Below are 55,959 nucleotides of genomic sequence, written 5' to 3'. Positions count from 1 at the left end.
ATTTCGCACTTGGACCGATGCCGAGGCCATCGTCGACTATATGGTGTTCGCCAAGAATTACATTGCTGAATGCGAGCAGCGGCACGGTATCGATGCGGTGGAGCTCCTGCTCGATTCCTGCCATGCGCTGCAGAACTACGGCGTCGACCGCTACAAGCGTCCCGCCAAGCTGTCGCTGGTCCAGGAAACCGCGCGCCAGAAGGAGCGCGAAGAGTATGCCCAATCCCAGGTGAACGCATTGTGGCGCACGGTGCCACGCCGCGATGAAGAGGAGGCACTGGTCGCGGCCAAGCGGTTCCCGCCGGAGCCCGAAGAAAACCTGCTGTACTTCATTGAAAAATATGCACCGCTGCTGGAGCCGTGGCAGCGCGAACTGGTGCGCATCACGCGCAAAATTTCCCAGTACTTTTATCCGCAGCGCCAGACCCAGGTCATGAATGAAGGATGGGCCACGTTCTGGCACTACACCATCTTGCAGGAGCTCTACAAGGAAGGCATTGTCGGCGACGGCTTCATGCTGGAGTTCCTCCAGAGCCACACCAACGTCGTGTACCAGCCGCCCGCCACCAGCCCCAACTACAACGGTATCAACCCGTATGCGCTGGGCTTCGCCATGATGAGCGACATCCGGCGCATCTGCGAAGAACCGACCGACGAAGACCGCGAATGGTTCCCGGACATGGCAGGCACCGACTGGCGCCGCGCACTTGACTTTGCAATGCGTAATTTCAAAGATGAAAGTTTTATTGCTCAGTACTTATCACCCAAACTGATCCGCGATTTCCATTTTTTCGCCGTACTCGACGACGACCGCAGCGACAAGCTCACCGTCTCCGCCATCCACGATGAGCGCGGCTACCGCTATGTGCGCCAGCAACTCGCCGACCAATACAACCTGGGCAACCGCGAGCCCAACATTCAAGTCTGGCAAGTTAACACCCGCGACGACCGTGCCTTGGCCCTGCGCCACACCCAGTTCCAGCGTCGTCCCTTGAACCAGCAAGCCCAGGAAGTGCTGAAGCACGTGGCGCGCTTGTGGGGTTTCGACGTCCGCCTGGAAACGGTCGATGGAACAGGGAAACTTATAAGTAGTCTGGAGTGCCGTCGCGAAAAACGCAGCCATTGAGGAACTTGGCGCCGTTCGGTTTCCCGTATGGAAAATTCATGCCTGATTGCCACGTTTAGCGTGAAAATCAGGCTTTTTTTCGTTCACTTCCAAAAATTTACGGTGGCCGCGCAGACGGTTCTGCACCAAAAAAGCGCAGAACTTGCGCAATCGGACGCCACGTGCGGCCCGGATGTGGTTATAGTTAGCGCAAGCCGGCGGGGTTTGTACAAAGTTAATCTTAGAAAAACCTTAACTAAGCAAAATTTGGTAAAAGCCATGCTGGCCAGTATCTTCCACAGTCTGAACAAAGTGCCTGCTTGAACACGAGTACTGGCAGTTTTTGAACGGCGATTGAGGCTTGTACAGACGGCTTGTTGAACGCCCTTTTTTCGGGCTTTTTACAAGCGAAAACGCCCCTTTTACGGGCGTAAAAATGTATGTGCAAAAAAGAATTCGTAGGTATAATTCGCCGATGTCCCGGATGCGGCCTGGTATTCGTCGTGTTTAGTGGGTTTAGTAGCAACAAAAGAGTTGGTATTGGAGAAAGCAGGCATGGATTTTTCGCATGAGAAGCAACCCGGGAAAAATTGGACTGGTATTGCCATTGTCATCATCTTGCACGTCATCGTCGCCTACGGGATCGTTACCGGTCTTGGCAAGCGCATGGTGACCAAGATGGCGGAAGCAGTGGAGACCAAGATTATTGAAGAGGTAAAACCTCCCCCACCACCGGATGTGCCGCCCCCACCTCCTCCACCAGAGATGAAGGCGCCACCGCCACCGTTCATTCCGCCGGTCGAGGTGCAAGTTCAGCAACCGCCGCCGCCACAAAACGTGATCGCTGCGACAACGAGTGTGAAACCTGACACCCGCGTCCTGGCACCGCCAGCACCACCGGCTCCGCCGGCACCGGCAGCGGCACCGGCAGGTCCATCGCGGGTGAACGCAGTGGTCGACTTCAGCACCTGCAGCACGCCGGAATATCCGAAGGCAGCACAGCGCAACGAAGAAACCGGTACGACCACCCTGTCGTTCCTGATCGGTACGGACGGCACGGTAAAAGATTCGAAGATGCAAAAATCGAGTGGCTCACGCGATCTCGATCGGGCAGCACAATCTGCACTGGCAAAGTGCAAATTCAAGCCTGCAATCGTCGATGGCAAACCAACGGAAACCTGGTCACCAGTTGCTTACGTCTGGACGCTGCAATAAACCGAGGCAACACACCTCGTCTCTTGTGTGAAATTCGTTGTCTAACTTTGTTCAGCGAACTGAATATTTTCTAATTTTGGAGGAAGCATGTTTAAGAATACCCGTTTGTCCGCTGTCCTGGCGGCAGTCCTGTTCTCGGTAACCGCAGCTGGCGCGCTGGTTTCGACTCCAGCTTTCGCTGACGCTCCGGCTTCCGCCGCAGCGACCGCACCAGCAGCTGACGCGGCCGCCGCGCCAGCACCAGCAGCTGCCGACGCAGCAGCGCCGGCAGCACCAGCAGCCGTTGCGCCTGGCGCCAAAGAAGAAGTTGAAAACCCATTCGGCTTCTCGGCTGTCTGGGACGGCGGTTTCGTGCCACGTGCAACGCTGATCATCCTGGCCCTGATGTCGATGGGTTCGTGGTACATCATCATCACCAAGTTCATCGACCAGATGAAAATCTTCAAACAGTCGAAAGAAGCCACTGCCAAGTTCTGGAAGTCGCCATCGATCGCTGCCGGCTCGGCAGCGCTGAAAGAAGGCAGCCCGTTCCGCTTCATCGCTGAAACCGGCACCAAGGCTACCCAGCACCACGACGGCGCCCTGCTCGAGCAGATCGACCTGTCGACCTGGGTAACGATGTCGATCCAGCGCGCTGTTGACAAAGTTCAATCGCGTCTGCAAGACGGCCTGTCGTTCCTGGCAACCGTTGGTTCGACCGCACCGTTTATCGGTCTGTTCGGTACCGTTTGGGGTATCTACGGCGCGCTGACCAACATCGGTATGACCGGTAACGCATCGATCGACAAAGTTGCTGGTCCAGTTGGTGAAGCACTGATCATGACCGCCTTCGGTCTGTTCGTCGCTGTTCCTGCTGTTCTGGGTTACAACTGGTTGGTACGTCGTAACAAGTCGGCCATGGAAGATGTCCGTTCGTTCAGCGCTGACGTGCACTCGGTTTTGATCTCGGGCGCCATGTCGACGAGCGAAGCTGGCCGCGCTGCCGGCGCCAAAAAGATTGGATAAATCATGTCGATGAGTGTCGGCTCCGATAACGGAGAAGAAGATGCAGTCATGTCAGAAATCAACACGACGCCGCTCGTCGACATCATGTTGGTTCTGCTGATCATCTTCCTGATCACCAGCCCGGTTGTGCTCAAACTGCAGAAGATTCAACTGCCGAGCGAGACCAACCAGGCGGTGAAAACCAAGCCTGAAGACGTCAATATCGTGGTCAACAAAGACGGCGATATGTACTGGAATCAGAAACGCCTGGCGAACACGGACGAATTGTTCGAGTTCCTGAAGAAAGAGTCAGTCAAGTTGCCGCAGCCGGAAGTACACATTCGTGGCGACCAAGAAACGCGCTACGAGTTCATCGGCAAGGTGATTTACACGGCACAACGTGCTGGGGTGCAGAAGGTCGGTTTCATCACCGAACCGCCTGACAAGGGTTAATTCTCTTCTGCCGGGTTGGGGACAAGTCCCTGCCCCGGCAGCCACCTCAACATTTGAAAGGAAACACCATGAGTATGAACGTCGGTTCGGGTTCCGCCAGCAGCAATGCTGATCCGGAACCAATGATGGAAATGAACATGACACCCTTGATCGACGTGATGTTGGTCTTGATTATCATGTTGATTATCACCATCCCGAAACAGAACCACTCGGTCAATCTGAACATGCCAGTTGGCACGCCGCCACCGAAAACGACCGAACCAGTGGTTGTTACGATCGACGTTGACTTCGATGGCACGATCACCTGGGACGGCGCGATCGTTCCAGACCGCGCAACGCTGGAGCAGAAGCTCTCCGCAGTGGCTGCCCAGGCAGACCAGCCGGAAGTTCATCTGCGTCCTAACAAGCTGGTGGCCTATAAATCGGTTGCTGGTGTGATGGCGTCGGCGCAGCGTCTCGGCGTCACCAAAATTGGTATGGTTGGTAACGAGCAGTTTCAATAAAATCACATTAGTGTGACGACACGGCAGGGTTTCCCCTGCCGTGTCCATTTTGAAGAAAGATTTCTGACAATGTCCAAATTCCGTATCGCACACCTCGGCTTCGTGATGGCCGCTCTTGGTTTCACCGCTGCTACCCCCCTGGTCGGCTTGTCCTCCGCTTACGCCGCAGAAGCCCTGCGCCCGGAAGTCGGCAAGCCGCTGCAAGAAGCGCAAGCACTGATGAAACAAGGCAAGTCGAAAGACGCACTGGCAAAACTGCGCGATGCTGACAAAGTGTCGAACAAGACCCCGAACGAGGCTTACCTGATCGAGCGCGTCCGCGCCGCAGCCGCCTCTTCCGCCGGCGACTACGATACTGCCGCCAAGTCCTTTGAAGCGCTGATCGCTTCCGGCAAACTGTCGGCGGCTGAACGTGCAAACTTCTCCGAAGGCTTGATCGGCATTTACATGCGTGCCAAAGAATTCGGCAAAGCCAACGAAGCGATCAATCGCCAGCTGAAAAACGGCGATGATCCGAAGCTGCGCGCTTACCTGATCCAGAATTACTATCAGAGCGGCAACCTGACCGGCGCTGAGAACGAACTGAACAACATGCAAAAGGGCGGCCGTACGCTGTCCGAAGACAATCTCGGCATGCTGGCGAACATCTACCTGAAAAAGAATGACAAGGTCGGATACGTCAACACCATCGAGAAGCTGGCTGCCAGCTATCCGAAAGCCAGCTATTGGACCGACCTGCTCAACCGCGTGGTTGGCAAACCAGGTTTCTCGTCGCGCCTGAACGTCGACGTGCTGCGCTTGAAACTGGCCAACAACCTGATCAAGAAGCCGAGCGACTACCTGGAACTGGCCCAACTGGTCATCCAGGCCAAAGCACCTGCTGAAGCCCTGAAAATCATCGACAAGGGTTACAAAGCTGGTTCCCTGGGTGTCGGTGCAGAAGCTGCGCGTCACCAGCGCTTGAAAGATCTGGCCGAGAAGACCCTGGCAGAAGACAACAAGAACCTGGCAGTCAACGAAGCTGCGCTGCTCAAGGCCGCCGACAACGACGGCCTGGTCGCAATGGGCTACGGCCTGGTGCAAGCTGGTCAGTCCGACAAAGGTCTGAAGATGATGGAAGCGGCGATCAAAGCCGGCAACCTGCGCAATCCTGAAGATGCCAAACTGCACCTCGGCCAGGCTTACGCGGTCGCCGGCAAAAAGGCGCAAGCCATCTCGACGCTCAAAGGCGTGGGCGGCAAGGACGGTACGGCTGAACTGGCACGCTACTGGATCATGGCCATCAACCACCCAATGGGCTGATTTTCATCAGTTATATTGATTGGCAAAAACGCCGCCCCTTGAAGGGCGGCGTTTTTTATTGGCCACGAGACTCCCTGTATAATCTGGTATTTCGGCCAAGCCACAGATTGTCTCCATGAAGGTTTTTCGCGGTCTTCCCAACGACCGGGCGCGCGCCCCGTGCGCCCTTACGATCGGCAACTTCGACGGTGTCCACCGCGGCCACCAGGCATTGCTCGCGCGCGTCGTCAAGGCGGCCAGCGAACTGCAACTGGAAGCGGCGGTGATGACGTTCGAACCGCATCCGCGCGAATTTTTTGCCGCCCGCAGCGGCGACCTGTCGCGCGCGCCCACACGCATCGCCAACCTGCGCGACAAGCTGGAATCGCTGTCGAGCGCCGGCATCGACCGCGTTATTGTCGAACACTTCAACGAGCAATTCGCATCGATGTCGCCGCAAGACTTCACAAAACGTGTGCTGGTCGACGGCCTGCACGTGAAGTGGTTAATGGTCGGCGAAGACTTCTGCTACGGCGCCCGGCGCGCCGGCAACGTGCAGATGCTGGCCGAAGCGGGCCGCGAATACGGCTTCCACGTCGAAACACTGCCCGCCGTGATGCACGACGCCACCCGCATCTCGTCGTCGGCCGTGCGCAGCGCGCTGGGCGCCGGCGATTTCGCGCGCACCGGCGACCTGCTCGGCCATCCCTACGCCATCTCGGGCCACGTGATCCATGGCCAGAAGCTGGGCCGCACGCTGGGTTTCCCGACGCTCAATTTACGTGTCACGCATCGCCCTGCCCTGGCCGGGATCTTCGTGGTCCTGGTCCACGGCCTCGACGCTGTACCGATGCCGGCCGTCGCCAGCCTGGGCAAGCGCCCCACCGTCGACGACAGCGGCCGCATGCTGCTCGAGGTGCACCTGCTCGACGTGGCCCGGTCCTGCTACGGCCAGCTGGTGCGTGTCGAATTCCTCGAAAAGCTGCGCGACGAAGAAAAATACGATGGCCTCGCGGCCCTCACCGCCGCCATCAACCACGATGCCGACCAGGCGCGTGCCTATTTCAAGCTGCCGCGGCGCGTCGAAGTTGTTGAAGGCGAACGCGCGGCGGCCTTGTCCGCCACCGACCGAATTTGACGCTGTTCCGCATCCATCGCGGCCTCAACGGCCACTCCGCATACCAGCAAGACCCCTTATAAAAGAGCCCATGTCCGATACCAAACCAGCCCCGAAAGCGGGCAAGAAGCCTGAATCCAAATACCCGGTCAACATGACCGATACCCCGTTCCCGATGCGCGGCGACCTCGCCAAGCGCGAACCGGGCTGGGTCAAGCAATGGCAAGACAAGAAGCTGTATGAGCGCGTCCGTAAAGCGCGTGCCGGCGCGCCGAAATTCATCCTGCACGACGGCCCGCCGTACGCGAACGGCGACATCCACCTGGGTCACGCCGTCAACAAGATTTTGAAGGACATGGTCGTCAAGGCGCGCACCCTGGCGGGCTTCGATGCGCCCTACGTGCCGGGCTGGGATTGCCACGGCATGCCGATCGAAATCCAGATCGAAAAACTGTATGGCAAGAACCTGCCGACCGCCGAAGTATTGACCAAGGCGCGCGCCTATGCGCTCGAACAGATCGACAAGCAGCGCGCCGGCTTCATCCGCCTGGGCGTGCTGGGCGAATGGGACAACCCCTACATGACGATGGCCTTCGGGAACGAAGCCGATGAACTGCGCGCGCTGGGCACCCTGCTGGAAAAGGGCTATGTGTACCGCGGCCTGAAACCAGTGAACTGGTGCTTCGATTGCGGCTCGGCCCTGGCTGAAGCAGAAGTCGAATACCAGGACAAGCGCGACCCCGCCATCGACGTCGGATTCCCGTTTGCCGAACCTGAAAAACTGGCGACCGCTTTCGGCCTGCCGGCCCTGCCTGCGGGCGATGGCTTCATCGTCATCTGGACCACAACCCCATGGACCATCCCGTCCAACCAGGCACTGAACGTCAACCCGGAAGTGACCTATGCGCTGGTGCAGACCACGCGCGAGGACAAGCCGCTGCTGCTGATCCTGGCTGCCGACCTGGTGGAATCGTGCCTGACGCGCTACAAGCTCGAAGGTGTAGTCATCGCGACGACCACCGGCGAACAGCTGGCCGGCATCGCCTTCCACCATCCGCTGCACGCCACCGACGCGTTCTACGACCGCTTGTCCCCACTCTACCTGGCCGACTACGTCACCACCGAGAGCGGTACCGGCGTGGTCCACTCCGCGCCAGCCTACGGCCAGGACGACTTCATCTCGTGCAAGGCGCACGGCATGAAGGACGACGATATCCTGAAACCCGTGATGGGCGATGGCCGCTTCGTGCCGACGCTGCCGCTGTTTGGCGGCATGACGATCTGGGAAGCGTCGAAGCCGATCTGCACGGCGCTGACCGCTGCCGGCGCGCTGTTTGAAGTCAAGATGTTCGACCACAGCTACATGCATTGCTGGCGCCATAAAACGCCGATCATCTACCGCGCCACCAGCCAGTGGTTCGCCGGCATGGATGTCACGCCAAAAGACGGCGGCCCGACCTTGCGCGAAACGGCGCTGGCAGGCATCGAGCAAACCAGTTTCTTCCCTGATTGGGGCCAGGCGCGCCTGCACGGCATGATCGAGAACCGTCCCGACTGGACGCTGTCGCGCCAGCGCCAATGGGGCGTGCCGATGGCCTTCGTGCTCAACAAGGAAACGGGCGAGCTGCATCCGCGCACGCCAGAATTGCTGGAGCAGGTCGCCAAGCTGATCGAACAAGGCGGCATCGATGCCTGGCACGCGCTCGACCTGAACGACCTCCTCGGCGACGAAGCAGCCCAGTACGAAAAGAACCGCGACACGCTCGACGTCTGGTTCGACTCCGGCTGCACGCACCAGACGGTGCTGCGCGGCTCCCACAAGAACCAGCTGGCCTTCCCGGCCGACCTGTACCTGGAAGGCTCGGACCAGCACCGCGGCTGGTTCCACTCGTCCCTGTTGACGTCGTCGATGTTGAATGGCGTGCCGCCCTACAAAGCCCTGCTGACGCACGGCTTCACGGTCGACGCCGAAGGCAAGAAGATGTCCAAGTCGCTGGGTAACACCATGGCGCCGCAAAAAATCTCCGACACGCTCGGCGCCGACATCCTGCGCCTGTGGGTCGCCTCGACCGACTACACGGGCGAGCTGTCGATCTCGGACGAAATCCTCAAGCGCGTCACCGAGTCGTACCGCCGCATCCGCAACACCCTGCGCTTCCTGCTGGCGAACACCTCGGACTTCGACCACGCCGCGCACGCGGTGCCGGTGGCCGAGATGCTCGAAATCGACCAGTACGCCGTCGCTGCGATGGCGCAGCTGCAATCGGACATCCTGGCGCACTACGAGCGCTACGAGTTCCACCCGGTGATCGCACGCCTGACCAACTACTGCTCGGAAGACCTGGGTGGCTTTTACCTGGACATCCTCAAGGATCGCCTGTACACCACCGCCCCGGGCTCGCACGCCCGTCGCTCGGCCCAGACCGCGCTGTGGCACATCGCGCACAGCCTGCTGCGCGTCATGGCGCCGACGCTATCGTTCACATCGGAAGAAGCGTGGGCCGTGTTTGCTGGCGCCGATGCGTTTGCAGCCAGCGATGAAACCATCTTTACGCAAACCTGGTGGACGTTGCCGGTGGTTCCTGAAGCCGACGCACTGGTGGAAAAATACACGCAGCTGCGCGCCGTGCGTGCGGACGTCACCAAGCAGCTCGAAGAACTGCGTACCTCGGGCGCGATCGGCTCGTCCTTGCAGGCGGAAGTGACGATCCAGGCCGCGCCAGGGAAGTTCAAGCTGCTGGCCAGCCTGGACGACGACCTGAAATTCGTCTTCATCACGTCGCAGGCAAACACCGTCGAAGTGGCGAACGAAGCCGATGAGACGGTGGCCGTGCATGCGTCAACGGAAGCGAAATGCGAGCGCTGCTGGCACTACCGCGCGGACACCGGCAGCCATGCCGACCATCCGGGCCTGTGCGCACGCTGCTACAGCAATCTGTTCGGCGCCGGCGAAGTGCGGCGCTTCGCGTAAGACTCGTTGCACGCTGCCGCCACCGCGCCTTGACAGCGCCGTGGCGGCCCCTCCACCTCACCTGACCACATGATGGCCACCAAAAAAAAACAAATATTCTCGACCACCTCGAAAAATAGCGGCAGCATGCTGCCATGGCTGGGCATCGCCGCCATCGTGATCCTGCTCGACCAGGTGACGAAAATTGCGATCACGAAGACGTTTCAGCTGGGCGATTCACGCCCGATCACCAGTTTCTTCAACCTGGTCCTGGCCTACAACCCGGGCGCCGCGTTCAGCTTCCTGAGCGACCAGGGCGGCTGGCAGCGTTATTTCTTCACCGGCATCGGCGTTGTTGCGGTCGGCTTCATGGCGTATCTGTTGCGCCGCCACGCCGGCCAGCGCATGTTTTGCTGGGCGCTCGCATTGATCATGGGCGGCGCGATCGGCAACGTCATCGACCGCGTCCTGTATGGCCACGTGATCGACTTCCTCGATTTCCACCTTGCCGGCTGGGGCCACTTCCCGGCTTTTAACATCGCCGACAGCGCGATCACCGTGGGCGCCGTCCTGTTCATCTTCGATGAGCTGCGGCGCGTGAACAAGAACTGATACGAGGAGCTGCGCATGGACCTGCCAGGTAAAAAAATCGTGCTCGGCCTGACCGGTGGCGTGGCCTGCTACAAGGCGGCGGAGCTGTGCCGCGCACTGGTGAAACAGGGCGCCGAGGTGCAGGTCGTGATGACCGAGGCGGCCACGCATTTCATCGGCGCGGTCACCATGCAGGCGCTGTCCGGGCATCCGGTGCACATCGACCAGTGGGATGCGCGCATTGCCAACAACATGGCGCACATCGACCTGACACGTGGCGCCGATGCGATCCTGATCGCGCCGTGTTCGGCGGATTTCATCCGCAAACTGGCGCACGGTGCCTGCGACGATTTGCTCTCGACGCTGTGCGTGGCGCGCCCACGCGGCGTGCCACTGCACGTGGCCCCGGCCATGAACGTGGAGATGTGGGACAACGCGGCCACGCGGCGCAACGTGGCGCAGCTGCGCGCCGACGGCATCCGCATCTTCGGGCCCGGTGCCGGCGCGCAGGCGTGCGGTGAGGTGGGTCTGGGCCGCATGCTCGAGCCAGACGAGATTCTCGATGAACTGGTGGCGTCGTTCCAGGCCAAGGTGCTGGCCGGCCGGCGCGTGATGATCACGGCCGGCCCCACTTTTGAGGCGATCGATCCGGTGCGCGGCATCACCAACCTTTCCTCCGGCAAGATGGGCTATGCACTTGCGCGCGCCGCGCGCGAGGCCGGCGCCGACGTGGTGCTGGTATCCGGCCCGACCACGCTGCCCACGCCGCACGGGGTGCGCCGCATCGATGTACAAAGCGCCCAGCAGATGCACGACGCCGTCATGGCCGGTATCGAAGACCAGCACATCTTCATCGGGGTGGCGGCCGTGGCAGACTGGCGCGTGGTCAATGCCAGCGCGCAGAAGGTCAAGAAGGAAGCAGGCGGGGCGCCGCCGCAGCTGGTGTTCGAACAGAACATCGACATTCTGGCCGCTGTCGCCGCCACCGGCTCGGTGTCCGGCTGGCCGTATTGCGTCGGATTTGCGGCCGAATCGGAGAACCTGATCGAATATGGCGCCGTGAAACGCGCACGCAAAAACGTGCCGCTGCTGGTCGGGAATATCGGACCGCAGGCGTTTGGGCAGGATGAAAACACGGTTATCCTGTTCGACGAGGATGGCCACACGGTGCTGCCGACTGCGCCCAAGCTGGTGCTGGCGCGGCAGATCGTTTCCGAGATTGCGAAACGACTGGAGCGGCGCTCGCTGCTGACTTAACCGCGACACGCCCCCCACCGTCACCCCGGCGCACGCCGGGGCCCATGCTGAACGTGAAAATTCAGCCCAAGCATATTCAGTATGGGTACCGGCTTTCGCCGGTATGACGTTTACACGCGCGCTGGCAAATTACACGCGCGCTGGCAATAACCAAATAAACGGTATATAAAATAGTGAAAACAATCGACATCAAAATCATGGACGAGCGCATGCGCGCCCTGCTCCCGTCCTACGCAACCCCAGGCAGCGCGGGCCTCGACCTGCGCGCCTGCATCGACGAACCGATCACCATTGAAGCCGGCGCCACCGTGCTCATTCCCACCGGCCTGGCCATCCACGTGGCCGATCCGGGCTACTGCGCCATGATCCTGCCGCGCAGCGGCATGGGCCACAAGAACGGCATCGTCCTGGGGAATCTGGTAGGCTTGATCGACTCCGACTATCAGGGACAGTTGATGATCTCTACCTGGAACCGCAGCCAGAGCGCGTTTACCTTGCAACCGCTCGAGCGCCTCGCGCAGCTGGTCATCGTGCCGGTGATGCAGGTCGCATTCAATATCGTCGACGCATTCGACGCCAGTGACCGGGGGGCCGGCGGTTTCGGCAGCACCGGCCAACAATAATAATGAGGACAACCATCATGCATTTGCCTTCCCTGCGCCTCGCGCTCGGCGTCTGCGCCGCCGCCGTGCTGGCGGCGTGCCAGACCCCGGCCATCCAGCCCGCCGACAACGTCACCGTGCCCATCGTGCAAGGCAAACCGCGTGATGCCGCAGCAAGCCTCACGCCCGAAATGGCCGCCAATGCGCAACTGCTCACGAAGATGGCGGCGCTGCAGGACCGCCTGTACCGGGTCGCCGCGCCGCTCCTGATCAACAATGCCGAATTGTGCAAGAGCCAGGCCCGCAACCTGCTCGGCTTCACCGCCAAGAACCGCTACTCGTATCCCGGCGAATTCAACGACGCAGCCCACGAAGCCTTCGGCATGGGTGAACGCCTGCAGGTGACGGGCGTGCTGGCCGGCAGCGGTGCGGCGAAGGCCGGTCTGCGCGTGGGCGACGGCCTGGTGGCGGCCGCCGGCAAGACCCTGCCGACCGGCCAGAATGCACTCGCCTCGGCCGGCGCCGTGTTCGGCCCGATCATCGCGTCCAAGTCGTCCCTGCCCCTGTCAATCGACCGTAATGGCGACCTGCGCGACCTGAACGTGCCCGTCACGCGCGCCTGCGCGTTTGCCATCGAATTGGGCAATGCCGACAGCATCAACGCCTATGCGGACGGCAGCCGCATCATGGTCACGCGCGGGCTGATCGCGTTCACGCGCAACGACCAGGAACTGGCCTACATCGTGGCCAAAACGATGGCCCACAATATGCTCGGCCACGCGGCCATGCAGCGCAATGCGGGCACCATTGGCAGCATCATCGACAGCCTGGTCAGCGTGCGGCCGGATACGTCGATGTTGATCGGCAGTGGCGGTATCAAGGCCATGCCGGCAGAACTCGACGTCGCCGCCGACCGCCTCGCGCTGTACCTGCTGGTGCGCGCCGGCTACGAAGTCGCCGACGCCGCCACTTTCTGGAAGCGCCTGCACGGCACCTATCCGCCGACGGTCCTGAATGGCTACGTGGCGAACCACCCGGCCACTGCCGCGCGCGTGGCCGCCATCGACAAGGCCGAAGACGAGATCAAGGGCAAGCGCACGGCGAAGAAACCGCTGCTGCCGTAAGCCTCACAAGGTTGGCCGCAACGGCCAACCTGCCTCCTGTCGTTATTCATTCGTCATCACCCCGTCATATCTCCCCGCTAGTCTGCGCTGCATCCTCACTCACGCAGATAGTCATGACCAACTCGACCCGCTTTGCCCCCTCGCTGACCTTGATCGCCCTCGCCGTTGCCGCCTTGTGCAGCGGACCATCCGCAATCGCCGCCGAACCGGAGGTCGATGTTGCGAACGCCGACGTGCCCGAACTGGTCACCGTACAAGTCACATCGACCAAGACCCGTTCATCGATGTCGCTGGGCGGCGCCGAGATCCAGAAAGTGATCCCGGGCGTGAACCCTTTGAAAGCCATCGCGGCCCTGCCGGGTGTGAGTTTTCAGACGGCCGACCCTTGGGGCAATAACGAACAAAACCTGTCGCTGTTCGTGCACGGCTTCAACGGCCAGCAACTGGGCTACACGATGGATGGCGTGCCGCTCGGCGACCAGCAATACGGCAACTACAACGGCCTGGCGCCGCAGCGTGCGCTCACCAGCGAAAACGTGAGCCGCGTGGTGCTGGCGACCGGCGCCGGCGACCTCGGTACCGCCTCCACCTCCAACCTGGGCGGCGCCATCGAAACCTATTCGCGCGACCCGGCCAAAGAGCGCAACGTCAACCTGCAGCAAACGATGGGCAGCCACAGCGCCACCCGCACCTTCCTGCGCTTCGATACCGGCACCTTTGGCGATAACAACGGCCTGTTTTTCTCGATGCTGCACCACGAAGCGAAGGCCTGGGATTTCAACGGCCGCCAGAGCAATGACCAGGCCAACCTCAAATTCGTCCACGCGAGCGACGCCGGCAAGTTGACGATGTACGCCAACTGGTCCGACAAGACCGAACCGAACGAGGACAGCACCGGCTACGGCCCCGGCATCCCGGTGTCGCCGTACACGCGTCCCTTCCTGTATCCCGATTTCAAGGCCGCCCTGGCCTACCTCGACAGCAAAGGTGCGCCACCAATCGGCGTCGGCACGAACTTCCAGAACTACTACAGCGACGCGCAGCGTACCGACAAGCTGGCCTACGTGAAGTACGAAGCGTTCCTGTCCGACGCCCTCACCTGGAGCAACCAGGCCTACTACCACCACAACGATGGCGCCGGCGTCGTGGCTGGTCCGATCAACCAGGCTGGCCTGCCTGCATTGTTCAGCGCGTACTTTCCGGGGGTAGCTGACAAGAAGCCAGTGTTCGGCAATTCGGGCTACGCAACCCGCACGACCGAATACAAGATCAATCGCAACGGCTGGATTTCCAAGCTGCGCTGGGATGCGGGCGACCACCAGGTCGAAGGCGGCATCTGGTTCGAGCACAATCGCTCCAGCGCCTATCGCCGCTGGTACGCGCTGGACGTGAACAATCCGGGTACGCCGTACGAGCGCCCGACCAATCCCCTGATCACGCAGTACGGCAGCTTCATCGACAACAAGGTGGTGCAACTGCACCTGCAGGACGAGTGGAAGCTGCGCCCTGACCTGGCGCTGCAGGCCGGCTTCAAATCGAGCCTGCAATATGCCGACGGCCAGTTCCCGGTGCAGCAACTGGCAGCGACGCTGACGGGCGGCTCGCTGGCCTTGCCGGTAGGTGAAATCGACACCAAAAAATGGTTCCTGCCACAGCTCGGCCTGCGCTGGGACATGAGCACGACCGACCAGGTGTTTGCCAACGTCCAGCAAAACATGCGCCAGTTCGTCACCTACGGCGGTGGCGGCAATTCGCCATGGAGCCTGGGCAGCCAGGCTGCATTCGACCTGTTCAAGAATACCGCCAAGCCGGAAACGTCGATCACCTACGAGGCAGGCCTGCGCGACAAGCGCACGCTGAACCTGGGCCCGTTGACCGCTTTCGAAGGCCAGGCAGGGCTGTACCACGTCGACTTCAGCAACCGCCAGCTGGCCATCAGCACGAACACGATCATCACCTCGTTCGCCGGCGGCACCACCATCCTGGCCAACGTCGGCAGTGTGAAAACCAACGGCGTCGATCTGGCGGGCACGTTCCGCTTCGGCCCCAACTTCTCGTTCTACAATGCGCTGTCGTACAATCGGTCCGAGTACCAGGACAACTACGATACCGTGACGGGGACGACGAAGACGCCGGTGCTGACCGCCGGCAAGGTGGTGCCGAACACACCGGAGTGGATGAACAAATTTGCCGCTACCCTGAATATGGGCGACGTCGAAATGCAGGTGACGGGCGATTACGTTGGCAAGCGCTTTGCCACTTACACCAACGACCAGTCGGTGGCCGGCTACGTCCTGTTCGGGCTGAACGTTTCGGGCAAAGTGCCGTTCGCGTCGAGCTACGTGAAGAACCTGACCTGGAACGTGAACGTGACCAACCTGGCCAACCGCCAGGGCGTCCTGCAGCCGGTGGTGGGCGCCGCCGCCCTCAACTACGCCGTCTACCCGATCCCGCCACGCATGGGCTTTATCACCTTGAAGGCCGATATCTGATGCAGAGAACCATCGAAACCATGCGGCGCAACGTGCTGCGTGCGACCGGCGCGGCAGCGCTGGCCGGCGCCATGCCGTCACTGGCGTTCGGCCAGCGCCTCGCCCCCGCCGCGCGCCCGCTGCTGCTGGCGCACCGCGGCGCCAGCGCGCTGCGGCCCGAGCACACGCTGGCGGCGTATGCGAAAGCGATTGCCGACGGCGCCGACTTCATCGAGCCGGATCTGGTCGTGACGAAAGATGGCGTGCTGGTGGCGCGCCACGAAAACTTCATGAGCGAGACGACCGACATCGCCACGCGCCCTGAATTCGCCAGCCGCAAGACGAAAAAGACCATCGACGGCGCCCCGCACGAAGGCTGGTTCGTGTCCGACTTCACCTTCGCCGAACTGAAGACGCTGCGCGCGGTGGAGCGCCTGTCCGCAGTGCGCAGCATCAGCCGCGGCTACGATGGGCAGTTCCAGTTGCTCAGCTTTGAAGAGATCATCGATTTCGTCGCGGCCGAAGCGGCGGCACGCGACCGGATCATCGGCCTGGTGCCGGAGCTGAAGCATTCGACCTATTTTGCGAGCACCGGCCTGGCGCTGGAAGAGCGCTTTGTTGCGACCTTGCGCGCGCACGCGTACACGCGCCGCGCGCCGGTGCACGTGCAGTCGTTCGAAGTGGCCAACCTGAAGGCATTGCGCAAAACACTGGGGCGCCCGGATAACGTGCGCCTGATGCAGCTGGTGATTAACGGCGGCAAGCTTGACGCCATGCAGCCAGCCGACGTGGTGGCCAGCGGCGGCGCGCTGACCTTCGGTGCGATGACCACGGCGCGCGGCCTGCGCGACATGGCGGCCTATGCCGACATCGTGGCACCGCCCACGCGCGGCATCATTCCGCTCGGCCCCGACGAACGTCTCACGCGTCCCTTCACGCTGGTCGACGACGCCCACAAGGCCGGCTTGCAGGTACACACCTGGACCTTCCGGCCCGAGAACATGTTTTTGGCGGCCGACTTCCGCAACGATGCCGGCCCGGGTGTGCGCAACGAGGCCGGTTCCATTGCCGAGATGCGGCGCTACCTGGAAACCGGCATCGACGGCCTGTTCAGCGACGACACGGCGCTTGCCAGGGTCGCGATCGGTTGAGATAACTTGACGTCATACGGCCGGGACGCGTTCGTGAGACCGACGACGCATCCCGGCTTTTTTTTGTATGATTGACACCCTTATCTCTCCCGCACCCGCGTTTTACCCATGGATAGCATCGACCTCGAAGTACTCAAAACCTGCGCCGCCTGGCTGGCCGCGGGCCACCGCTGCGAGCTGGTCACAGTCATCAAGACCTGGGGTTCGAGCCCACGCCCTATCGGCGCGACGCTGGCCATCTGCGACGACGGCGTCGTGGTCGGCTCGGTGTCGGGCGGCTGCATCGAGGACGACCTGGTGGAACACGTGCGCCGGCACGGCATCACGCGCACGCTGCCCGAAGTGGTCAGCTACGGCATCAGCGCCGACGAAGCGCACCGCTTCGGCCTGCCCTGCGGCGGCACCATCGAGCTGGCCATCGAGCCCCTCACCAGCGCCAGCGGCATCCACACCTTGCTGGCGGCCCTGGACGGCCACGAACTGCTGGAACGGCGCCTGGTGCTGGCCACTGGCGCTGTCACGCTGGGCGTGGCCGCACCGGGCGCCGTGCAGCGCTTCGAGAACGGCGTGCTGGCCACCATTCACGGCCCGCGCTGGCGCCTGTTCATCATCGGCGCGGGCCAGCTGTCGCGCTTTCTGGCGCAGGTGGCCACCGCCATGGATTACCGCGTCACCGTGTGCGACCCGCGCGAAGAATACCGCGCCGGCTGGTCGCTGCCCGGCGTCGAACTGGTGCACGTGATGCCGGACGACCTGGTCACCGAGGCCCGGCTGGACGCGCGCAGCGCCGTGGTCGCCCTGACCCACGACCCGAAACTGGACGACCTGGCGCTGATGGAGGCGCTCAAGTCCGACGCGTTTTACATCGGCGCCATCGGCTCGCGTAGCAACAACGCCAAGCGGCGCGAGCGGCTCAAATTGTTCGACCTGACGGAGGCGCAGATCGATCGCCTGCACGGCCCGATTGGCCTCTATATCGGCAGCAAGACGCCGGCCGAGATTGCCATCTCCATCCTGGCCGAGCTCACTGCCGTGAAAAACGCGGTGCCGCCAACCCTGCAGATCCCGCATGCGGAAGCGATGATGGCCCAGGCCGCCTAAAACGCGCGCAAGAAACGGCTTGCGCGCAAGCATGTAAAAATGCCACGATTGGTTTTTCGTCCCGAGTGCCGCCTGATGAACACCACCAACCTGATCCGATTGCTCGTGCTGGCCGCCATCTGGGGCGGCTCCTTCCTGTTCATGCGCATCGCGGTGCCGGCGCTGGGGCCGGCGCTATTGATCGAGTACCGGGTCGGTTCAGCAGCCCTGTTCCTGCTGCTGGTCGGCCTGCTGCTGCGCAAGAAACTCGACCTGCGCGCCAACTGGGGCCACTACCTGGTCCTGGGGTTCTTCAATTCTGCGCTGCCATTCTTCCTGTTCGCGTTCGCCGCGCGCACCCTGTCGGCGTCGGTGCTGACGGTGCTCAACGCCACCGCGCCGATGTGGGGCGCGCTGCTCGGCGCCATCTGGACCCGCACTGGCATTAGCCTGCGCACTGGCGCCGGGCTGGCGCTGGGCACGCTCGGCGTCGCGCTGCTGGTGGGCTTCGACCATGTGTCAGCCCGCCCCGGCGCCGGCATCGCAATTGCCGCTGCGCTGGTGGCGGCCGTTTGCTACGGCATCGCCAGCCTGTATGCCAGGACCGCAAAAAAGGTCGAAGCCTTCTCGAATGCGCACGGCAGCATGTGGGCCGCCGCCCTGCTGACCTTGCCGCTGCTGCCGTTCTTCCCGGCGCCCGGCACGCCGACCGTCGGCATCATGGGCGCGACGCTGGCGCTCGGCATCGTCTGCAGCGGTATCGCGTATATCATTTACTTCAAATTGATCGAAGAAATCGGCACCACTTCGGCGCTCACCGTAACCTTCCTGACGCCGGCGTTCGGCATTCTGTGGGGCGCGCTGTTCCTCGGCGAGGTGGTGGGCTGGTACACCATCGTCGGCGCCGGCATTGTGCTGCTGGGGACCGCGCTGGTGACTGGCTTTATCAAAGGGCCGAACAAGCTGGCGCCGGTCACGGCACGATGACGCACCATGCCGTGCCCCTGCCGCCCGGCTACCGCGTGGCCGATGTGCTGGCGTTTCATGCGCGCGACGCGGAGGGCGTGGCCGAACAAGTGACTCCCGCCGGCTTTCGCAAGGGCGTGCTGGTCGATGGCGTGCCGGTGCTGTTCGAGGTCGCCTTCAGCGCAGATGCGGCGCACTGCACGCTGGCCGCCGACGGCGCGTTGCCCGCCGCGGCCGCCGCCGCCCTGCCGGGCATGCTGGCCCTGCACATCGACCCGGCACCCTTTGCTGCCGCCGTGCGCGCCGATCCCTGGTTCGGCCCCCTGGTCGCGCGCACGCCGGGACTGCGCATCGTGCAGTCGGCCAGCGTGTTCGAGGCCTTGACCTGGGCCATCATCGGGCAGCAGATCAATGTGGCATTTGCGATTGCCTTGCGGCGCACCCTGATCCTGCAGGCCGGACGGCAGCACAGCAGCGGGATCTGGTGTTATCCGGAAGCGGCGGACGTCGCAGCGCTCGCTATCGACGCGCTCACGGCGCGCAAGTTTTCGCGTGCGAAAGCCGAGACCATCCTGCGCCTGGCACGGCTGGTGGCGACCGGCGAGTTGTCGCTCGAGGACGATGCACCCGTCGCGGACATCGCCACGCGGCTGCTGGCGGTGAAAGGCATCGGGCCATGGACGGTCAACTACGCGCTGCTGCGCGGCTATGGCTACGCGGACTGTTCCCTGCATGGCGATGTGGCGGTGCGCTCGGCGCTGCAGCGCTTGCTGGATGAAGACGTCAAGCCGGATATCGCGCGTACCGAGCTGCTGCTGGCGCGCTATGCGCCGTACCGGACCATGGCGGCGGCGTATTTGTGGCGCAGCCTGGGGCCGTACTAACTTGTCACGCCCCAAACCGGCAAGCCATTGAACTGCTGCGCTCCCTCTCCGGCAAACCGGATCAGCTGCGGCAACGGCGCCGTCGCCAGATTCTCGCGCAGATAATCGCCGCCGAGCGACCGGGGAATTTTGAGGCAATATTTGCGGTCATCGACGAGCGGCCCCAGCGTGGATTCCGCCAGACTCACCATCTCCGGCATATACCACGCGTCGAGAAACGCCTGGTTGTACGACAGCGCGTCGAGCGCGGCCTGGTTGCTGGCCACCGGCTCGCACAGCAGATCCTGCGGCCGCAAGCGCCAGTAGCGACCCTCTTCGTCGCGCAGCAGCAAATTGCCGAAAGGATTCGTTCCCAGTATGGCAACGGCGTGCAGGCCGCACCAGCCCCAGGCATCGTTTATGTCGTCTACGGTGATCATCGCGCTCTCCGGGCAGTCAACAAAGATCAGACTGTTCACGGTGCGATGCGTTCCGGCCTTGCAGGCATTCGTTGCGCCCACTCATACAACCTGACGCACAAAAGCAAAAGCCGCTGATTCTCTCTCGAAAATCAGCGGCTTGCATATTGGTTGCGGGGACAGGATTTGAACCTGTGACCTTCGGGTTATGAGCCCGACGAGCTGCCAGACTGCTCCACCCCGCGGGACGAATTATAGCGGAGTGATCCTGATTAGGCAACGCCAATCTAAAATTCTTTCCCGATTGACCGGATTGATGATGAACGCCTGCCAGGATGGCGTTGCGACAGGGCTGCGCCGGGCCGGCAATCGGTGTAAAGTAGACGCATTCACATCACGACTCTGCCCATGAAATTCTGCTCCGACTGTGCCCATCCCGTTGTCCTGACTGTCCCCGAAGGCGACAACCGGCCGCGCTTTGTGTGCAACAACTGCCACGCCATCCATTACCAGAACCCGAAGATGGTGATCGGCTCGCTGCCGGTCTGGGAGCGCGATGGTGAATTCAAGATCCTGCTGTGCAAGCGCGCCATCGAACCGCGCTACGGCTACTGGACCTTGCCGGCCGGCTTCATGGAAAACGCCGAGACCACAGCCGAAGCGGCCATCCGCGAAACCGAAGAAGAAGCCGGCGCCAATATTGCAATCGGCCCCTTGTTCTCGCTGCTGAACGTGGCGCATGTGCACCAGGTCCACCTGTTTTACCTGGCGCGCCTGCTCGACCTCGATTTCGCAGCGGGCATCGAGAGCCTTGAAGTGGAACTATTCTCCGAAGAAGATATTCCGTGGGACGACCTCGCCTTCCCCACCATCCGCACCACCCTCGAACTGTTTTTTGCCGACCGCGTCGCCCAGCGTGAAACCGGCGCGCCGTTCGGCTTCCACGCGCAGGACATCGTGCGACCGATGCTGGCGCCGCGCGAACCAGATTAAACCGCATGATTCCGTGGCTTGAAACGACCACCCCGTTTCCGGATGTCTCGGAAGCGCTGACCACCGACGCACCGGGCCTGCTCGCCGCCGGGGCCGACCTGTCGCCTGCGCGCTTGCTGCTGGCGTATCGGAATGGCATCTTCCCCTGGTTTTCCGAAGGTCAGCCGATCCTCTGGTGGAGCACCGACCCGCGCATGGTGCTCATGACGGACGACCTGCGCATCAGCGCCAGCCTGAAAAAAACCTTGCGCCGCGTGGAACGCAGTCGCGTCGACGGCGGCCCGTGGGAAGTGCGCTTCGACAGCGCCTTCGAAGACGTCATGCGCGCCTGCGCCGCACCGCGCCGCGACGGCCCGGGCACCTGGATCTCGGACGACATCATCGCCGGCTACACCGGCCTGCATGCACAGGGTTTTGCGCACTCGGCCGAAGTGTGGTTCGACGGTGCACTGGTCGGCGGCGCGTATGGCGTGGGCATCGGCACCATGTTCTGCGGCGAATCGATGTTCGCGCGCGTTACCGACGCCTCGAAAATCGCGCTGGCCTATATGGTTGCCTTCCTGCGCAGCCGCGGCGTGCGCATGATTGACTGCCAGCAGGAGACCGGCCACCTGGCCTCGCTAGGGGCGGCGCCTATTTCGCGCGCACAATTTCTAGCCCATTTGCGCCGCGCGGTGGACCAGCCGCCGATCGGCGCGTGGCAACCGTTGGCGCCTTTTAGCGATCAGATTTGAACGCTGCGTTTTTTCGCCCGACTTTGGCTACAATAGCTTTAAACATGTCGTCGAGAGCTACCGCATGACGCACTTAAATGACCTGCCCTTTGCCACGCTGCAGTTTTACACCACTGCGCCCTACCCGTGCAGTTACCTCGATGCGCGCCAGGCCCGTTCGCAAGTGGCCACCCCATCGCACCTGATCAACTCGGACGTGTATTCCGAACTGGTCAAAAGCGGCTTCCGGCGCAGCGGCATTTTTACCTACCGCCCCTATTGCGACGGTTGCAGCGCCTGCATTCCGGTGCGCGTGCAAAGCGCCGCCTTCCTCCCCAACCGCGGCCAGAAGCGGGCCTGGCGGCGTCACGCCAGCCTGGCCGCGACGGTGGCCAACCTCAGCTTTTCGGACGAGCATTACGCGCTCTACCTGCGCTACCAGACCACCCGCCATGTCGGCGGCGGCATGGACCAGGACAGCCGCGACCAGTATGCCCAGTTCCTGCTGCAAAGCCGCGTCAACACCCGCCTGGTTGAATTCCGCGAGCCCGACGGCGTGCTGCGCATGGTCTCGATCATCGACGTGTTGGCGGACGGCCTGTCCTCGGTGTATACCTTTTTCGATCCCGACGTGGCCGGCGCCTCGTTCGGCACCTACAACGTCATGTGGCAAATCGCGCAGGCGCGCGAACTGAACCTCGATTACGTCTACCTCGGTTACTGGATCGCGCAGAGTCCGAAAATGGCCTATAAAACCAATTTTCGCCCACTCGAAGCCCGTATCGACGGCGCGTGGGGCCTGTTGGTAGAGGAATCGCTGTGAGCAATGGTTGCAATCCTCACCAATACTTACACCTCTTGTTTTTGCGCAAGGGATTCGCAGGGTAGAATACGGCCATCATCCTGCCGAAGCGATCCATGTCTGATAAATTCCTGTACCGCCTTGCCCGCCCCGTGCTGTTCTCCCTGGACCCGGAGACAGCCCACAACCTGACCTTGCCTGCCTTACGGCGCGCGCAAGCACGCGGCATGAAGCTTGGCGTCAAGCAGCCCGACGCCGATCCGCGCGTGGTCATGGGCATCACGTTTCCGAACCCGGTGGGTCTGGCTGCAGGTCTCGACAAGGATGGCGCCTACATCGACGCCCTGGCGGCACTCGGCTTCGGCTCGATCGAAGTAGGCACAGTGACCCCGCGGGCGCAGGCCGGCAACCCGCGTCCGCGCATGTTCCGCATCCCGAAAGCGCGCGGCATCATCAACCGCATGGGGTTTAACAATGGCGGCGTGGATGCCTTCGTCGCCAACGTGCAGGCCTCGAAGTTTTACCAGGAACGCCAGGGCGTGCTGGGCCTGAACATTGGCAAGAACGCCGACACCCCCATCGAAAAGGCTGCCGACGATTATTTGGCATGCCTGCGCAAGGTCTACCAGTACGCCAGTTACGTGACGGTGAATATCTCCTCGCCAAATACCAAGAACTTGCGCCAGCTGCAAAGCGCGTCGGAACTCGATGCCCTGCTGTCGCAGCTGAAGGCAGAACAGCTACGCCTGGCCGACGAGCACGGCAAGTATGTGCCGCTGGCCCTGAAAATCGCCCCCGACGTCGACGGCGACCAGATCCGCAATATTGCCGGCGCGCTGCTGCGCCACAAGATAGACGGCGTAATCGCCACCAACACCACGCTGAACCGGCGCGAAGTCGAAGGCATGCGCCACAGCCTCGAGACGGGTGGCTTGTCCGGCCAGCCGGTGTTCGAGCTGTCGAATATCGTCATCCGCGCCCTGAAAACGGAACTGGGCGACGAAATTCCGATCATCGGCGTGGGCGGCATCATGTCCGGCGCGGACGCGGCCGTCAAAATCCGCCAGGGCGCAAAACTTGTGCAACTGTATAGCGGCTTGATCTATCGTGGCCCGGCGCTGGTGCGCGAATGCGCCAATGCACTGAAAATCCCGGTCCAGGAGTAAACATGAAGCGCACGCTGCTCGGCGCAAGCGACTTGTCGGTAACCAAGGTGTGCCTTGGCACCATGACCTTCGGCGAACAAAACACCGAAGCGGATGCGCACAGCCAGCTCGATTATGCGCTGGAACGCGGCATTAACTTCGTCGACACGGCGGAGCTGTATCCGGTGCCCGGCAAGGCCGAGACACAGGGCGCGACCGAACGCTTCATCGGCACCTGGCTGAAGAAAAGCGGCCGGCGCGCAGACATCGTCCTTGCCTCGAAAATTGCCGGCCCTAACCCAGGCATGCCCTGGATCCGCGGCGCCGGCCACAATCTCGACGCCGCCAATATCCGCGCCGCCGTCGATGCCAGCCTGCAGCGCCTGCAAACCGATTACATCGACCTGTACCAGCTCCACTGGCCCAGCCGCAACTTGCCCATCTTCGGCGCCAACAGTTTCAATCCGGCCGCCGAACGGCCCCATGTCGCCATTGCCGAGACGCTGGCGGCGCTCGATGAGATGGTCAAGGCCGGCAAGATTCGCCACATCGGCGTGTCGAATGAAAGCGCGTGGGGCGTGGCGGAATACGTCAAACAGGCGGAACGAAACGGCTTGCCGCGTATCGCCAGCATCCAGAATTTGTACAACCTGACCGCGCGGGCGTTTGAAACGAGCCTGATCGACGAAGCGTGTTTCCGCGAAAACGTCGGCTTGCTGGCGTATAGCCCGCTGGCCTTCGGGCAGCTGACTGCCAAGTACGTGGACAACCCGCAAGCGGTGGGTCGCCTGAGCATTTACCCGCCAACCTGGAGCCCGCGCTACCTGCGCCCTGCCGTGCTGGACGCAACCAGGGAGTACGCCGTCCTGGCGCGGGCGCACGGCATGACGCCGGCAACCCTGGCGCTGGCGTGGTGTTACTCACGCTGGTTTGTGGCGTCGACGATCATCGGCGCTACCAGCTTGCAACAGTTGCAGGAAAACATAGACGCGGCCGAGGTAACGCTGTCCGATGAGCTGGTGGAAGGCGTGAACGCCATTCACGCGCGCTACACCAATCCCGGACAATAAATCAATCTTCCACGTTCACCCGCAGCGCCTGCTCCACATCGCTGCGCGTCACCCCCGGCGCAAAGCGTTCGATGAAGTGATAAGCGTAGGCCCGTAAAAACGCGCCGCGGCGCACGCCCAGGCGCGTGACGTTCGGTGCGAACAGGTGCGACGCCTCGATGGCGCGCATGCCGCGGTCGCGCCCATGGTCAAAGGCCATCGAGGCGACGATACCAACCCCCATGCCCAGCGCCACATACTGCTTGATCACGTCCGAATCCATGGCGGTGAGCATGATGTCCGGCTCCAGCCCCACCTTGGCGAACGCGTCGTCGATATGCCCGCGCCCCGTAAAACCGATGTCGTAGGTAATTAAAGGATACTGGGCCAGGTGTTCCAGCGTGATCGGCCCCACCGTCAGCAAGGGATGGCCTTCCGGCACCACCACCACGTGGCTCCAGCGGTAGCACGGGAACGAGACCAGGTCCGGGAAGGCGGACAAACCCTCGGTGGCGATGCCGATGTCGGCCTTGCCCGACAACACCCACTCGGCGATATGTTCCGGTGCGCTTTGCTGCAGCGCGATGCGCACGCCCGGAAACGCGGCGCGGAACGATTGCACCACTTGCGGCAAGGCATAGCGCGCCTGCGTGTGGGTGACGGCAATGGTGAGCGTGCCACTGTCCTGGTCGGCGTATTCCTGGCTGGCTTGCTGCAGGTTTTCCGCTTCCACCAGCAGGCGGTCGATGATCTTCAGGATGCCTTTGCCGGGGCCGGTCATGCCGGTGAGACGCTTGCCGTTGCGCTCGAAAATGATGACGCCGAGCTCGTCTTCAAGCTCGCGGATCTGGCGGCTCACGCCAGGTTGGGACGTGAACAGTGCATGCGCCACTTCGGTCAGGTTGTAGCCGCGGCGCGCGGTTTCGCGCACCGAACGTAATTGTTGGAAGTTCATATGTTCGCTCCGGCATCGACAAAATCGTTGACGAACACCTGCATCTTGCGGGGGCGCACGACCAGCGTATCGCCTTCCAGCAATCCCAGGCCCTGGAAGCGTTCATTGGCCATCACCGCTTCGATGAGTTCCGCGTTGTCGCTGCGCTCGAGGTCGAGCTGCGCAAGCGGTCCGATGGCGTGAGCACGGCGCAATTTCACGATGACACCTTCCATGCCCGGCACATAGCGCTCGACATCGAGGTCGTGCGGACGCACATAGCCAATCCCGGCGCCGTTCTGCACGGCGGCATGTTGGGGTGCGTCGAAGCGGACGTCGCCGGTGGCAAGGACGCCTTCATGCACGCGTCCGTGGAAAATGTTCACGTTACCGAGGAAACCGTAGACGAACGGCGAGGCCGGATGGTTGTAGACCTCGGACGGCGTACCCAGTTGTTCAACGCGGCCCTTGTTCATCAACACCACGCGGTCGGCCACTTCCAGCGCTTCTTCCTGATCGTGCGTCACGAAAATGCTGGTCACGTGCAATTCATCGTGCAGGCGGCGCAGCCAGCGCCGCAATTCCTTGCGCACTTTCGCATCGAGCGCGCCGAACGGTTCGTCGAGCAGCAAGACGCGCGGCTCGACGGCCAGTGCGCGCGCCAGCGCGATGCGCTGGCGCTGGCCACCGGACAATTGCGGCGGGTAACGGTCGGCCAGCCAGTCGAGCTGGACCAGGTCGAGCAGGGATTTCACTTTCTCGCGGATCTGCTGCTCGCTTGGACGCTCCTTGCGCGGGCGCACGCGCAGCCCGAAGGCGACGTTTTCGAACACGGTCATGTGGCGGAACAGCGCGTAATGCTGGAACACGAAGCCGACTTGCCGCTCGCGCACATTGCGCGCGGACGCGTCTTCACCGTCGAGCAGGACTTGCCCGCTGTCCGGGTTTTCCAGGCCGGCGATGATGCGCAGCAAGGTGGTTTTGCCGCAGCCGGACGGGCCCAGCAGCGCGGTCAGTTCGCCGTTGGGGAAATTCAGGGAGACGTTGTCGAGCGCCGTGAAGTTGCCGAATTGTTTGTGGATATTATTAACAGCGATGGTCATATTCAGCTCCGTGCTTCGTGCGAGATAGGCATCAGGGCGGCTTCATCCGCGGCGGTTTCGCCGGACTGGTGCAAGCGCCATTCGATAAAGGATTTGATTGCAAGCGTCACCAGGGCCAGCAGTGCCAGCAGCGAGGCGATCGCAAACGCGGCCGTGAAGTTGTATTCGTTGTAGAGGATCTCGACCTGCAGCGGCATGGTGTTGGTTTCGCCGCGGATATGCCCCGACACCACCGACACCGCGCCGAACTCGCCCATGGCCCGTGCATTACACAGGATCACGCCGTAGAGCAGGCCCCACTTGATGTTCGGCAGTGTCACGCGGCGGAAAATCTGCCAGCCAGACGCGCCCAGCACCAAGCCCGCTTCTTCTTCTTCGCTGCCCTGCGCCTGCATCAGGGGAATCAGTTCGCGCGCCACGAACGGGAAGGTAATGAACACGGTGGCCAGCACGATGCCCGGCACGGCGAACAGGATCTTGATGTCGTGTTCCTGCAGCCAGGGTCCGAACCAGCCTTGGGTGCCGAACATCAGCACATAGATCAGGCCGGAAATCACGGGCGACACCGAGAACGGCAAATCGATCAAGGTGAGCAGGATGCTTTTGCCGCGGAACTCGAACTTGGCAATCGCCCACGCCGCGCAGACACCGAACACCAGGTTCAGCGGCACGGAAATCACGGCGGCAATCAGGGTCAGCTGAATGGCGGAAATGGCGTCCGGGTCGAGGATGGATTCGACGTAGACGTCCCAGCCCTTCTTCAGCGCTTCGGCGAACACAGCGACCAGGGGAATGAACAGGAACAAGGTCAGGAAGGACAGCGCAATGGTCACCAGCACATACTTGATCCAGCGCGGCTCGAGCGTGTTGGTGGGGGCGCGCTGCGCGCTTGCCACCGGTTTCACAGGGAGATCGATCACGGCGCTCATGCTTTACCTGCCCGTTTGCGTGTCCACGCTTGCAATAAATTGATCGTCAGCAGCAGTGCGAACGACGCCACCAGCATCACCACGGCAATCGCGGTGGCGCCGGCGTAATCGTACTGCTCCAGCTTGGTAATGATGAACAGCGGCGTGATTTCCGACACCATCGGCATATTGCCGGCAATAAAAATGACGGAACCGTATTCGCCGGTGGCGCGCGCGAACGCCAGCGCAAAGCCGGTCAGCAAGGCCGGCACCAGGTTCGGCAGGATCACGCGCCAGAAGGTTTGCCACGGCGACGCGCCCAGGCTGGCCGCTGCTTCTTCGAGTTCGCGCTCGGCGTCTTCCAGCACGGGCTGAACGGTGCGCACCACGAATGGCAAGCCGATGAAGGTCAGCGCGACCACCACACCGAGCGGCGTGAAGGCGACCTTGATGCCGACTTGTTCAAGGTACTTGCCGATCCAGCCATTCGAGGAATACAGCGCGGTGAGCGTGATGCCGGCCACCGCGGTGGGCAGCGCGAACGGCAGGTCGACCAGCGCATCGATAAAGCGTTTGCCGGGGAATTTATAGCGCACCAGCACCCACGCGACGATGCCGCCAAAGAAGACATTCAGGAGCGCCCCGATCAGCGAGGCGCCGAAGGTGAGTCGGTACGACGCCATCACGCGCGCCGACGTCACCGCGCTCCAGAACGCTTCCCACGTCATGGTGAAGGTTTTCAGGAACACGGCCGACAGCGGGATCAGGACGATCAGCGCCAGATAAAAAAGCGTGAAGCCAAGCGTGAGGCCGAACCCGGGCAATACCCGGGTCGGCGCGGCGCGCGGCTTGAGGAGAGAGGTCATGGCAGCCTTATTACATTTTCTTCTAATAAGGTGCGATGTTCGCATGCAAAGCAAATAAGGCAAACGAAGCAGAATTCATTTGCATAGATACTTTGGCTATAAGAACCTACCTCGGTAGACCGGAGTCGCTGCTGGCGCGCCTGACAAGCGATGGCTGCGTTGCTCGTCCTAGCATGGATCACCATGCGTCGTCCTCGCGCCTTGCCCTCGCTTGCCATGCATCGCCATCAGCTTCCTCCTACCTACCGCGATAGGTTCTAAGCCTACTGAATCAGTTTATACGCCACGGTCGTCAAGGTCAGTGCCAGCACCACGCGCAGAATTTTTTCCGGCACCACCTTGGCGGCCATGGAACCGAGCGTGATGCCCGGGACCGAACCGACCAGCAAGGTCAGCAGCAGCATCCAGTCAATCGAACCAAGCCACCAGTGGCCGAGCGCGGCAATTGCCGTCAGCGGCACGGCGTAGGCGATGTCGGTGCCGGCCACTTCGGCCGGGTTCAGGCGTGGATAGAGCATGACCAGCAAGGTAGCGCCGATGGCGCCAGCGCCAATCGACGACACCGTCACCAGTGTCCCCAGCACCACACCGGACACGACCGTGGCCGTGGCCAGGGTCTTGCCCTGCAGTTGGCGGCCCGGACTGGCGTGGACCCAGCGCAGCATGCGCGAGCGAAAGATCAGCGCGACCACGGTCAGCAGCACCGAGCCGGCGATGGAGTAACGGATGATCTGGCCGATTTCCTTGTTGAGCGCGCCGAACTGCGACAGCGCCAGCGTGGCCACCAGCGCGGCCGGCAGCGCGCCCATACAGAGGCGCCGCACAATATGCCACTGCACGGTGCCGTTCAGGCGATGGGTGATGGTGCCGACGCCCTTGGTGATCGAGGCAAAGGCCAGATCCGTTCCGACGGCAACGGCGGGGTTGACGCCAAACAGGAGGGTCAGCAAGGGCGTCATCAGCGAGCCGCCGCCGACGCCCGTCATGCCGACCAGCAGGCCGACTGCAAAACCTGCTGCAATATAGGTAAACGACATAGAGACTCCCCATCCGAACTCGAGCGTACTCGTGCCGATGGGAAATCACAACAACAGCTTCCTTATTTGCTTATGCGCACAACACACCAAGGCGCTGCAGCGCCATCGCTTGGATCCCGTTTTGCAACGGGATGACATTGAAGCGGAAAGTGATCCTTTCCGCTTCAATGTCATTTATTTGGTTGCGGCGTCAGGCGCAAGTACGGCCGCTCGGCCGTAAAACCTTTTGGATACTTCGCCTTGAGCACGTCCGGATCCTGCACCGTCAGCGGAATGATGACGTCGTCGCCATCTTTCCAGTTGCCCGGCGTCGCCACGCTGTAGCCGTCGGTCAGTTGCAGCGCATCGATGACGCGCAGCACTTCGTCGAAGTTGCGGCCGGTGCTCATCGGGTAGGTAATCATCAGGCGCACTTTTTTGGCGGGATCGATGATGAACAGCGAGCGCACCGTGGCGGTGGCCGATTGTTCCGGGTGGATCATGTCGTACAGCGTGGACACCTTGCGGTCGGCGTCGGCAATGATCGGAAAGCCGACGATCGTTTTTTGCGTGGCTTCGATGTCGGCAATCCACTTGCGGTGCTGCTCGGCCGGATCGACCGAGAGCGCGATCGCCTTGACGTTGCGCTTGTCGAATTCGGGTTTCAGCTTGGCGGTCAGGCCCAGCTCGGTTGTGCAGACCGGCGTGAAGTCGGCCGGGTGCGAAAACAGCACCACCCAGGAATCGCCCGCCCAGTCATAAAAATTGATATTGCCAATCGTCGAATCTTGTTCGAAATCGGGTGCGCTATCGCCCAGTCGTAAAGTCATCTTCGTCTCCAGAGTGAAAGTTCAAATACTTGAACGAATGATCATGCCATGAAGGACGCGCACACGCCAAGCCGGAAAGGCGTCCAAGCTTATGCGAAAAATTTCAATAGAACCGATTGAACAGGACCACGATCCACGCGCCGGCTGCCAGCAACATCGCCAGGCAGACTGCCGCGCTGCCGAAATCCTTGGCGTTTTTTGACAGCGGATGGCGCTCCAGCGAAATGCGGTCGACCACCGCTTCCAGCGCCGAGTTGAGCAATTCAACACAAAGGACAAACACCAGCACGCCGATCAAGACGAACTTTTCGAAAGCGGAAATTTTCAGCAGCAGCGCGATGACGCTGCCGATGACAAACATGGCCATCTCCTGGCGAAACGCATGTTCGTTTTGCCATGCTGCCTTGAAACCATCGGCCGAATTGCGACAGGCTGCAAGGATGCGCCCGAGACCACTTTTGCTCTTGAACTGGCTGACGGGAGTTTCCATAATATTTTCATTTGTGCAAGGTAATGATCCATTATGCCTCGCCCCTGCAGCCACTGGAAGCGATTGCCACTGCGTTTCACATTATGGTATAAAGACAGGGAGTTACTGCACTGCACAAACCACATCATGAAAAACGACGCCCTTCTCCCCATCACCCCCGCCAAAACCTCGATCCAGGTGATCGAGCGCATGAACGCGTTACTCGATGCGCTGGCGCAGTATCCGGACCCGGTCAGTTTGAAGGAATTGGCGAAGGTGTCCGGCCTGCATCCGTCGACGGCGCACCGCATCCTCAACGACATGGTGGTCACGCGCTTCGTCGACCGGGTCGAACCGGGCACTTACCGGCTCGGGATGCGCTTGCTGGAGCTGGGCAATGTGGTGAAAAGCCGTTTATCGGTGCGCGAGGCGGCGCTCGACTTCATGCGCAACCTGCACAAGAAAACCCAGCAAACCATCAACCTGTCGGTGCGCCAGGGCGACGAGATCGTCTACATCGACCGCGCCTTTTCCGAGCGCTCCGGCATGCAGGTGGTGCGCGCCATCGGCGGGCGCGGTCCGCTGCATCTCACCTCGACCGGCAAGCTGTTCCTGTCGGTGGATGAACCGAAAGCCATCCGCGCCTACGCCACGCGCACCGGGCTGGCCGGTCACAACAAGAATTCGATCACGGACCTGGGCAAGCTGGAGCGGGAATTATCGCTGGTGCGGGCGCGCGGCTATGCGCGCGACAACGAGGAGCTGGAACTGGGCGTACGCTGCATGGCCGCCGGCATCCATGACGACACCGGCAAACTGGTGGCCGGACTGTCGATCTCGGCGCCGGCTGACCGCTTGCAGGAAGAGTGGCTGGAAGACCTGATGAGCACGGCCATCCAGATCTCAACCACCCTGGGTTACGCCCTCGGGAACTGACTCAACTTTCGTGCTACCGAGCGGGTTCAATGCCTCGAGCCAGCGCCGCATGCGGCCGGCATCAGCCGTGCGCGACTGCTTGCCCTTGGAATCGAGAAATACCATGATCACGTTGCGTCCCTGAATGACCGCCTGCATGACCAGGCAACGCCCTGCCTCGTTGATGAAGCCGGTTTTTTGCAAGCCAATGTTCCAGTCGGGACTCGCAACCAGGTAATTCGTGTTCCCGTAATGCATGGCGCGGCGACCATCGTCGACCACGTATTTTGGATCGGTGCTGAACTGGCGCAGCAGTGGTTCACCGTAAGCCACGCCGGCCAGGCGCGCCAGGTCGCGCGCGCTGGCCACGTTTTCGCTCGACAGGCCGCTCGAATCCACATAGCGCGTTTCCGACATGCCCAGCTGCTGCGCCTTGGCATTCATGGCCGCGACAAATGCGCCGATGCCACCCGGATAACTACGTCCCAGCGCCGCCGCGGCACGGTTTTCCGAGCTCATCAAAGCGATGTGCAATAAATCGCGCCGGGTCATGGTGGCACCCACGCGCAGGCGCGAGCTGGTGAATTTGTGGCGATCAACGTCGGCGTCGGTGACGGTGAGCATTTCGTCCAGGTTCAGGCCGGACTCCACCACGATCAAGCCCGTCATCAGTTTGGTGATCGAGGCGATCGGCAAGGACACATTCGAATTTTTTTCGAACAGCACCTGGGAACTGGCCTGGTCGACCACAAACGCCACGCTCGACGCCAGCGCCAGCGGATCGGGCGTCTGGTTCAAGCCGGCGCGGTCACCGGCCGTCATCGCGATGATGGCGGGGGCGACACGGCGGCTGTTGCGGTAAATGACCTGGCGTTTGCCGTGACGCTGCACGAGGCGCACCCGCGGCCGTTCGGATGAGGAAGCGGCAGCCTTGTGCGCCTTGACTTTCTTGACCGCGTGGGGACGCTCTTTGGCAGACGCTTCAGGCGGCGCCGAAGCCAGCATCAGGGAAACAAACACGGCGCAAACGAGCTTTAACATCGACGATTCCTTTACAACCAAACTGCTGAGGTGATGATTGCAGTTTAGCGATGCAACAAGCCAACGCAAGGATATTTGACTTTAAGCGATGTTTTTTGCGCGCTAGCAACACAGTTTGCAAAAAATCATACTCAAAGTTTCAACGTCCTCACGCGGCTTCATTTCAGAAATCGGACGAAGCCTGAAACCGGTTCACGCTCGGTGACCAGCGTGTTTTCAATCTTACTCGTATCGGCCCAGCCAAGCGCCATGCCACACACGATCATGTCGTCCTCCGACAACATTAATTTTTCGCCAATGATCTTATGGTATTGCGTGAAAGCCGCTTGCGGGCAGGTATCGAGGCCGCGTCCGCGCGCCGCAACCATGATGCTCTGCAAAAACATTCCGTAGTCGAGCCAGGAACCCTGCTCCATGCTGCGGTCGATGGTGAAGATCAGCCCGACGGGTGCGTCGAAAAAGCGAAAGTTGCGCGCATGCTGGGCCGCCATGCCGGCCTTGTTGTCGCGCGTCAGGCCCAGCAACGCATACAGATCCCAGCCCACCTTGCGGCGCCGCTCGATGAAGGGCGATTTCCATGTGCGCGGATAATACGGATATTCCTCGCTGTGCTGGGCGTTCAGGACCGGATCCTGGTGCACCGCGAGGATCGCCTCGGACAGTGCGGTTTTCGCCTCTCCCTCGAGAACGTGCACCTTCCACGGCTGGGTGTTGGTGCCCGATGGCGCGCGTGCGGCCACTTGCAGGATCTGTTCGATGTCCGCGCGCGCGACCGGGGCGGGTAAAAACGCGCGAATCGAGTGGCGCGTGGTGATCGCCGCGTCGACGGCTTCCTGCTGGGGATTGCTGATCAAGACAGTCTCCTTATTTTTTGACGACAAAGGCAACACCGGCCACCGCGACCACCATGCCGATGATGCCCATGATATTGAATGCTTCACCGAACATGATCCAGGCCATCACTGCCGTGGTGGGCGGGGTCAGGTACAGCAGGCTGGTGACCTGGGTGGCGTCGCTGCGCCGTATCAATTGATACAGAAGGAAGATGGCGCCGATCGACAGCCCGCAAATCGACCACAGCAGCGCCCCGATGAATTGCGCCGACCAGGTAACGTGCGTCAGGTGCACATCGAAATCTTCAAACAGGATGGCCAGCGGCAACAGCAAGGCAGTACTGGCGGAAAACTGGATCACGGTGCCGGTGCGCAAGTCGAAGCGGGGACAGAAATGTTTTTGGTACAGCGTGCCGACCGTGATCGAACACAGCGCCAGCACGCAGAACAGGATGGCTGGGGTCGACAGCCCGACCATGTCGATCTTGGCGGCCACAACCAGCGCCACGCCACCCAAGCCCAAGCCCAGTCCCAGCCATTGCCGGGGGCGCACGCGTTCGCCGATCAGGGGCGCGGCGACCGCCGTCAGCACCGGTTGCATGCCGACGATCAGCGCCGACAAGCCGGCCGGCATGCCAATCTTGATGGCGCACCACACGCCGCCAAGGTAGCCGGCTTGCATCAACAGGCCGGCCACCGCGATGTGCCCGACCGCGCCACGCGGCCACGGTGCCTTCCAGATCCACACCAGCGGCAACAAGAACAGCACCGCACCGGCGCAGCGGATCACCAGGAAGGTCAGCGGCGGCGCATACGGCAAGCCGAACTTGGCGATGATGAAGCCGGTGCTCCACAGGACGACGAAAAAGATCGGGATCGGGGACAGCCAGCTGGGCGCTTGCGCTGTGGAAGACGTCGTCGGCATGTCGGGCATCGTGAAGGCCGACAGCGGGGTCAGCGGGTTTCGGAGGTGCAATGTAGTCAGTCTAGCACGATGCCAATATCGTCATCTCCAACGTGCATTAGTCATTACAACCTTGATATATATCAATCTTCAACTAAATTATGTTGCATCGCACAAAAATCGCTTGACCCTGCTTAAAAACGACGTAAAATTGCTCCCTGTTGCGGTGCACAAAACGCTCTCAGCTGCGCTGGCACGCTGCCTCATCGGTACACGGCAACATATCCCCTACATTGTTTCAGATTCCGGAGAAGCCCATGTTTGCAATTCCAGAGCAGTTTTCGAACGCCACCAAATCCACCATGGAAGCCCAATTCGCCCTGTTTTCGTCGTTGTCTGCCAAGACGTTCGAGAGCATGGAAAAGCTGGTCGCTTTGAATATGGCGACCGCAAAGGGGTCGCTGGCCGAGTCGACTGCAACCGCACGCGCCATGCTCACCGTTAAGGATCCACAAGAATTTATCTCGCTGACCACTGGCAAGGTTCAGCCAGCCGCTGAAAAAGCCCTTGCCTACAGCAAGGAAGTCGCCGCGATCGTCCGTGGCGCCGGCGCCGAATTCAGCCAGGCTGCCGAAAGCCAGATCGTCGAAGCGAACCGCAAGGTGCTGTCGCTGGTCGACGAAGTGAGCAAGAACGCGCCGGCCGGTTCGGAGCAGTTCGTGTCGGCCATGAAAACCGCCATCAGCAACGCCAGCGCCGGTTACGAGCACATTTCGAAAACCACCAAGCAGGCTGTCGAGAGCGTCGAAAACAATATGAACTCGGCTGTGTCGCAGTTCGCATCGAAAATCCCGACCGCCGCTTAAATCCAGCGCAATAAAAAAGCCAGCCTGTTCAAGGCTGGCTTTTTTTACGCCATTTCCGGTTTATTCGCCCAGATAGGCCGCCTGCACGCGCGGATCATTCAGCATTGCCGCGGCGTCGCCGGTCATCGTGATCGCACCCGAATCCATCACGTAGCCGCGGTGCGCCGCCTGCAGCGCCAGCTTGGCGTTCTGCTCAACCAGCAGGATGGTGATCCCTTCCTTCGAGACGTTGCGGATCACTTCGAAAATCTTTTCCACCATGATTGGCGACAGGCCCATCGACGGTTCATCGAGCAGCAGCAATTCCGGATGGCTCATCAATGCGCGCGCCATCGCCAGCATTTGCTGTTCGCCGCCCGACAGGGTGCCGGCCATCGACGTCGACCGTTCCTTCAGGCGCGGAAACACGCTGTACCATTTTTCCACGTCGGCATCGATGCCGGCCTTGTCGTTGCGCGTGTAGGCGCCCATCAGCAAGTTTTCGTGGATCGACATGCGCGTGAATACGCCGCGCCCTTCCGGCACCATCGCCAGTTTCTTCTCCACTATCTGGAACGAATGGGTGCCCTTCAAAGGCTGGCCCTGGTAAGAGATCGTGCCTTCCACCTTGCACGCAGGCAGGGTGCCGGTGATGGCTTTCAGCGTGGTGGTCTTGCCGGCGCCGTTTGCGCCGATCAGGGTGACCAGTTCGCCCTTGTTCACTTCCAGGTCGATGCCCTTGACGGCCTTGATGCCGCCGTACGCCACTTTCAGGCCCGAAATTTTCAGCATGCTCATGTTTGCTTCGTTCATGCGTGCGCCGCTCCAAGGTAGGCTTCGATCACGGCCGGGTTTTTCTGTATGTCAGCGGGCAAGCCTTCGGCGATGCGCTTGCCGTATTCGAGCACGGTAATCCGGTCGCACAGGCCCATCATCAATTTCACGTCGTGCTCGATCAGCAGCACGGTCTTGCCGTCCTGCTTGATTTTCACCAGCAGCTCGGTCAGGCCCAGTTTTTCGGTGGCGTTCATGCCAGCAGCGGGCTCGTCCAGCGCCAGCACCTTCGGATCGGTCGCGAGGGCGCGGGCAATTTCCAGGCGGCGCTGGTCGCCGTAGGACAGGAATTTGGCGGTGCGGTCGGCGAACTGGCCGATGCCGACGAAATCGAGCAATTCCTGGGAACGGGCGCGAATCGACGCTTCTTCGACGCGCGCGGCCTTGTGGCGGAAAATGGCGCCGAACACACCCTGGTGCGAGCGCACGTGGCGCCCGACCATGACGTTTTCGAGCACCGTCATTTCACCGAACAGGCGGATGTTCTGGAAGGTGCGGGCAATCCCCGCCTTGGCCACTTCGTGCGGTGCCGACGGCGAATACGGTTTGCCGTCCAGTTCGAAGGTGCCGCTATCCGGCTGGTACAGGCCGGTGATGACGTTAAAAAACGTGGTCTTGCCGGCGCCGTTCGGGCCGATCAGGCCGTAAATCTGGCCCTTCTTGATCTCGATGCCGACATCGGTCAGCGCCTGCAGGCCGCCGAAGCGTTTATTCACGCCGGCGATATGGAGAATGGTTTTTTCGCTCATGGTCATCTCTTTCAGGCCGGGAAAGCATCGCCCTTGTTGGTCTCGGCGGCGTCAGGCCGGTCTTCGTGTTTCGGCGACGGCCACAGTCCGGCAGGACGGTTGAGCATGATCAACACCATCGCCAGGCCGTACAACAACTGGCGCAGCACTTCCGATTCGATGACCACCTTGCCGAACAGTGCCTGCTGGGCCGGTTCGACCACGTGGCGCAGCACTTCCGGCAAGGCAGCCAGCAGCACGCCGCCCATGACCACGCCCGGGATGTGACCGATGCCGCCCAGCACCACCATGGCCAGCACGGCGATCGATTCGGTCAACGAGAATGACTCGGGCGACACAAAGCCCTGGAACGAGGCGAACATGGCGCCGGCGACGCCGCCGAACGAGGCGCCCATCGTAAAAGCCAGCAATTTGACGTTGCGGGTATTGATGCCCATCGCCTTGGCGGCGATTTCATCTTCGCGAATCGCCACCCAGGCGCGGCCCAGGCGCGAATGCTGCAGGCGCGAGGTGACGAACACGATGGCGATGGTCAGCGCCAGGAACAGGAAGTAATAGGCATTTACGGATGGCATGCCGTAGCTGCCCAGCATCACGGTGGAATTCGAACCCTGCTCGCCGGCGAGCGACACGCCGAAGATGCGAATCGGATCGATCAAATTGATGCCCTGCGGACCGTTGGTGAAATTGATCGGCTCGTTAAGGTTGTTCATGAAGATGCGGATGATTTCGCCGAAGCCGAGGGTCACGATGGCCAGGTAGTCGCCACGCAGTTTCAGCGTCGGCGCGCCCAGCAAGGCGCCGAACAGGCCAGCGACCACGGCGGCCAGCGGCACCACCGCCCACACCGACAGGTGAATGCCGTTGGCAACGATGTCCGGGCCCATGACGGTCACCAGTGTCTGCCCGATCACCGGGTATTCATTGACGATCGATTCGAGCAAGGCGGCAAATTGCGGCGAGGCAAACAGGCCAGTCAGGTAGGCGCCCACTGCAAAAAATGCGATGTAGCCGAGGTCGAGCAGGCCGGCGAAGCCGACCACGATGTTCAGCCCCAGCGCCAGCATGATGTAGAGCAGCGCGATGTCGATAATGCGAACCCATGAATTGCCGAACTGGGCGGCAAAGAAAGGGAACACCAGCAACAGCGCCAGCAGGATTGCCATGCTGGTATAAGCGCGGCGCGGGTTCTGGGAGACGTCGAAATTGAGCAGGGCCATGTCGGTTCCTTGATTTAGGCGCGGTCGGCCACACGTTCGCCCATGATGCCGGACGGACGGACGGTCAGGACGATGATCAGCACCACGAAGGCGAAGATATCCTGGTAATGGCTGCCGAGGAAGCCGCCGGTCAGGTCGCCGATGTAGCCAGCGCCCAGGCTTTCGATAATGCCCAGCAAAATGCCGCCGATCATGGCGCCATAAATATTGCCGATGCCGCCCAGTACCGCAGCGCAGAACGCTTTCATGCCCGGCAGCACGCCCAGCGTGAAGGTGACGGACGCGTAGTTAGCGCCCCACATCACGCCTGCCACCGCGGCCAGACCCGCGCCGATGGCAAACGTGGCCACGATGACGCGGTCGGAATTGACCCCCATCAGCCCGGCCACGCGCGGATTTTCGGCAACCGCGCGCATGGCACGGCCCATCTTGGTCCGCTCGACCAGGAACACCAGGCCGAACATGGCCAGTGCCGCGAGCACCAGCAGCAGCACCTGGGTTTGCGAAATGAGCGCGCCGCCAATCATGATCGGTTCAGTCGACAGCAGCGGCGGGAACGGCAGCGGGCTGCGGCCCCAGATCATCATCGCGAAAGTTTGCAGCAGCATCGACACGCCAATGGCGGTAATCAAGGGCGCCAGCCGGGGTGCATTGCGCAGGCGGCGATACGCCACCCGTTCGATAATGATGTTGACCAGCATGCAGGCGGGGACAGCAACCGCAATTGCAATGGCCAGGTCGACATAGCCGGGCAAGCCGGGATACATCGATTGCAGCAGGTTGATCACGGTCAGGCCGACCATGGCGCCGATCATCAGCACATCGCCGTGGGCAAAGTTAATCAAATTCAGTACACCGTAGACCATGGTGTAACCAAGGGCGATCAATGCATACATGCTGCCGAGCACGAGGCCATTGAGAATCTGCTGGATGAATGTATCCATGGGTAGCTGCCTCTTATCTATCGATCTAACAAAAACGGCACCCCGGGAACAAATCCCGAAGTGCCGCTCATGGCCTGACGTATTCACGCAACCCTGCCACCGGCGCAGCCGGCGCACCCAGGGCTGGGTGTTTCTACTTCCCTGGAATCGCGCCCCCTGACAGAACAGAGAAGCCAGCCGCGACGCAGGGACAAATTCCGAGCGCCATCATCATAGCGAGGATTTCAAAAAACTAATATCGGAATATTGCAAAAACGCCAAATTTTGTTCAGTTTCGAGACATGCACCAGTTTGTTACTCTGACCTGCACCAAAATGCTTTCTGGTACGCACCGATATCAGGCAAAACTGCGTGGCGCGGTGCCCTCCAGCGCGGGATTGCCGTCCAGCCCCTTTGGCAGCGGGAAGGTGACGTGCTCTTCCACGCCTTCGAGCACGCGTACGCTGCGCGCACCGAGCTCCTTCAGGCGCGCAATGACGGCATCGACCAGGATTTCCGGGGCCGATGCCCCGGCCGTGACGCCGATGCGCAGCTTGCCAGCGATCCAGAGTGGATCGATCTGGCTGGCGCCGTCGATCATGTAGGCAGGCGTGCCCATCTTTTGCGCCACTTCGCGCAGGCGGTTCGAATTGGAGCTGTTCGGGCTACCGACCACGATCACCACTTCTACCTGCGGCGCCATGAATTTCACGGCTTCCTGGCGATTCGTGGTGGCGTAGCAGATGTCCCCCTTCTTCGGCTCGATGATGTTCGGAAAGCGCGCCTTCAGCGCGTCGATGACTTCGGCGGTGTCGTCGACCGACAGCGTGGTCTGCGACACATATGCCAGCGAATCCGGGTTGGCAACGCTCAGCTTGGCCACGTCGGCCACCGTTTCGACCAGGTACATGCCCTCTTCGGCCTGGCCCATCGTGCCTTCCACTTCCGGGTGACCGTCGTGGCCGATCATGATGATTTCGCAGCCCTGCTTGCGCATCTTTGCCACTTCCATGTGCACCTTGGTGACCAGCGGACAGGTCGCATCGAACACCTTCAAACCGCGCCCTTCCGCTTCCACGCGCACCGCTTTCGGCACGCCATGGGCGGAAAACACCAAGGTGTTGCCCGGCGGGACGTCTTCCAGCTTCTCGATGAAGATGGCGCCTTTTGCGCGCAGGTCGGCCACCACATAGGCGTTGTGGACAATTTCGTGGCGCACATAAATGGGCGCGCCGAACTGGCGCAGCGCGCGTTCGACGATCTCGATGGCGCGGTCGACACCGGCGCAAAACCCGCGCGGCTGGGCTAACAAGATCTCGTTTTCCATCGCTTCATCCATCATGGTCACTCCCATCACAACACCGAAATCAGTTTGACTTCAAATTGCAGGCTTTGCCCGGCCAGCGGGTGGTTGAAGTCGAAGATGCAGACCTCGTCGCCCAGTTCGCGCAGCACGCCGGCGAAGCGGCCACCTTTTGGCGCTGCAAAATCGACCAGCTCGCCGACCTGGTAGTCGGCGCCCGGGACAGAATTCTCATCCAGTGTGGCGCGCGAGACCGGCTGGATCAGCTCGGCAGTGCGTTCGCCAAAGGCTTGCGCAGGCTCCAGGTTAAAAATCTGGTGCGCGCCCTCTTCCATGCCCAATAAACGCTGCTCCAGGAACGGCGCGAGCTGGTTCTGGCCCAGCATCAGCGTGGCCGGGTTGCCGTTGAAGGTGGTAACGATGTCTTCGCCACCGAGCTTGGCGAGGCGGTAATGAAGCGTCAGGTACGCCGATGGGGTAACGACGGGAGGGCGGGTGTCGGACATGGTCTGTATGAATGCGGGGAAAGCGTTATTGTAAGTCACGGCGCGCCTGCGGTGTTCGCGCGCACCTCTTGCGCACATCAAACCCGCGCTGGCCACGCTGCGGATAATGCAGCGTCAACCGAGGGGGAACGATGGGAATCAATGCCTGGCCGGAACATGAACGCCCGCGCGAGCGGCTTGTGCGCGAAGGCGCGCGCGCCCTCTCCGATCCTGAACTGCTGGCCATTTTCCTGCGCGTGGGCGTACGCGGAAAAAGCGCCGTGACGCTGGGCCGCGACATGCTGCACCACTTCGGCTCACTACAGGGCTTGCTGGCGGCGGACGTCAGCGCCTTTTCCGAGGTACATGGCCTGGGCGTGGCGAAATACGCCCAGTTGCAGGCCGTGCTGGAACTGTCGCGCCGCGCCGGCGCCGAACAGTTTGCGCGCGCCTCGCTATGCACGCCCGACGCCGTGCGCGCATATCTGCGCAGCACCTTCAACGGCCAGCCGCACGAATCGTTCATCGTCATGTTCCTCGACGTGAAACACCGCCTGATCGATACCAGTGAAATGTTCAAGGGCACGCTGACCCACACCAGCGTGTATCCCCGCGAAGTGGTCAAAGCGGCGCTACGCAGGAATGCCGCCGGCGTCATGCTGGCGCACAACCACCCGTCCGGCGAAGCGGCGCCCAGCGACGCGGACGTGCGCCTGACCACGGCCCTGGTGCAGGCGCTGGCCCTGATCGACGTGCGCGTGATCGACCATTTTATTGTCGCGGGCAGCCACATCCATTCGTTCGCGGAGAACGGGCAGTTGTAAGCAATTACATGAACAGCGCCGGCATGGGTGCGTCCGGATTGATTTTTTTGGCGATCCCATACGCGCGCTGGACTGCCGGACGGGCCGACACCTTTTCCAGCCAGCGCAGCGCATGGGGATATTGTTCGATGCGCAGCTTCAGCATGTCATACGTGGCAGCCCACGTGAACACCGCCATATCGGCAATCGTGTAGTCGGTTCCGGCAATGAAGGCGTGGTTCGCCAGCTGCCTGTCCAGCACGGCATAGATGCGCTTGACTTCTTTTTCGAAGCGGGCAATCGCGAACGGCACGTGCTGCGGCGCCAGGCTCTGGAAGAAATGCAGTTGGCCCGCCATCGCGCCCAGGCCACCGACCTGCCAGAACAGCCATTGCGCCACAGTCGCACGGCCCCTTGGGTTGCTTGGCAAGAATTTGTTGGTCTTGTCGCCCAGGTAAGTGAGGATGGCGCCCGACTCGAACAGCGCCAACGGCGCGCCATGGTCGAGCGGGGCATGGTCGACAATGGCCGGGATCTTGTTGTTCGGGGCGATGGCCAGGAAGGCTGGCGCAAATTGTTCATCCTTGCTGATATCCACGGGAACGATCTTGTAAGCGAGCCGCATTTCTTCCAGACAGATGCTGATCTTGTGGCCATTCGGTGTGGTCCAGTAATGCAGGTCGATCATGGTTGTCTCCTGTTGGTTTGTCGGCGCCGGATGAAAATTGTATGTTCGATCTCGCATCCGCGGCGCGCGCCCTGCAGGGAATCCAGCCAGGATTTACGGCATTTAACAATGTTAAATTAAATCATAGTTATAAGTCACAATTGTTTTCTGCAAGTGATTGATTCCGCGATGATTTTCGCGCTATACTCTCGTTTTTCCGAATTCGGAAGTTTATTTAGGAGTGCGTTATGGCACGTGTTTGCGAAGTAACTGGCAAGGGCCCGATGGTTGGTAACAACGTCTCCCACGCTAACAACAAAACGAAGCGTCGTTTCCTGCCGAACTTGCAGAACCGTCGCATCTACGTCGAATCCGAAAACCGCTGGGTCTCCCTGCGCTTGTCGAACGCCGGTCTGCGCACCATCGACAAAGTCGGCATCGATGCCGTCCTGGTCGACATGCGCGCCCGTGGCATTAAAGTTTAATTAGGGAGCTATCATGGCAAAAACTGGCCGCGACAAAATCAAGCTGGAATCGACTGCAGGTACGGGTCACTTCTACACGACCACCAAGAACAAGCGCACCATGCCTGCAAAAATGGAGATCATCAAGTTTGATCCTAAAGCACGCAAGCACGTGACGTACAAAGAAACCAAGATCAAGTAATTGCTCTGCGTTGATTGAAAAAGCCGCCCACTTCGCAGTGGGCGGCTTTTTTTTGCTGCTCAGTCCGGTTAGCGGCGGCAGCTCAGGCGCAGCGTTTCTTCTTCACGCGCCACCACGCGCACCGGTTCGCTGTCGCCGCAGCGGTAGACGATGGAAAGACGCTTCTGCGCACCGCGCGCCGGATCGCCGCACAGGCGGTTGTTGGCGGTCACTGCGCCACCATCGCGGTCGAGCGCATTGCGCACCGCCTGGCGCGCATCGCACATGGCCCCGCGCACGCCATATTCCGCCTCGTCCACGTGAATCCGGTCCCAACCCGGACGCGGGCCAGGACCACCCTGGCTGGCGCGTTGGCCGGCGGCAAACCCGTCGTCGAAGCCGCGCCGGTATTCGGCACTTTGGGCAAATGCCGAGGTGGAGGCGACGGTCAAGGCCAGGACAGCGGCGATGCGCACGATTTGTTGGGTAACGAGTCTCATTTTATGCTCCGAAGTGATGTGTAAGTGACAGCCACAGTGTGTCAGGTAGGGATAACAAAAGCTGTGGATCGTGGTGTAAAAAGCGTTTCAAGCTGTAAGCAGAATAGCAAAGCGGCTCCCGAGGGAGCCGCTGCTGTTTGCAAGCCGAAGTGCGTTACGCGTAACTGCGCAGCCGCATCGAAAACTCTTCCAGAGACTTGATGCCGGATTTTTCGGCGCGCACGCACCAGTCCTGCAACTGGTGCAGCAACTGTTCGCGGGTCGCGCTGGAACGTTCCCAGATCGCGCCCAGTTCCACGCGCATGTGGTGCATCGTTTCGAGCGCCTTGCTGTGCTGGAACAGCTCGACCAGGTGCTGCTGTTGCGGTTCGGCCAGCTTGGCCGGCTCGCGCTGCAGCAATTTGCGCGAGGTTTTCAGGAATGGCTTTTGCAATTCGTTCTTTTGGCGCAGTTCTTCGAACTCATCGCGGCAAGCCAGCTTGACCGACTTGGCGTACTTGGCCATCACGTCGTAGCGGTTGGCGATCACCGATTGCAGGGTTTCCAGGTCAACGACCAGCTTGTCCTTGGCGAACTTCGGCGCCGGCGCCACTTTCTTGACCTTGGCCAGGCCCATGGTTTCCAGGATGCGGATGTAGAGCCAGCCGATATCGAACTCGTACCACTTGCTCGACAACTTCGCCGAGGTGGCATAGGTGTGGTGGTTATTGTGCAGCTCTTCGCCGCCAATCAGGATGCCCCAAGGGAAAATGTTGGTGGCAGCGTCGGCGCAATCGTAGTTGCGGTAACCCCACCAGTGGCCGATGCCATTCACAACGCCGGCTGCCATGATCGGGATCCACATCATCTGGATGGCCCAGATGGTGATGCCGATCACACCGAACAGGGCAAAGTTCAACGCCAGTTGCAGGACCACGCCCTGCCACGAAAAGCGCGTGTACAGGTTGCGTTCGAGCCAGTCGGTCGGCGTGCCATGGCCATACTTTTCCATGGTTTCCAGGTTCTTGCTCTCAGCGCGGTACAGCTCGGCGCCTTCGAAAAATACTTTTTTGATGCCGCGCGTGACCGGGCTGTGCGGGTCTTCTTCGGTATCGCACTTGGCGTGGTGCTTGCGGTGAATCGCGGCCCATTCCTTGGTAACCTGGCCCGTGGTCAGCCACAGCCAGAAGCGGAAAAAGTGACTCGGGATGGCGTGCAGTTCGAGCGCGCGGTGCGCCTGGTGACGGTGCAGGTAAATCGTGACAGCGGCGATCGTGATGTGCGTGACGACAAGCGTGTAAATGACGACTTGCCATGCGCTCAAACCAACCAGGCCGCCGTCGAGGAATTCCAGAATGTTGCCGAACAAATTCATATTGCTCCAGTGTGAATTGCAGGTCTGCTAAGTCGACTTTCAGTGAGGCAATCGACCCCTTACATTTTACGCATAACTAGTGCTGCACAACAGAATCCGTGTGGACATTCACGCGGAATTTACATCTGGCTGCACGATACGCGACACAACCAGCGCAATATGCGCATCAAGTAATGTTGAATCGACATGAGGGTAACCAAGTCTGACCTGGCCGCTGGCAATCAGGTCGTAAATACGGCGATTGATTTCGTTGACGACACCGCCCGTGCCATTCTGGGCGTCGGCAACCCAGCACCCGATTTCCAGCTCATAGCCGTCGGGCGCGAAGCGGGTGATGGCCACTGCGGGCGCCGGCGTTTCCAGCACGCGCTCGACGCCGACAACCTGCGCGGCGAGCAGGGGCATCACCACGGCGAGGTCACTCCCATGCGCCACCGTCACACGGGTCGCGGCGCGCACCGACGGCGACGACAGCGACTGGTTTTGCACCGCGCTCGAGATGAGCATTTCGTTTGGTAACACGGTCTCGACGCCATCGCCGCCCTGCAGCACGGTATAGCGCGAATTGATGCGACTCACGCGTCCCGAGTATTTGTCGACGGTGATCATGTCGCCGATCGACAGGCTGCGCTCGAGCAGGATGACAAAGCCGGACACATAATTGCTGGCGATCTTTTGCATGCCGAGACCGACACCAACGCCCAGTGCGCCGCCGAATACCGACAGCACGGTCAGGTCAAGCCCCACCGTTTGCAGGCTGAGCAGTACGGCAACCAGGATCAGGACGGCGCGGGTCATGCGTGCGAGCACCACGCGCATCGAGGAGTGCATGGTTTCGATGTGCATCAGGCGCTCATCAATGGCCGAACCTGCCCAAAGCGCCACCGTCAGCATCACAACCACGGTTGCCGCCGCCTGCAGGATGGTGGCGAGCGAGGTCCCTTTTTTACCGCCGATGGGCAGCGTGTGCACATCGAGGTAGGCGAGAATATCGTCCCACACGCCAATGAAATACAGCACCACGGCCAGCCACGCCACAAACACAAAAATGCGTTCGAAGGTTTTGAAGGCGCCACCGAGCTGGCCACGCCGGCCGAATACCCGGCGCAGCACATAAAACACCAGCCGGATCGCCGCCAGCGACAGAAAGATCGGAAACGCCACCTTCAACAGCTTGATGTCCAGGTGTTGTTTGAGCAACACGACTTTCGACAGCGCCAGGTAGCCGACCACCATCAAGGGCCCGATCACGCGGCCGAAACTGTCGACCCCGATGCGGCGAAAGCCGGTGTCCTGCGCCCGCCCTGCCAGCAGGTAGCGGTGCGCCAGGCGCGAGGCGCCGGCACCCAGCCCGATCGACACGGCGATCGCCAGCGCCTGCCACAACAGGGCAGGATTCCTGAAGTCGTCGAACAGGTCGGTCAGCAGGTCAACGATCAGCATACGGCAGGCTTATTCTTCTTCAGCGACTTCGTCGTCTTTGACGCGCGGTGGCTTCGGTACGATCGCCTTGCGTTCAAACACGGCGGCAAAGAAGCCGTCGGTCTGGTGAATGTGCGGCAACAGCACCAGGTAGTCGCCCATTTCCAGCGGAATCTTTTGTTCGGCCAGCACCGTGCTCATCGGCACCAGGTCGAATTCCGGATGCGTTGCCAGGAAATTCTCGGCCACACGCTGGTTTTCTTCTTCCAGCAGGCTGCAGGTGGCGTACACCAGGCGGCCGCCGCCCTTGAGCAGGCGCGCCGCGCCGTCCAGGATGCCGATCTGCTTTTCCTGCATTTCCAGGATCGAATCTTCCTTCTGGCGCCATTTGACGTCAGGATTGCGGCGCAGGGTGCCCATGCCGCTGCACGGCGCGTCGACCAGCACGCGGTCGATCTTGCCGGCCAGGCGTTTGACTTTGGCGTCGCGTTCGTGCGCGATCTGCACCGGGTGCACGTTCGACAGGCCGCTGCGGGCCATGCGTGGTTTCAGTTTGGCGAGGCGCTTTTCCGACACGTCGAAGGCGTACAGGCGGCCGGTGTTGCGCATCAGGGCGCCCAGGGCCAGCGTCTTGCCGCCGGCGCCGGCACAGAAATCGACCACCATTTCGCCGCGCTTGGCGCCGACAATTTGCGACAGGATCTGGCTGCCCTCGTCCTGCACCTCGATGCCGCCTTCTTTAAAAATCGGCAGGTTTTGCAGCGCCGGCTTTTTCAGCACGCGCAGACCCAGCGGCGCAAACGGCGTCGGGATCGCCGCGACAGGCGCTTCGAGCAGGCGCGTCATGGCGTCTTCACGCGTGGTCTTGATGGAATTGACACGCAGATCGAGCGGCGCCGGCTGGTTCAGGGCCTCGGCCATTTTCAGCGTTTCTTCCTGGCCGTACTGGGCCACGAATTTGTCGAACAACCACTTTGGCAGGTTCGAACGCATTTGCACCGGCATCAGCTTGCGGTCGATTTCATTGATGCGGTTCAAAAACGCGGTTTCGTCGTCGGTCAGGCCGCCCAGCGAATCGACACCCATGGCTTCGGCCAGGCCCATGATGGTCAGGCGGCGCATGGTCGGGCTGGAACCGGCTTCGGCGAAGTCGGTAAAGAATGATTTATTGCGCAGCACCGCGTAGATGCCCTCGGCAACGGCACCACGTTCGCGCGAACCGAGGCGCGGGTGGTCTTTGAAGTAGCGCGACAGGGTGGTGTCGGCAGGCGCGGTGAAACGCAAAATCTCGCGCAATACTTCTTCAGTATTGCCGAGTATCGCTGGTGGCAATCTCATGGTGGTCCTAATGTGTAATTAAATGCTGCTGGCTTCAAGGATGCGGACATCGCCTTGTTCGATGATCAACCTGTCTTCGACGAACAGGCGGATGGCGTATGGGTAGAGCTTGTGTTCTTCAGTGAGCAGGCGCTGTGCGAGCAGGTCCGGCGTGTCGCCGGGATGCACGGGAATGCGCGCCTGGGCCACGACCGGGCCGTGGTCGAGTTCGGGGGTAACGAAATGCACCGTTGCGCCGTGCTCCGCATGGCCGGCAGCCAGCGCCGCTTCATGCGTGTGCAGGCCAGGAAACAATGGCAGCAGCGACGGGTGAATGTTCAGCATGCGGTCGGCATAATGTTCGACGAACGGCGCGGTGAGAATGCGCATGAAGCCGGCCAGCACCACCAGGTCGGGCGCAAACCGGTCGATCGTTTCCTGTAACGCGGCGTCGAACGCGGCGCGCGTGGCGAATGCTTTGTTGGCGACGACGGCCGTCGGGATGCCGCGGCTGGCGGCAAAGGCCAGTCCGGCAGCATCGGGTTTGTTGCTGATGACGGCAGCGATGCGCGCCGGCCAGTGCTCGGCATCAAGCGCGCGCACGACCGCTTCCATATTGCTGCCGCGCCCGGAAATGAGGATGACGATGTTTTTCATGGCCGCCATTGTAACCCGAGCGCCGGCGCCAACAAATTAGTCCGGCAAGGCCGCCGTCTTACTCGAACGAATAAAACACCCTGAACGGCACCCGTTTATCGCCCCAGAACTCGGCGGCATCGCGAAACACATCCAGCAAGGTCTCGCGTGCTTCCTTGTCAAACTTCTGGGTATTTGGAAGTTGCTCCAGCACCACAATAAACCCCGGCTGCGTCCCCGCCGCGGCAATTGTCTCGGTCAGGCACAGGCGCAAGGCGTCGAAATTCTTGCTACACGGTTTAGGAAAGAAAAAATTCTCGCCGATGCGCGCGCAGACCTGCTGTTTGGTCAGTGTATCGGCGCAATGGGCGTACAAGAAATGCTGGCCCAGGCGCGCGGCTTCCTCCTGCAATTCGGTGACCCGGAATGCACGGATGGATTGCACAAGATTGGGCGGCACTCTCATCAACAAACTCATTTTTCCCTCAAAAGTCGCCCTGCAACGTCCAGGCCGTATAGTTTCCCATGGCGAATAGATCAAACATTTCTGTAAGAGTAACGTTTTGTGTTACGTGAATCAACCCGAATGTGATCCATAGCGCAATATTCACCCAAAATGCACGATATTGGTGCCGCCAGACCATCATCGGCCAGCTGTCGAGGTGATGTCGCCCCTGTTACACTTTGTTGCCATGTAGACGCACAGCTTTACAAGGGGACGGCTTACTATACGAATATGGCAGTAAAACCAACGGGTCATCGGGCCCACATGAAGAGGATTGACATGAACGTTTCCACCAAATTGATTATTTCCGCGCTGGGCGTCTGCGCATTGCCGCTGGCGCAAGCCGCAGATTTTGAAGATTTCGGCAAGGTCGTTCGGGTTCAGCCGCGCGTCGAACAAGTGCGCACACCGCGCCAGGAATGCCGTACCGATTATGTGCAGACGCAAGCACCGCAACGCACTGGCGGCGGTGGCGGCGCCATCATTGGCGGCCTGGTCGGCGGCTTGCTGGGTAACCAGGTCGGTAGCGGCAATGGCCGTTCGGTCGCCACCGCTGCCGGCGCCATCGCCGGCGCCGTGGTCGGTAACAATACCGAAGCGAACAGCGTGTCCAACCAGCCGCAAGGCATGCAGGAGCAGGCAGTGCAGCGCTGCCGCACGGTCGAAGCGTACGAAGAGCGTACCAACGGCTACGAAGTGACCTACGAATACCGCGGCCACAACTACACCGAAATCATGCGCCGCGATCCAGGCCAACGCGTGCGCCTGCGCGTATCGGCCACGCCTGCCGACTATTAAATAGCGGCATGCATTCCAAAAAAGCGGCCGCTCGGCCGCTTTTTTTATTCCGGCAGCAATCCCAGCGATGTCAGCGCGGCCTTGCCCAGTGCCACGCGCTGGTCGGTTGCACCATCGGGGATATCGATGTTCAGCGCAAAGCTGTACAGCTTACCGTCCTTGTTGATCCAACCCACCCACCAGCCTAAATCGACGGTCTCGGACGGTCCGTCGCACCAGCCCGTTTTGGCGTGCAGGTCGGCAGCGCCGGGCTGACGCGTGATGTCGCGCACGGCGGCCATCGCGGCTTTCTGGAACGGCAACTGGTCCTGTGCCAGCCGCTCCAGGAAGACGGTCTGCTCGGCGGCGCTGATCTTCAAGGGCCCCTTCAGCCAGAAGGTGTCGACCTCGGTGCCCGGGTCCATATTGCCGTAGTTCAGTTTGCGCAAATTGGCCTGCATGGCGGCCATGCCGATGCGGCGCGCCAGGCCCTGATATACCGGCACATTCGAGATCTTGATGGCGTCGCGCAGTGACATGTCGTGCGCCCAATCCGGGCGCAAGGTCGGCTTGCCGCCGTAGGGCAGGACGGTGTCGACGCTCGCCACAGCACCCGTGGCCAGGCCGATCAGGGTGTTCGGGATTTTGTACGTCGACGCCGGGATAAAGCGCGTTTCGGCGCGGGCGCGGTCGTGCACGGTGTAGACGTCGGCGCTGACGTCGTGGACGATGAAGGTGCCCGTTACCCCCTTCTGCTGGAACAACTGCGCCAGTTGTGGGCTTGCCACCCACGCGGCGGCGTGGGCCTGCACGCTGGCCGCTAGCAGCATGCAGGCAGTGCGCCAGCGCTTCATGGCTGCCCTCCTTCTTTCGCCAATACGCTGGCCTGACGGGCGCTGGCCTTGGCGGCGTAGGCGCGGCAGGCGTTGCGGTCGATAAAGCCGGTGTGGCCTTGCACCTTCGCCTTTTCAAAGCGTTCCCACAGTTCGCTGGCCTCTGGATGCGCAGAAATCAGAATATCGCACGGTAGCGCAGCAATGGCTGCAATCGACCGCGTCAAGCTGGCGACGACGGCGGGATGGTCGCGAAACCGATACGGTTTTGCTGCAGCCGCGCTCAAACTGTCCGCGTACACCATGTTTGCCGCCACGCCCTCCTCCACCGATTGCCAGGTCCAGCTGACGCCACCCGGCGCATGTCCCGGCGTGTAGTGGGCGGTGACGCGCAGTGGGCCGACCGTGAGCACGCCACCGTCGGCAATCGCCTCAACCCGGGCAACCGGCGCCAGCGTCGAAGGCAAGTCGGTAAATTGCGGATCGTCCTTGTTGGACAAGCCGGTGCGCAGGACAGCGGCACCAGCAGTACTGGTAAGTACCGCCGCGCCGGACAGGCGCTGCAGTTCGGCAATACCGCCGGCATGGTCGAAGTGTTCGTGCGAATTGAGGATATATTTGACGTCCTCGATCCTGAACCCCAGCTGGCGAATGTGCTGTGCAATCTGCGCGGGCGATTCGGGGCTGCCGCCGTCGATCAGGATATGCCCGGCCGGCGAGGTGATCAGTACCGAACTGACCCCATGCGGGCCGACATAATACGTATTGCCATACAGGGCGAACGGCTCCTGGGGCGCGTTCCAGTCAGCGGCACAAGCGGGTGCTGCGGCGATGACGAGGAATGGCAGGTAGTGCAGCTTCATGCGTGTCTCCTTTTCAAAATAAATACAGCGCCAGTTTGCCGCCAGCGCGTGGTTTGATGGGCAAAGCTGTGTCCATTTCCAGTATCCGCGTGCCGAAATCCTGGCCAAAGGGCGCCGCCATCGGGCGCCTTTACCCGGTTTTACTTGCGCTGCGGGAACGCCACCACTGATAATAGGGCGACTGAATCAGGCGTCCTATGCTCATCAAACGTAAATCCATCGAACAAGTCGAATCCTCCCGCCGTCCCGCCCGCAAACCGAAGTTTGCGCCTGTCACGCTGTCTGAACAGGATGGCGTGCGCTATCTGCACTTCGGTACCGAATGGGTGCAGGGCGCAATGCGCCTGCGCAAGCCGGACTGGCCGGAGCTGGAATACGCGCAGCAGATGATGGCGTGGATGCTGTACATCGAGGCGCCCGCCGCCATTGCCCAGCTGGGACTGGGGGCAGCCACGCTGACCAAGTTCTGCTATCGCCAGTTTCCCGAGGCGCGCGTGACGGCAGTCGAATTGAACGCCTCGGTGGTAGCGATCTGCGCGAGCATGTTCAAGCTGCCACCCGAAGATGAACGCTTGTCGGTGCTGGAAATGGATGCGATGGATTTTGTCGACGATCCGGCCAACCTGGGCGGGTTCGACGTGTTGCAGTGTGACCTGTACGACGCCACCGCGCGCGGCCCGGTGCTCGACACGCCCGAGTTTTACCAGTCGTGCAACGCCTGCCTGACCGAACAGGGCATCATGACGGTCAACCTGTTCGGCGACCATCCGAGCTTTGCCAAGAACATCAAGGCCATGAAATTCGCCTTCGACGACGTGATCTGTCTGCCCGAAGTGCACGACGGCAATGTGGTAGCGCTGTGTTTCAAAACCAGGCGCACCATCGACGATGCGGCGCTGGCAGCACGCGCCGCGGCGATTGTCGCCGCCACCAAATTGCCGGCCAAATCATGGCTCAAGGGCATGCAGGCCAACCGCTAGACTTTTGCAGCAGACGGAGTGAATCTTGAACGACAACGCCTATCCAGCCGTCCCCCTCCCCGCTGCAAGCCACATCGAGCCGGCCCCACCGAAACCCGTGATACCGCGCGCACTCGACCTGCAAATGCTGTTCTCGTGGCTGCTGGCCGACGGTATCGTCGACAAGAACGGCGTCAAGGCCCATTTCGCGCAAGCCCAGGGCATCCTGAGAAACGCCACCGGCCACATGCATCCGCTGGTGGCCGTGGCGCAATGCAAGCTGGTCTCGTGTCAGCCGCTGCACCGCATGATGACGCTCGACCTGCTGACCGAGTGGCTGGCCAGCAAGGTCGGCCTGCCGTTTGCGCGCATCGACCCGCTGCGCATCGATTTCACCAAGGTGGCCGATGTGATGTCGGCCAGCTACGCCGCAAAATTTCATATCCTGCCGCTGGAACTGACAAGCGACACGCTGGTCGTGGCCACTGCCGACCCGTTCCAGAAAGACTGGGAAAGCGAGATCGCCAAGGTATCGCGGCGCAAGATCTCGCTGGTCATCGCCAACCCGCTCGACATCGCCCAATACACCGCGCAATTTTTCGCGCTGGCCAAATCGATCCGCAATGCCAGCAAGTCGAACGCGCAGGACATGGCGATGCGCAACAATTTCGAGCAGTTGGTCGAAATGGGCAAGGCGAACAAACAGTTCGATGCGAATGACCAGCACATCGTCAACATCGTCGACTGGCTGTGGGGCTATGCGTTCGAGCAGCGCGCCTCGGACATTCACCTGGAACCGAAACGCGACGTCGCGGTCATCCGCTTCCGCATCGACGGCGTGCTGCACCAGGTCTACCAGGTGCCGGCCGCGGTGATGATCGCCATGACTGCCCGCATCAAATTGCTGGGCCGCATGGACGTCATCGAAAAGCGCCGCCCACAGGATGGTCGCATCAAGACGCGCACGCAGGGCGGCCAGGAAGTCGAGCTGCGCCTGTCGACCTTGCCGACCGCGTTCGGCGAAAAACTAGTGATGCGGATTTTCGATCCGGAAGTGGTGGTCAAGACCTTGCCCGAACTGGGCTTCCCGCCGGACGACGCGCTGCGCTGGGACGCGCTGACAAAACGTCCGCACGGCATCATCCTGGTCACGGGCCCGACCGGCTCCGGCAAGACGACGACGCTGTACACGACCTTGAAGGCGCTGGCGACGAGCGAAGTCAATGTGTGCACGGTGGAAGACCCGATCGAGATGGTGGAAGCGGCATTCAACCAGATGCAGGTACAGCCGGGCATCGACCTGTCCTTCGCCGATGGCGTCAAAGCGCTGATGCGGCAAGATCCCGACATCATCATGGTCGGCGAGATCCGCGACCTGGGCACGGCCGAGATGGCGATCCAGGCGGCGCTGACCGGCCACCTGGTGCTGTCGACCTTGCACACCAACGACGCCCCGGCGGCCGTGATGCGCCTGCTCGAGCTGGGCGTGCCACATTACCTGCTGGAAGCGACGCTGATCGGCGTGATGGCCCAGCGCCTGGTGCGCACGCTGTGCCCGGCTTGCAAGGCGCCGGACGGCTCCCTGCAGGACGACATCTGGCAGAGCATCGGCGGCGCCTGGAACATTCCCAAGCCAGCCGTCATCTACCGCCCGATCGGCTGCCCGGAATGCCGCCAGACCGGTTACCGCGGCCGTACCGGTATTTACGAGCTGCTGACGATCACGGAGTCGTTCACGCAACTGGTGGGCAAGGAGACCGACCTGCACGCGCTGCGGCGCCAGAGCGTGCTCGACGGCATGAAGCCGCTGCGCATCGCCGGCGCCATGAAGATCGTCGAAGGGGTGACGACGGCCGAAGAAGTGCTGAAAGTCACGGCAGCCCTGGCTTAATTTTCATCCACGCATCTTTGCACTAGCGCAACGAGAGATCATGGGCTATAATCTTGCCTCTTTCGGGGTCGTTAGCTCAGCTGGTAGAGCAGCGGACTTTTAATCCGTTGGTCGCAGGTTCGAATCCCGCACGGCCTACCACGAATTCGCAGGACAAGAAAAGCAGTGACGATTTTATCGTTGCTGCTTTTTTTCGTCTGATAACACTGCTTCAGGCGCTCTGCTTTCTCGATGACGCCAGTGTCGTCGGCGCGTACGGCAGACTCAAAAATCACATCAGCGTAACGCGCATTTTCTTCCCAGTAGAATTTAGTCGTTGAGCGGCTTCCAGATCCCGCCAATTCGCGATAACCCTTCAACACTCAATGTCAACTTCCTTGCGCAGCCGGCCCCGCGCACTGACATTTTGCGCTATAATCTCGCCTCTTTCGGGGTCGTTAGCTCAGCTGGTAGAGCAGCGGACTTTTAATCCGTTGGTCGCAGGTTCGAATCCCGCACGGCCTACCACGAATTCGCAGGACGAAAAAAGCAGCAACGATTTTATCGTTGCTGCTTTTTTGCATTTAGAATGACCAAGTGTTTACCACGAGCTTCATCAATTACCAGTCTACTCCCATACTTGGCCTTCGAATCAGTCTAACATTCTTCAATTTCGTTAGATTGAAAATGCAAAATATTTGAATTTATTTTGTAAACAGCCCCGGGGACATCGGCTGAGGCATAGTCAGCGGCAAAGCAATCTTACGCTGAACCCACCAAGCAGCAGGAACGCTTTCGTACGAAGTTTCAACAATTATGCCGCCAGAAACTTTACTAATTTCAAGACTGGTTAAGATTTGCATTTTTTTCTCTCTTAAGATTTAGAAATTGACATAAGATATTTGACTCAATTAATCTAATTCAAGCCACCCTCAGTAAAAACGCCGGATGTTTTTCAGAACCACTATCCCACCAACAACGGTTATTTTATCTTCGTAATTATGGATGAAAACGTTTCCCTCTTCCCATCTCAAAAAACGCGGAAGTTTAGGACGATAAATAGTCAATTTGGCGCCTGAGGATACAAGCACGTAACCCATTGATTCCAGCTGACCTCGCAATAGCTTAACCGATTTTTCAGGATTCGATAGCACATCGAACTCAGCTCGGACGACTAACATCACAGAAGCTAGTGACCCAATGGCAGCACCCACTAGAATACTTTCCACGGAGTATGAGGGATCACCGAATAACGTTATTACTCCTGAGATTATCAGCATTGTGAGCAATATCGTAACGGCCCAAGATCCTAGCTGAACCCAAGATTGAAAGAGTAGAAGATAGCGCCAAAGAGGAAATGGATATCTGACAGCCGAGATTTTCAGATGATTGTTCAGCAATGACATAGTGTACTCCTTCCGATATTAAAAGAGGAGTGACCACTATAAGATCACCCCTGCTCAAACCATTAAGCGCCGTAGTACATATATACAATTCCTGCACCAATCATTGCACCGGCAACTGCACCAACTGGCCCCGCTGCCATGCCTAAGGTTGCGCCAAGCCTTGCTGCGCCGATATAAGTACCGATCGCCGCACTGCCCGTCACTACACCAGCTTTGGCGATCGCTCTACCAGCGCCACTACCAGAGACCTGATCCACTTCCATTTCCGTTAATACTTTAATAATATTCTCCAGGTTAGGTTGTTTGTAACATTTAGGGAAACGCTGATTAATTAAGGCGCTCCCGTTCCCGCCGGTGCCGCAACCTGAGACAATAACGGTACGTTCCCTG

General features: G+C 60.9%; 57 protein-coding genes, 3 tRNA genes and 1 pseudogene (1 of these 61 only partly in view). 32 read left to right on the top strand and 29 right to left on the bottom strand.

Annotated features, from left to right (window positions below; genetic code table 11):
- From V6M87_RS19445 to V6M87_RS19365, 17 genes are all read left to right on the top strand, one after another.
- A protein-coding gene (locus V6M87_RS19445) for a SpoVR family protein (RefSeq protein ID WP_332878307.1) crosses the window boundary here: on the top strand, positions 1 to 1,126 show its 3' portion. It extends 398 nt beyond the left edge of the window; only the last 1,126 of its 1,524 coding nucleotides appear in the window; its start codon lies off the left edge, out of view; the stop codon is at positions 1,124 to 1,126.
- A gap of 534 nt (positions 1,127 to 1,660) precedes the next feature.
- Positions 1,661 to 2,320: an energy transducer TonB gene (locus tag V6M87_RS19440; RefSeq protein WP_332878306.1), complete on the top strand. Its 660-nt coding sequence runs from the start codon at positions 1,661 to 1,663 to the stop codon at positions 2,318 to 2,320.
- 87 nt (positions 2,321 to 2,407) lie between these two features.
- Positions 2,408 to 3,325, top strand: a complete 918-nt coding sequence (locus tag V6M87_RS19435; protein WP_332878305.1) for a MotA/TolQ/ExbB proton channel family protein — start codon at positions 2,408 to 2,410, stop codon at positions 3,323 to 3,325.
- Between the two features lie 3 nt (positions 3,326 to 3,328).
- Positions 3,329 to 3,757, top strand: coding sequence for an ExbD/TolR family protein (locus V6M87_RS19430; protein ID WP_332878304.1), 429 nt, complete (start codon positions 3,329 to 3,331; stop codon positions 3,755 to 3,757).
- 68 nt (positions 3,758 to 3,825) lie between these two features.
- Positions 3,826 to 4,260, top strand: coding sequence for an ExbD/TolR family protein (locus tag V6M87_RS19425; RefSeq protein ID WP_332878303.1), 435 nt, complete (start codon positions 3,826 to 3,828; stop codon positions 4,258 to 4,260).
- Between the two features lie 69 nt (positions 4,261 to 4,329).
- On the top strand, positions 4,330 to 5,562 hold the full coding sequence (locus V6M87_RS19420; RefSeq protein ID WP_332878302.1) for a tetratricopeptide repeat protein: 1,233 nt from the start codon (positions 4,330 to 4,332) through the stop codon (positions 5,560 to 5,562).
- A gap of 115 nt (positions 5,563 to 5,677) precedes the next feature.
- The gene (locus V6M87_RS19415; protein WP_332878301.1) at positions 5,678 to 6,679 is read left to right on the top strand and encodes a bifunctional riboflavin kinase/FAD synthetase; all 1,002 of its coding nucleotides are present in this window, start codon (positions 5,678 to 5,680) and stop codon (positions 6,677 to 6,679) included.
- Positions 6,680 to 6,749: 70 nt separating this feature from the next.
- Positions 6,750 to 9,629 carry an isoleucine--tRNA ligase gene (gene ileS / locus V6M87_RS19410; RefSeq protein ID WP_332878300.1) on the top strand — a complete coding sequence of 960 codons (2,880 nt, stop codon included), beginning with the start codon at positions 6,750 to 6,752 and terminating at the stop codon, positions 9,627 to 9,629.
- A gap of 72 nt (positions 9,630 to 9,701) precedes the next feature.
- Complete coding sequence (lspA, locus tag V6M87_RS19405; protein ID WP_332878381.1) at positions 9,702 to 10,220, top strand: signal peptidase II; 519 nt, start codon at positions 9,702 to 9,704, stop codon at positions 10,218 to 10,220.
- A 15-nt stretch (positions 10,221 to 10,235) separates the two neighbouring features.
- On the top strand, positions 10,236 to 11,456 hold the full coding sequence (gene coaBC / locus V6M87_RS19400; protein ID WP_332878299.1) for a bifunctional phosphopantothenoylcysteine decarboxylase/phosphopantothenate--cysteine ligase CoaBC: 1,221 nt from the start codon (positions 10,236 to 10,238) through the stop codon (positions 11,454 to 11,456).
- A gap of 173 nt (positions 11,457 to 11,629) precedes the next feature.
- Complete coding sequence (gene dut / locus V6M87_RS19395; RefSeq protein ID WP_332878298.1) at positions 11,630 to 12,079, top strand: dUTP diphosphatase; 450 nt, start codon at positions 11,630 to 11,632, stop codon at positions 12,077 to 12,079.
- A gap of 17 nt (positions 12,080 to 12,096) precedes the next feature.
- A complete protein-coding gene (locus V6M87_RS19390) occupies positions 12,097 to 13,182 on the top strand; it encodes a M48 family metallopeptidase (protein WP_332878297.1) in 1,086 nt (361 codons plus the stop codon).
- A gap of 113 nt (positions 13,183 to 13,295) precedes the next feature.
- Positions 13,296 to 15,674 (top strand): TonB-dependent receptor, encoded by a 2,379-nt coding sequence (locus V6M87_RS19385; protein WP_332878296.1) that lies wholly within the window; start codon positions 13,296 to 13,298, stop codon positions 15,672 to 15,674.
- Complete coding sequence (locus V6M87_RS19380) at positions 15,674 to 16,804, top strand: glycerophosphodiester phosphodiesterase (protein ID WP_332878295.1); 1,131 nt, start codon at positions 15,674 to 15,676, stop codon at positions 16,802 to 16,804. The genes V6M87_RS19385 and V6M87_RS19380 overlap by 1 nt, the downstream gene beginning before the upstream one ends.
- 108 nt (positions 16,805 to 16,912) lie before the next feature.
- Positions 16,913 to 17,905 carry an XdhC family protein gene (locus V6M87_RS19375; RefSeq protein WP_332878294.1) on the top strand — a complete coding sequence of 331 codons (993 nt, stop codon included), beginning with the start codon at positions 16,913 to 16,915 and terminating at the stop codon, positions 17,903 to 17,905.
- 75 nt (positions 17,906 to 17,980) lie between these two features.
- The gene (locus V6M87_RS19370) at positions 17,981 to 18,871 is read left to right on the top strand and encodes a DMT family transporter (protein ID WP_332878293.1); all 891 of its coding nucleotides are present in this window, start codon (positions 17,981 to 17,983) and stop codon (positions 18,869 to 18,871) included.
- Positions 18,868 to 19,734 (top strand): DNA-3-methyladenine glycosylase 2, encoded by an 867-nt coding sequence (locus V6M87_RS19365; protein ID WP_332878292.1) that lies wholly within the window; start codon positions 18,868 to 18,870, stop codon positions 19,732 to 19,734. Before V6M87_RS19370 ends, V6M87_RS19365 begins: the two co-directional genes overlap by 4 nt.
- On the opposite strand, the gene V6M87_RS19360 is transcribed toward V6M87_RS19365, so the two are convergent.
- Together V6M87_RS19360 and V6M87_RS19355 are read right to left on the bottom strand one after the other, a co-directional pair.
- The gene (locus V6M87_RS19360; RefSeq protein ID WP_332878291.1) at positions 19,731 to 20,192 is read right to left on the bottom strand and encodes a T6SS immunity protein Tdi1 domain-containing protein; all 462 of its coding nucleotides are present in this window, start codon (positions 20,190 to 20,192) and stop codon (positions 19,731 to 19,733) included. The two genes, V6M87_RS19365 and V6M87_RS19360, sit on opposite strands and share 4 nt — an antisense overlap.
- A gap of 108 nt (positions 20,193 to 20,300) precedes the next feature.
- A tRNA-Met gene (locus tag V6M87_RS19355) sits at positions 20,301 to 20,377 on the bottom strand.
- Positions 20,378 to 20,540: 163 nt separating this feature from the next.
- On the opposite strand from V6M87_RS19355, the gene V6M87_RS19350 reads away from it, so the two are divergent.
- From V6M87_RS19350 to V6M87_RS19330, 5 genes are all read left to right on the top strand, one after another.
- Positions 20,541 to 21,125, top strand: coding sequence for an NUDIX hydrolase (locus tag V6M87_RS19350; RefSeq protein WP_332878290.1), 585 nt, complete (start codon positions 20,541 to 20,543; stop codon positions 21,123 to 21,125).
- Between the two features lie 5 nt (positions 21,126 to 21,130).
- Positions 21,131 to 21,859, top strand: a complete 729-nt coding sequence (aat, locus tag V6M87_RS19345) for a leucyl/phenylalanyl-tRNA--protein transferase (protein ID WP_332878289.1) — start codon at positions 21,131 to 21,133, stop codon at positions 21,857 to 21,859.
- Positions 21,860 to 21,923: 64 nt separating this feature from the next.
- The gene (locus tag V6M87_RS19340) at positions 21,924 to 22,661 is read left to right on the top strand and encodes an arginyltransferase (protein ID WP_332878288.1); all 738 of its coding nucleotides are present in this window, start codon (positions 21,924 to 21,926) and stop codon (positions 22,659 to 22,661) included.
- Positions 22,662 to 22,756: 95 nt separating this feature from the next.
- Entirely contained in the window at positions 22,757 to 23,806 is a 1,050-nt protein-coding gene (locus tag V6M87_RS19335) for a quinone-dependent dihydroorotate dehydrogenase (RefSeq protein WP_332878287.1), read from the top strand.
- A gap of 2 nt (positions 23,807 to 23,808) precedes the next feature.
- Positions 23,809 to 24,855, top strand: a complete 1,047-nt coding sequence (locus tag V6M87_RS19330) for an aldo/keto reductase (RefSeq protein WP_332878286.1) — start codon at positions 23,809 to 23,811, stop codon at positions 24,853 to 24,855.
- Position 24,856: 1 nt separating this feature from the next.
- Here V6M87_RS19330 and V6M87_RS19325 read toward each other — a convergent pair whose 3' ends face one another.
- From V6M87_RS19325 to V6M87_RS19295, 7 genes are all read right to left on the bottom strand, one after another.
- Complete coding sequence (locus V6M87_RS19325; RefSeq protein ID WP_332878285.1) at positions 24,857 to 25,789, bottom strand: CysB family HTH-type transcriptional regulator; 933 nt, start codon at positions 25,787 to 25,789, stop codon at positions 24,857 to 24,859.
- Entirely contained in the window at positions 25,786 to 26,871 is a 1,086-nt protein-coding gene (locus tag V6M87_RS19320) for a sulfate/molybdate ABC transporter ATP-binding protein (RefSeq protein ID WP_332878284.1), read from the bottom strand. The genes V6M87_RS19325 and V6M87_RS19320 overlap by 4 nt, the downstream gene beginning before the upstream one ends.
- A gap of 2 nt (positions 26,872 to 26,873) precedes the next feature.
- Positions 26,874 to 27,800, bottom strand: coding sequence for a sulfate ABC transporter permease subunit CysW (gene cysW / locus V6M87_RS19315; protein ID WP_332878283.1), 927 nt, complete (start codon positions 27,798 to 27,800; stop codon positions 26,874 to 26,876).
- On the bottom strand, positions 27,797 to 28,645 hold the full coding sequence (gene cysT, locus V6M87_RS19310) for a sulfate ABC transporter permease subunit CysT (RefSeq protein ID WP_332878282.1): 849 nt from the start codon (positions 28,643 to 28,645) through the stop codon (positions 27,797 to 27,799). Before cysT ends, cysW begins: the two co-directional genes overlap by 4 nt.
- 263 nt (positions 28,646 to 28,908) lie before the next feature.
- The gene (locus tag V6M87_RS19305; protein ID WP_332878281.1) at positions 28,909 to 29,682 is read right to left on the bottom strand and encodes a sulfite exporter TauE/SafE family protein; all 774 of its coding nucleotides are present in this window, start codon (positions 29,680 to 29,682) and stop codon (positions 28,909 to 28,911) included.
- A 170-nt stretch (positions 29,683 to 29,852) separates the two neighbouring features.
- Positions 29,853 to 30,491 carry a peroxiredoxin gene (locus V6M87_RS19300; protein ID WP_332878280.1) on the bottom strand — a complete coding sequence of 213 codons (639 nt, stop codon included), beginning with the start codon at positions 30,489 to 30,491 and terminating at the stop codon, positions 29,853 to 29,855.
- Between the two features lie 103 nt (positions 30,492 to 30,594).
- Positions 30,595 to 30,981, bottom strand: a complete 387-nt coding sequence (locus tag V6M87_RS19295) for a diacylglycerol kinase (RefSeq protein ID WP_332878279.1) — start codon at positions 30,979 to 30,981, stop codon at positions 30,595 to 30,597.
- A 126-nt stretch (positions 30,982 to 31,107) separates the two neighbouring features.
- Between V6M87_RS19295 and V6M87_RS19290 the strand changes: the two genes are divergently transcribed.
- Positions 31,108 to 31,896: an IclR family transcriptional regulator gene (locus V6M87_RS19290; RefSeq protein WP_332878278.1), complete on the top strand. Its 789-nt coding sequence runs from the start codon at positions 31,108 to 31,110 to the stop codon at positions 31,894 to 31,896.
- Here V6M87_RS19290 and V6M87_RS19285 read toward each other — a convergent pair.
- From V6M87_RS19285 to V6M87_RS19275, 3 genes are all read right to left on the bottom strand, one after another.
- Positions 31,864 to 32,916 (bottom strand): serine hydrolase, encoded by a 1,053-nt coding sequence (locus V6M87_RS19285; RefSeq protein WP_332878277.1) that lies wholly within the window; start codon positions 32,914 to 32,916, stop codon positions 31,864 to 31,866. The two genes, V6M87_RS19290 and V6M87_RS19285, sit on opposite strands and share 33 nt — an antisense overlap.
- 158 nt (positions 32,917 to 33,074) lie before the next feature.
- Positions 33,075 to 33,770: a nitroreductase gene (locus V6M87_RS19280; protein WP_332878276.1), complete on the bottom strand. Its 696-nt coding sequence runs from the start codon at positions 33,768 to 33,770 to the stop codon at positions 33,075 to 33,077.
- A gap of 10 nt (positions 33,771 to 33,780) precedes the next feature.
- Positions 33,781 to 34,683 carry a DMT family transporter gene (locus V6M87_RS19275; protein WP_442920620.1) on the bottom strand — a complete coding sequence of 301 codons (903 nt, stop codon included), beginning with the start codon at positions 34,681 to 34,683 and terminating at the stop codon, positions 33,781 to 33,783.
- A 287-nt stretch (positions 34,684 to 34,970) separates the two neighbouring features.
- Between V6M87_RS19275 and phaP the strand changes: the two genes are divergently transcribed.
- Entirely contained in the window at positions 34,971 to 35,519 is a 549-nt protein-coding gene (phaP, locus tag V6M87_RS19270; RefSeq protein WP_332878275.1) for a TIGR01841 family phasin, read from the top strand.
- Between the two features lie 60 nt (positions 35,520 to 35,579).
- Here the strand turns inward: phaP and V6M87_RS19265 are convergent, their stop codons facing one another.
- From V6M87_RS19265 to V6M87_RS19240, 6 genes are all read right to left on the bottom strand, one after another.
- Positions 35,580 to 36,311, bottom strand: coding sequence for an ABC transporter ATP-binding protein (locus V6M87_RS19265; protein ID WP_332878274.1), 732 nt, complete (start codon positions 36,309 to 36,311; stop codon positions 35,580 to 35,582).
- Complete coding sequence (locus V6M87_RS19260; protein ID WP_332878273.1) at positions 36,308 to 37,081, bottom strand: ABC transporter ATP-binding protein; 774 nt, start codon at positions 37,079 to 37,081, stop codon at positions 36,308 to 36,310. Before V6M87_RS19260 ends, V6M87_RS19265 begins: the two co-directional genes overlap by 4 nt.
- A gap of 11 nt (positions 37,082 to 37,092) precedes the next feature.
- Positions 37,093 to 38,301, bottom strand: a complete 1,209-nt coding sequence (locus tag V6M87_RS19255; protein WP_332878272.1) for an ABC transporter permease subunit — start codon at positions 38,299 to 38,301, stop codon at positions 37,093 to 37,095.
- Between the two features lie 14 nt (positions 38,302 to 38,315).
- The gene (locus V6M87_RS19250) at positions 38,316 to 39,245 is read right to left on the bottom strand and encodes a branched-chain amino acid ABC transporter permease (RefSeq protein WP_332878271.1); all 930 of its coding nucleotides are present in this window, start codon (positions 39,243 to 39,245) and stop codon (positions 38,316 to 38,318) included.
- Between the two features lie 337 nt (positions 39,246 to 39,582).
- Positions 39,583 to 40,551, bottom strand: coding sequence for a 4-hydroxy-3-methylbut-2-enyl diphosphate reductase (gene ispH, locus V6M87_RS19245; RefSeq protein ID WP_332878270.1), 969 nt, complete (start codon positions 40,549 to 40,551; stop codon positions 39,583 to 39,585).
- A gap of 26 nt (positions 40,552 to 40,577) precedes the next feature.
- Positions 40,578 to 41,033, bottom strand: coding sequence for an FKBP-type peptidyl-prolyl cis-trans isomerase (locus tag V6M87_RS19240; RefSeq protein ID WP_332878269.1), 456 nt, complete (start codon positions 41,031 to 41,033; stop codon positions 40,578 to 40,580).
- Positions 41,034 to 41,164: 131 nt separating this feature from the next.
- Between V6M87_RS19240 and radC the strand changes: the two genes are divergently transcribed.
- The gene (radC, locus tag V6M87_RS19235) at positions 41,165 to 41,836 is read left to right on the top strand and encodes a RadC family protein (RefSeq protein WP_332878268.1); all 672 of its coding nucleotides are present in this window, start codon (positions 41,165 to 41,167) and stop codon (positions 41,834 to 41,836) included.
- Between the two features lie 4 nt (positions 41,837 to 41,840).
- Here radC and V6M87_RS19230 read toward each other — a convergent pair whose 3' ends face one another.
- On the bottom strand, positions 41,841 to 42,503 hold the full coding sequence (locus V6M87_RS19230; RefSeq protein WP_332878267.1) for a glutathione binding-like protein: 663 nt from the start codon (positions 42,501 to 42,503) through the stop codon (positions 41,841 to 41,843).
- Between the two features lie 227 nt (positions 42,504 to 42,730).
- Here V6M87_RS19230 and rpmB point away from each other — a divergent pair, with 227 nt between their 5' ends.
- Complete coding sequence (rpmB, locus tag V6M87_RS19225) at positions 42,731 to 42,967, top strand: 50S ribosomal protein L28 (RefSeq protein WP_332878266.1); 237 nt, start codon at positions 42,731 to 42,733, stop codon at positions 42,965 to 42,967.
- Positions 42,968 to 42,977: 10 nt separating this feature from the next.
- On the top strand, positions 42,978 to 43,148 hold the full coding sequence (rpmG, locus tag V6M87_RS19220; RefSeq protein ID WP_182152555.1) for a 50S ribosomal protein L33: 171 nt from the start codon (positions 42,978 to 42,980) through the stop codon (positions 43,146 to 43,148).
- 68 nt (positions 43,149 to 43,216) lie between these two features.
- Here the strand turns inward: rpmG and V6M87_RS19215 are convergent, their stop codons facing one another.
- The 6 genes from V6M87_RS19215 to V6M87_RS19190 form a co-directional block, all read right to left on the bottom strand.
- The gene (locus V6M87_RS19215; RefSeq protein ID WP_332878265.1) at positions 43,217 to 43,627 is read right to left on the bottom strand and encodes a hypothetical protein; all 411 of its coding nucleotides are present in this window, start codon (positions 43,625 to 43,627) and stop codon (positions 43,217 to 43,219) included.
- A 154-nt stretch (positions 43,628 to 43,781) separates the two neighbouring features.
- Complete coding sequence (locus V6M87_RS19210; RefSeq protein ID WP_332878264.1) at positions 43,782 to 44,981, bottom strand: DesA family fatty acid desaturase; 1,200 nt, start codon at positions 44,979 to 44,981, stop codon at positions 43,782 to 43,784.
- A gap of 108 nt (positions 44,982 to 45,089) precedes the next feature.
- On the bottom strand, positions 45,090 to 46,424 hold the full coding sequence (locus V6M87_RS19205) for a mechanosensitive ion channel family protein (protein WP_332878263.1): 1,335 nt from the start codon (positions 46,422 to 46,424) through the stop codon (positions 45,090 to 45,092).
- A gap of 9 nt (positions 46,425 to 46,433) precedes the next feature.
- The gene (locus V6M87_RS19200; RefSeq protein WP_332878262.1) at positions 46,434 to 47,741 is read right to left on the bottom strand and encodes an RsmB/NOP family class I SAM-dependent RNA methyltransferase; all 1,308 of its coding nucleotides are present in this window, start codon (positions 47,739 to 47,741) and stop codon (positions 46,434 to 46,436) included.
- Positions 47,742 to 47,759: 18 nt separating this feature from the next.
- On the bottom strand, positions 47,760 to 48,377 hold the full coding sequence (gene purN, locus V6M87_RS19195) for a phosphoribosylglycinamide formyltransferase (RefSeq protein WP_332878261.1): 618 nt from the start codon (positions 48,375 to 48,377) through the stop codon (positions 47,760 to 47,762).
- Positions 48,378 to 48,435: 58 nt separating this feature from the next.
- Positions 48,436 to 48,834 carry a barstar family protein gene (locus V6M87_RS19190; protein WP_332878379.1) on the bottom strand — a complete coding sequence of 133 codons (399 nt, stop codon included), beginning with the start codon at positions 48,832 to 48,834 and terminating at the stop codon, positions 48,436 to 48,438.
- A gap of 306 nt (positions 48,835 to 49,140) precedes the next feature.
- Between V6M87_RS19190 and V6M87_RS19185 the strand changes: the two genes are divergently transcribed.
- Positions 49,141 to 49,659, top strand: coding sequence for a glycine zipper 2TM domain-containing protein (locus V6M87_RS19185; RefSeq protein ID WP_332878260.1), 519 nt, complete (start codon positions 49,141 to 49,143; stop codon positions 49,657 to 49,659).
- A gap of 44 nt (positions 49,660 to 49,703) precedes the next feature.
- Here the strand turns inward: V6M87_RS19185 and blaOXA are convergent, their stop codons facing one another.
- Positions 49,704 to 50,468, bottom strand: a complete 765-nt coding sequence (gene blaOXA / locus V6M87_RS19180) for a class D beta-lactamase (RefSeq protein ID WP_442920619.1) — start codon at positions 50,466 to 50,468, stop codon at positions 49,704 to 49,706.
- 20 nt (positions 50,469 to 50,488) lie between these two features.
- Complete coding sequence (gene bla, locus V6M87_RS19175) at positions 50,489 to 51,334, bottom strand: subclass B3 metallo-beta-lactamase (RefSeq protein WP_332878258.1); 846 nt, start codon at positions 51,332 to 51,334, stop codon at positions 50,489 to 50,491.
- 197 nt (positions 51,335 to 51,531) lie between these two features.
- Here bla and V6M87_RS19170 point away from each other — a divergent pair, with 197 nt between their 5' ends.
- The 4 genes from V6M87_RS19170 to V6M87_RS19155 all read left to right on the top strand — a co-directional run bounded on the left by V6M87_RS19170 (position 51,532) and on the right by V6M87_RS19155 (position 54,691).
- Complete coding sequence (locus V6M87_RS19170) at positions 51,532 to 52,314, top strand: spermidine synthase (protein ID WP_332878257.1); 783 nt, start codon at positions 51,532 to 51,534, stop codon at positions 52,312 to 52,314.
- A gap of 124 nt (positions 52,315 to 52,438) precedes the next feature.
- Positions 52,439 to 54,184 (top strand): GspE/PulE family protein, encoded by a 1,746-nt coding sequence (locus tag V6M87_RS19165; protein WP_332878378.1) that lies wholly within the window; start codon positions 52,439 to 52,441, stop codon positions 54,182 to 54,184.
- Between the two features lie 65 nt (positions 54,185 to 54,249).
- Positions 54,250 to 54,325, top strand: a tRNA-Lys gene (locus tag V6M87_RS19160).
- 290 nt (positions 54,326 to 54,615) lie between these two features.
- Positions 54,616 to 54,691: transfer RNA gene (locus V6M87_RS19155), tRNA-Lys, on the top strand.
- A 176-nt stretch (positions 54,692 to 54,867) separates the two neighbouring features.
- Here the strand turns inward: V6M87_RS19155 and V6M87_RS19150 are convergent.
- Positions 54,868 to 55,026, bottom strand: coding sequence for a hypothetical protein (locus tag V6M87_RS19150; RefSeq protein WP_332878256.1), 159 nt, complete (start codon positions 55,024 to 55,026; stop codon positions 54,868 to 54,870).
- A gap of 605 nt (positions 55,027 to 55,631) precedes the next feature.
- Positions 55,632 to 55,959 (bottom strand): annotated as a pseudogene (locus V6M87_RS19145) (hypothetical protein); the annotation flags it as partial.

Origin of the sequence: Massilia sp. S19_KUP03_FR1 (assembly GCF_036688685.1) — a bacterium.
Taxonomy (GTDB): Bacteria; Pseudomonadota; Gammaproteobacteria; order Burkholderiales; family Burkholderiaceae_D; genus JALYUM01.
The sequence above is the reverse complement of the archived record's forward strand: the minus strand, read 5'-3'. Positions and strand labels throughout refer to the sequence as shown.

Coding starts and splice junctions, on each gene's coding strand:
- V6M87_RS19440 (WP_332878306.1), top strand. CDS start 1,661: ATGGATTTTTCGCATGAGAAGCAACCCGGGAAAAATTGGACTGGTATT.
- V6M87_RS19435 (WP_332878305.1), top strand. CDS start 2,408: ATGTTTAAGAATACCCGTTTGTCCGCTGTCCTGGCGGCAGTCCTGTTC.
- V6M87_RS19430 (WP_332878304.1), top strand. CDS start 3,329: ATGTCGATGAGTGTCGGCTCCGATAACGGAGAAGAAGATGCAGTCATG.
- V6M87_RS19425 (WP_332878303.1), top strand. CDS start 3,826: ATGAGTATGAACGTCGGTTCGGGTTCCGCCAGCAGCAATGCTGATCCG.
- V6M87_RS19420 (WP_332878302.1), top strand. CDS start 4,330: ATGTCCAAATTCCGTATCGCACACCTCGGCTTCGTGATGGCCGCTCTT.
- V6M87_RS19415 (WP_332878301.1), top strand. CDS start 5,678: ATGAAGGTTTTTCGCGGTCTTCCCAACGACCGGGCGCGCGCCCCGTGC.
- ileS (WP_332878300.1), top strand. CDS start 6,750: ATGTCCGATACCAAACCAGCCCCGAAAGCGGGCAAGAAGCCTGAATCC.
- lspA (WP_332878381.1), top strand. CDS start 9,702: ATGGCCACCAAAAAAAAACAAATATTCTCGACCACCTCGAAAAATAGC.
- coaBC (WP_332878299.1), top strand. CDS start 10,236: ATGGACCTGCCAGGTAAAAAAATCGTGCTCGGCCTGACCGGTGGCGTG.
- V6M87_RS19390 (WP_332878297.1), top strand. CDS start 12,097: ATGCATTTGCCTTCCCTGCGCCTCGCGCTCGGCGTCTGCGCCGCCGCC.
- V6M87_RS19385 (WP_332878296.1), top strand. CDS start 13,296: ATGACCAACTCGACCCGCTTTGCCCCCTCGCTGACCTTGATCGCCCTC.
- V6M87_RS19380 (WP_332878295.1), top strand. CDS start 15,674: ATGCAGAGAACCATCGAAACCATGCGGCGCAACGTGCTGCGTGCGACC.
- V6M87_RS19375 (WP_332878294.1), top strand. CDS start 16,913: ATGGATAGCATCGACCTCGAAGTACTCAAAACCTGCGCCGCCTGGCTG.
- V6M87_RS19370 (WP_332878293.1), top strand. CDS start 17,981: ATGAACACCACCAACCTGATCCGATTGCTCGTGCTGGCCGCCATCTGG.
- V6M87_RS19365 (WP_332878292.1), top strand. CDS start 18,868: ATGACGCACCATGCCGTGCCCCTGCCGCCCGGCTACCGCGTGGCCGAT.
- V6M87_RS19350 (WP_332878290.1), top strand. CDS start 20,541: ATGAAATTCTGCTCCGACTGTGCCCATCCCGTTGTCCTGACTGTCCCC.
- aat (WP_332878289.1), top strand. CDS start 21,131: ATGATTCCGTGGCTTGAAACGACCACCCCGTTTCCGGATGTCTCGGAA.
- V6M87_RS19340 (WP_332878288.1), top strand. CDS start 21,924: ATGACGCACTTAAATGACCTGCCCTTTGCCACGCTGCAGTTTTACACC.
- V6M87_RS19335 (WP_332878287.1), top strand. CDS start 22,757: ATGTCTGATAAATTCCTGTACCGCCTTGCCCGCCCCGTGCTGTTCTCC.
- V6M87_RS19330 (WP_332878286.1), top strand. CDS start 23,809: ATGAAGCGCACGCTGCTCGGCGCAAGCGACTTGTCGGTAACCAAGGTG.
- V6M87_RS19325 (WP_332878285.1), bottom strand. CDS start 25,789: ATGAACTTCCAACAATTACGTTCGGTGCGCGAAACCGCGCGCCGCGGC.
- V6M87_RS19320 (WP_332878284.1), bottom strand. CDS start 26,871: ATGACCATCGCTGTTAATAATATCCACAAACAATTCGGCAACTTCACG.
- cysW (WP_332878283.1), bottom strand. CDS start 27,800: ATGAGCGCCGTGATCGATCTCCCTGTGAAACCGGTGGCAAGCGCGCAG.
- cysT (WP_332878282.1), bottom strand. CDS start 28,645: ATGACCTCTCTCCTCAAGCCGCGCGCCGCGCCGACCCGGGTATTGCCC.
- V6M87_RS19305 (WP_332878281.1), bottom strand. CDS start 29,682: ATGTCGTTTACCTATATTGCAGCAGGTTTTGCAGTCGGCCTGCTGGTC.
- V6M87_RS19300 (WP_332878280.1), bottom strand. CDS start 30,491: ATGACTTTACGACTGGGCGATAGCGCACCCGATTTCGAACAAGATTCG.
- V6M87_RS19295 (WP_332878279.1), bottom strand. CDS start 30,981: ATGGAAACTCCCGTCAGCCAGTTCAAGAGCAAAAGTGGTCTCGGGCGC.
- V6M87_RS19290 (WP_332878278.1), top strand. CDS start 31,108: ATGAAAAACGACGCCCTTCTCCCCATCACCCCCGCCAAAACCTCGATC.
- V6M87_RS19285 (WP_332878277.1), bottom strand. CDS start 32,916: ATGTTAAAGCTCGTTTGCGCCGTGTTTGTTTCCCTGATGCTGGCTTCG.
- V6M87_RS19275 (WP_442920620.1), bottom strand. CDS start 34,683: ATGCCCGACATGCCGACGACGTCTTCCACAGCGCAAGCGCCCAGCTGG.
- phaP (WP_332878275.1), top strand. CDS start 34,971: ATGTTTGCAATTCCAGAGCAGTTTTCGAACGCCACCAAATCCACCATG.
- V6M87_RS19265 (WP_332878274.1), bottom strand. CDS start 36,311: ATGAACGAAGCAAACATGAGCATGCTGAAAATTTCGGGCCTGAAAGTG.
- V6M87_RS19260 (WP_332878273.1), bottom strand. CDS start 37,081: ATGAGCGAAAAAACCATTCTCCATATCGCCGGCGTGAATAAACGCTTC.
- V6M87_RS19255 (WP_332878272.1), bottom strand. CDS start 38,301: ATGGCCCTGCTCAATTTCGACGTCTCCCAGAACCCGCGCCGCGCTTAT.
- V6M87_RS19250 (WP_332878271.1), bottom strand. CDS start 39,245: ATGGATACATTCATCCAGCAGATTCTCAATGGCCTCGTGCTCGGCAGC.
- ispH (WP_332878270.1), bottom strand. CDS start 40,551: ATGGAAAACGAGATCTTGTTAGCCCAGCCGCGCGGGTTTTGCGCCGGT.
- V6M87_RS19240 (WP_332878269.1), bottom strand. CDS start 41,033: ATGTCCGACACCCGCCCTCCCGTCGTTACCCCATCGGCGTACCTGACG.
- radC (WP_332878268.1), top strand. CDS start 41,165: ATGGGAATCAATGCCTGGCCGGAACATGAACGCCCGCGCGAGCGGCTT.
- V6M87_RS19230 (WP_332878267.1), bottom strand. CDS start 42,503: ATGATCGACCTGCATTACTGGACCACACCGAATGGCCACAAGATCAGC.
- rpmB (WP_332878266.1), top strand. CDS start 42,731: ATGGCACGTGTTTGCGAAGTAACTGGCAAGGGCCCGATGGTTGGTAAC.
- V6M87_RS19215 (WP_332878265.1), bottom strand. CDS start 43,627: ATGAGACTCGTTACCCAACAAATCGTGCGCATCGCCGCTGTCCTGGCC.
- V6M87_RS19210 (WP_332878264.1), bottom strand. CDS start 44,981: ATGAATTTGTTCGGCAACATTCTGGAATTCCTCGACGGCGGCCTGGTT.
- V6M87_RS19205 (WP_332878263.1), bottom strand. CDS start 46,424: ATGCTGATCGTTGACCTGCTGACCGACCTGTTCGACGACTTCAGGAAT.
- V6M87_RS19200 (WP_332878262.1), bottom strand. CDS start 47,741: ATGAGATTGCCACCAGCGATACTCGGCAATACTGAAGAAGTATTGCGC.
- purN (WP_332878261.1), bottom strand. CDS start 48,377: ATGAAAAACATCGTCATCCTCATTTCCGGGCGCGGCAGCAATATGGAA.
- V6M87_RS19190 (WP_332878379.1), bottom strand. CDS start 48,834: ATGAGTTTGTTGATGAGAGTGCCGCCCAATCTTGTGCAATCCATCCGT.
- V6M87_RS19185 (WP_332878260.1), top strand. CDS start 49,141: ATGAACGTTTCCACCAAATTGATTATTTCCGCGCTGGGCGTCTGCGCA.
- blaOXA (WP_442920619.1), bottom strand. CDS start 50,468: ATGCTGCTAGCGGCCAGCGTGCAGGCCCACGCCGCCGCGTGGGTGGCA.
- bla (WP_332878258.1), bottom strand. CDS start 51,334: ATGAAGCTGCACTACCTGCCATTCCTCGTCATCGCCGCAGCACCCGCT.
- V6M87_RS19170 (WP_332878257.1), top strand. CDS start 51,532: ATGCTCATCAAACGTAAATCCATCGAACAAGTCGAATCCTCCCGCCGT.
- V6M87_RS19165 (WP_332878378.1), top strand. CDS start 52,439: ATGCTGTTCTCGTGGCTGCTGGCCGACGGTATCGTCGACAAGAACGGC.
- V6M87_RS19150 (WP_332878256.1), bottom strand. CDS start 55,026: ATGCAAATCTTAACCAGTCTTGAAATTAGTAAAGTTTCTGGCGGCATA.